Genomic DNA, 54,971 nt, shown 5'->3' on the forward strand with positions numbered 1-54,971 from the left:
TCTGGCGGGCCAGACCAGCGCCCGCGTCGATGCGCATTGGGCCAGCCAAGCGGCGGTGCTGCAAGGCTTTGGCGCCTTTCAGGCCCCCGATCTGGTTCTGCGGGAAGAGGGTCTGGCCGCCGGTCTGGCCTTTCTGGCGGCGGAGGTTGGGCAAAACCCGGCACCCCTGCCGCCGCCTGTGGCGCATGGCTTTACCTCCTTGCAGGCGATCTATTCTGCCGAGCTGGAGGCCGCCGCGCGCGATGCCTATGCGCGCGACTATCTGGCCTTTGGTTTTGCCGATTGGCGGGATCAGCCTGCCAGATAGCGGGCGAGCGTTTTTTCGGTGCCTTCCGTCCAAAGCCTTTGCAAGGCCGTGGCAAAGGCGGCGGCAAAGCGCGGGTCTTGCCCGGTGTCGCCATAAATCGCCCGCTGCGCGATCCAGATCGACGGGTCGGCCTTTGCCGCCAAGGCAAGCCGCTGCAGGTTGGTCCAGTCGGGATCGTTCGGTTCGATCACGGTGCCCTGATCCGTGGTTCCCGCGCAATAGCGGCACCACAGCGCCGAGACCAAGGCCAGCCCTTCGATCTTACCCCCGGCGGCCAGCGCGTCGCGCAGCGACGGGATGATGAACTTCGGCTGTCGGTTCGATCCGTCCAGACAAAGACGCCGCTCGGTATCGGCCACCTCGGGGTTGCTGAAACGGTCGCGGATCAGCGCGTAATAGGCGGCAAGGTCCGTATCGGGCACCGGGGCGACGTAAGGAATGATCTCCTCGCGCTCCACCTTGTCCAGAAAGCCGCTGATGAGCGGGTGGGCCATGGCCTCGTGCACGAATTCCACATCCATCAACCCGCCCGGATAGGCGATGGTGGCATGGCCGCCGTTCAGGATGCGGATCTTCATCGCCTCATAGGCATGCACATCCTTGGTGAAGGTGACGCCCACGCGTTCCAGCGGCGGGCGCCCGGCGGGGAAATGGTCCTCCAGCACCCATTGCCGGAATGGCTCGCATGTCACCGGCACCGGGTCCTCGGACAGACCGAACTCGGCTGCCATCGCGCGCTCACGCGGGCCGGTCGCGGGGGTGATGCGGTCCACCATGCCATTGGGGAAGGCGACATTGGCCTGCACCCACGCGGCAAAACCCGGGTCCGACAGGCGCGCCAGCCCGACCACGGCTGCCTGTGTGACATGCCCATTGCCGGGAAGGTTGTCGCAGCTCATCACTGTAAAGGGCGCAACACCCGCGGCATGACGGGCGCGCAAGGCGGCAAGGATGGCGCCAAAGGCCGTGCGCGGTGCCAAAGGATGCGCCGCATCATAGGCGATTTCCGCATGATCAGGGTCGAATTGGCCCGAGGCCGGGTCGATGAAATAGCCGCCTTCGGTGACTGTCAGGCTGACGATGCGGATGGCCGGGTCTGACATGGCGGCAATCAGCGCCGCATTGTCGGCCTGCACCTCGATAAAGCCGGTCATTGCGCCCACCCGGCGCGCGGTGCGGCCCTTGGGGTCGAGTTCGATGATGGTGGACAGGCAATCCTGCGCCAGCATCGCGTCCCGCATCCGGGCATCGCCGTCGCGCACGCCTGCACCAAGGATAGCCCAATCCTGCGCCAGACCCATGGCCATCAGGTCATCCAGATACACCGCCATATGCGCGCGGTGAAAGTTTCCCAAGCCGATGTGCACAATTCCCGGCGTCAGGGCGGTGCGGTCATAGGCCGGAAGGGCAACGGGTGGGGGTGTATGCGTCATCTTAGGCCATCCAATTTCCACCATCGACGCCAAAGCATTGGGCGACGATGTATTTTGCCTCTGCGGTGGCGAGGAAAATCGCCATCCCGGTCAGATCTGCGGCGGTGCCCATGCGGCCAAAGGGAACGGCGGCACCGACTTCGGCCTTTTTCTGGCCCGGTGCCTTGCCTTCGTATTTGGCAAAGAAGGCATCGACGCCGTCCCAATGCGCGCCCTCCACCACGCCGGGTGCGATGGCATTCACATTGATCCCATGCGCGATCAGGTTCAGGCCCGCGCTTTGCGTGAGAGAGATGACGGCGGCCTTGGTGGCGCAATAGACACTCACAAGGCCTTCGCCGCGCCGTCCGGCTTGGCTGGCCATGTTGATGATCGTGCCGCCTTGGCCACGGTCGATCATGTGCCGCGCGGCGGCTTGCGTGCAAAACAGCGTGCCTGCCACATTCACCGCAAAAAGACGGTCATAATCGGCGCGCGACACTTCGGCGATCGGGGCGGCGGAAAACAGCGCCGCGTTGTTGATCAGGATGTCCAACTGGCCCATTTGGGCAATCGCAGAGCCGAAGGCAGCATCAATGCTGTCTTGCCGGGTCACATCCAGATGCAGGCCAATCGCCTGCGGCCCAAGGCTCTGCGCGGCCTGCGCCACGGCACCGGCGTTGATATCGGCCAAAGCCACCCGCGCGCCTTCGGCAATATAGGCGCGGGCGAACTCCAGCCCGATGCCACGCGCGGCCCCCGTGATCAGCGCGGTTTTTCCTTGCAACCTCATGCCATTGCCTTTCCATCAGCGCCAAAGCGCAGCAATTTACCGGGCTGCGGGGCCATCCGAACCGTGTCGCCGGGGTGCATCATCACCTCGCCCCCGGCGCGCACCGTGAGCGTGCCAAGGGGGCCTGCGTTGACCTTCAGGAAAGTGTCAGAGCCAAGATGCTCGGACAGGCCAACCACACCCTCCCACGGTCCATCGGCGCTGATATCGATGTGTTCGGGTCGAATTCCGATGGTGGTGGCGGCGTGTTTGGCCGCCTCGGGCCCTTCGATCAGGTTCATCTTGGGGCTGCCGATGAAGCCCGCGACAAACAGGTTGGCGGGGCTGCGATAAAGCTCCATCGGGCTGCCGACCTGTTCGATGCGACCTGCGTTCAGCACCACGATCTTGTCGGCCATGGTCATGGCTTCGACCTGATCATGGGTGACATAGATCATCGTGGTCTTCAGGCTTTGGTGCAGTTCGCTGATTTCCTGCCGCATCGAGACGCGCAAGGCGGCATCAAGGTTGGACAGGGGTTCGTCGAACAGGAAGGCCGTCGGTTCGCGCACGATGGCCCGCCCAATCGCCACGCGCTGCCGCTGCCCGCCGGAAAGCTGGCCGGGGCGGCGATCAAGGTAATTGCCAAGGTTCAGGATCTTGGCCGCATGGTTCACGCGCCGCTCTTGTTCGGCCGGGTCCATGCCTGCCATTTTCAGCGGAAAGGCGATGTTCTTGCGCACCGACATATGTGGGTAAAGCGCGTAGGATTGGAACACCATCGCCAGTCTGCGCTTGGCGGGCGGCAGGTCTGTCGCATCCACCCCGTCGATCGAGATGATGCCGCCAGAGGTATCCTCTAGCCCCGCGATCAGCCGCAACAGGGTCGATTTTCCGCAGCCCGAGGGCCCTACGAAGACGACAAATTCGCCGTCCTCGATGGCCAGATCAATGCCGGGGATGACATCCACCTCGCCAAAGGATTTGCGCACTTGTGTCAGGGTAATCATTCCCATGTCGTCCTCACTTCACCGCGCCGAATGTCAGGCCGCGCACGAGTTGCTTTTGACTGAACCAGCCAAGGATCAGGATTGGAGCGATGGCCATGGTGCTGGCCGCCGAAAGTTTCGCGTAGAACAGGCCCTCGGGGGAGGAATAGCTGGCGATGAACTGCGTCAGCGGCGCGGCCTGTGATGTTGTGAGCTGCAGGGTCCAGAACGCCTCGTTCCACGCGAGGATGATGTTCAGGAGCAGGGTGGAGGCGATGCCCGGCACCGCCATCGGCGTCAGCACATAAAGGATTTCCGACCGCAGGCTTGCGCCGTCCATCCGCGCGGCTTCCAGAATCTCGCCGGGGATTTCCTTGAAATAGGTGTAAAGCATCCAGACCACGATCGGCAGGTTGATCAGCGTCAGGACGGCCACAAGCCCGATGCGGCTGTCCAACAGACCGAAATCGCGGAACAGAAGATACATCGGCACCAGAACGCCCACGGCGGGCATCATCTTGGTCGACAGCATCCACATCAGCAGATCCTTTGTCCGCCGGCCCGGCACAAAGGCCATGGACCACGCCGCCGGAATGGCAATCGCCAGCGCGATCAGCGTGGAGCCGACCGAGAGGATGACCGAATTCCAGAAATGCCGCCCATAGTTCGACCGTTCCTGCACGTCGTGATAGCTTTGCAGCGTCCAGTCGCTGAACAGCACCTGCAGCGGGGTCTTGATCGCATCGCCTTCGGATTTGAACCCAAGGATGATGATCCACAGGATCGGGAAGAAGATCAGAAAGCCCATGGTCCAGGCTGCGGCGGTTACAACGGCTTTGCGGGTGTTTGAAACCTTGCGCGCCATCTTAGGCCTCCAGATTCTTGCCGATCATCCGCATCAGGAAGATCGCAACGATATTGGCCAGAATGACCGCGATGATGCCGCCCGCAGAGCCGCCGCCCACGTCGTAGTTCAAGAGTGACTGGGCATAGACAAGGTAGGTGAGGTTGGTGGAGGCCGTGCCGGGGCCGCCATTGGTGGTCACCAGAATCTCGGCAAAGACCGACAGCAGGAAAATCGTCTGGATCAGGATCACCACGGTGATCGACCGGGTCAGATGCGGGACCGTCAGATAGAAGAAGCGCTGAAAGCCATTCGCGCCATCCATCTCGGCTGCCTCTTGCTGCTCGCGGTCAAGGCTTTGCAGCGCCGTCAGCAAGATCAGCGTCGCAAAGGGCAACCATTGCCAAGCCACGATGAGGATGATCGAGGCCAGTGGCGCATGGGACAGGAAATCAAAGGGCGGCAGGCCAAGTGCCTTGGCGATATGGGCGAAGATGCCATTCACCGGGTTCATAAACATGTTCTTCCAGACCAGCGCCGAAACAGTGGGCATCACGAAGAACGGCGCGATCACCAGCACCCGCACGATGCCTTGGCCCCAGAAGGGCTGATCCATCAGCAGCGCCAAGAGAATGCCACCCACCACCGTGATGCACAGCACCCCCAGCACGAGGATCAGCGTGTTCGACAGTGCGGCCCAGAACGCAGGCTGGTTCACGAAGTAGTAGTAATTCTCGAAGCCAACGAATGTCTCCATTCCCGGCATCAACAGGTTGTAGCGCAGCGTGCTGAAATACAGCGTCATTCCCAGTGGCACGATCATCCACAGCAACAGCAGGATGACGGCGGGGGAAAGCATCAGGCGCGCAGCAGTCCGGGAATGGGCGGTTGCCATCGGCTTGGTCCTTGATCGGTATGGGGCAGGGCGGCGCGTGGGGTGCCGGGCGCATGGTCCCGGCACCACAAGACGCGGAGAGGTGGCGCCGGACGGAGGCCCCCGGCGCCACAGGGAGGACAGGTTACTTGATGTAGCCCGACCGCGTCATTTCGGTGGTCACCAGCGTTTGTGCGGCTGCCAGTGCGTCTTCGGCGCTCATGGTGCCGGCAAGGGCGGCGCTGAACTGCTGGCCGACAGCGGTGCCAAGGCCTTGGAATTCGGGGATCGCCACGAATTGCACGCCGAGATAGGGCACCGGGTCCACAGTCGGGTTGTTGGGGTCCGCCGAGTTGATGCTGTCGAGCGTCATCTGCGCGAAGGGCACCTTCTGGTATTCCGGGTTCGCGTAAAGCGACGCACGGGTGCCCGGAGGCACGTTGGCCCAGCCTTCCTTGGCGGCAACCACTTCCAGATACTCTTTCGACGTGGCCCAAGCGACAAAGGCCTTGGCGGCATCAGCCTTCTGCGTGCCTGCCGGAATGCCCAGCGACCATGCCCAGAGCCAGTTGCCGCGCTTGCCCTTGCCGGTATCGGGGGCCAGCGCAAAGCCAACCTTGTCGGCCACGGTGGAATCGGCCGGATTGGTCACGAAGGAGGCGGCGACGGTGGCATCGATCCACATGCCGCACTTGCCTTGCTGGAACAGCGACAGGTTTTCGTTGAACCCGTTGTTGGCCGCACCGGGCGGGCCGTATTCGTTCATCATCGCCAGATAATCGGTCAGCGTGGCTTTCCACGCTTCACCGTCGAACTGCGGCTTCCAGTTTTCGTCGAACCAGCGCGCGCCATAGCTGTTGGACATGGCGGTGAGGAAGGCCATGTTTTCGCCCCAGCCCGCTTTGCCGCGCAGACAGATGCCGTATTGCTCTTTCGACTTGTCGGTCATCGCGGCGGCGGCGGCCTTGATGTCATCCCATGTCGGCGCGTCTGGCATCGTCAGGCCGGCGGCTTCCATCAGATCCTTGCGATACATCACCATCGAGGATTCGCCGTAGAAAGGCGCGGCATAAAGCTCGCCATCCACGGTCAGGCCGCCCCGGATCGCGGGCAGCAGATCGTCGACGTCATATTCGGCGGGCAGATCGTTCAGGCTGACCAGCCAGCCTTGTTTGCCCCAGATCGGCACTTCGTAGGTGCCGATGGTCAGCACGTCAAACTGCCCGCCTTTGGTGGCGATATCGGTTGTCACGCGCTGGCGCAGGACGTTTTCTTCCAGCGTCACCCATTCAACCTTGATGTCGGGGTGTTTGGCATAGAAGTCGTCCATCAGGCCTTGCATGCGGATCATGTCGCCGTTGTTCACGGTGGCCACGGTGATGGTGGTCTCGGCCATGGCGGCACCCGCCAAGGTCAGCGAAACCGTCGCGCCAAGCAGCGCGCGGAGCGTCAGTGTCATGGTATCCTCCCTATCAGCGAATGAGCAAATCATCGCTTGATGGGCAATTACTCACACCAGCCCCCGGTGCGTCAAGCCCCTTCCTTCGCCGCAATTGCAAAGGAACTAAAGCGCCAGAACGGCGCGCGCGGTCAGCTCATCGGTGATCAGGCCATTGATGATGCGGGCTTTCAGCGCCGCCGCGATGGGCGCGGCCTTGGATGCGCCCGCAGCAATGCCCACCGCAGGGCGTGCAAGTTTTGGCTCCACCCGCACGCCTCCGGTGCGGGTATTGGTGCCCACATCCAGATAATGGCCGTTCGAATCAAACACCCAACCGGCCACTTCGCCCACGGCCCCGGCGGCGCGCATCTGGTCAAGCTCGCTGCGCGTCACGAATCCGTCGGCCAGCAGCGGGGCATCGTCGGACATCTGGCCCACACCCACGAACACCACATCGGCGGTGCGCGCCAGATCGGCCACCCGCCGCACCGGGGCCAAAGCGTGAAAGGCGTCCCGCTCGGCCCCGGTGGGCGAAATCACGGGCACCAGCATCGGATAATGCGGCGCCCGCACCTTGTCGGACACCCGCATGATGACATCGAAAAAGCTGGCCGACCCATCCGGGGCGATGTTCCCGATCAAGGACACCAGCCGATGCTGCGGCGCTTCGACCGGGGCCATGGCATCCACCATCCCCCGCATCGCCCGCCCGGTTCCCAGCGCAATCGTCAGCGGATCTGTCTGCCGCAGCACGCGCTCCAGCTCGGCGGCGGCGGCGGGCGCGATGGACAGCACCGGATCGGCTCCGCCCAGCGAAGGCGATACCCGGCAGCGCCCCAGACCATAGCGGTCACGCAGCGCCGATTCCAGATCAAGGCACGCCCCGATCCGATGGTTCAGCCGGACATGGATCAGTCCGTCGGCCATCGCTTTCGCCACGAGGCGCTGGGCCCGCTGTCGGCTCACCCCCAGTTCGGCGGCGATCTGGTCCTGCGTCATGCCAGCCACGTAATACAGCCAGCCGGCGCGGGCGGCATCATCTTGCGGGGTGGGGTCGTTGGTGTCGATCCGGCTCATGCCTGCCTCATGGCGTCGGGGGCCAGCCGAGCAAACTCTGCAAATGACCCAAAGCGCAAGTCCGGGCGGGCTTCTGTCGCCGCTTCGAGCGTCAGTCCGGCCATATGGCTGCCTCCGGTGAATTGCCAGACGGTCATCCCGGCTGCGCGCGCGGCGGCCACCCCGGTGAGGCTGTCTTCGATCACCAGACAGGCTTCGGGTGCAAAGCCCATCTGGCTGGCGGCGAAGAGGAACAGATCGGGCGCAGGCTTGCCGCGCGCGACTTGGCTTGCGGTAAAGACGCGGTCGCCCAGCTTTTCCCACAAGCCCACCAGCCGCAACGACATTTCCGCGCGGCGTGGGCTGGAAGAGGTCGCCACGCAGCATGGCACCGCAAGCGCATCAATCACCTCGCGCACATGCGGCATGATCTTCAACCCCGCGCGAAAGCCTTCCAGCAGGCGGTTGCGGTAATCGTCTTCAAAGCTGGGTGGCAGGTCCAAGCCGAATTCTGCCCGGATCTGCGCCATCACCACCGGGTAGCTGCGGCCCAGAAAGTGCCGGGCGACATAGGGCAGATCAATCTGCACCCCGCGCTCGGCCAGGGCTTCAATCAACATGCGCGCGCTGATGATCTCGCTGTCGATCAGCACGCCATCACAATCAAAGATCACACAGGCGCGGCCCATGCGGCCGTCAGGCCGCTTGCGGCGTGCGGGATTCGGTCAGGATGGCGTGCAGCTTGGCCGGGTCCGTATTGGCCCGCAGCTTGGCCACCACATTCTGGTCGCGCATGGTGCGGCTGACCAGCGCCAGCGCCTTCAGATGGTCCACCCCGGAATCCTTTGGCGCGAACAGGCCAAAGATCAGATCCACCGGCTGGCGGTCCACGCTGTCATAGTCCAGCGGTTTTTCGAGCCGGATGAACACGCCCACGATACGGTCAAGATCTTCCAGACGCGCATGGGGCAGGGCGATGCCATGGCCCACACCTGTGGGGCCAAGGCTTTCGCGTTCTTGCAAGCCGTCCACGGCAATGGCCGCCGTCAGCCCGTAGCATCCGGCCACCATCTCTCCCAATTCCTGAAAGAGACGTTTCTTGCTGGTGATCTGCCCGACGACGCGAACGGCGCCGGGCGTAAGAAGCTTTGCTAAATCCATGGACGGTCGTGTTCCTGAACAGCCAACCGGCTGCCCCTATTTGCTGTTGCGCGGGTCGATCCAGCCTATGTTGCCGTCATCCCGGCGATAGACCACATTCACCCCGCCATGCCCTTCATTGCGGAACACAAGCATCCGGTTGCCATTCAACTCCAGCTGCATCACGGCTTCGCCGACGGTGATAGACGGAATCTTCGTCTCCATCTCGGCGATCACGATGGGCTGGAGGCTGTCTGGCTCCACATCCTCGGCGTCCTCGGTTGGGGCGAGGATATAAGAGGATGCGCCGTCGAATTCAACAGGTGACGTTCGGGCAGAATGGTGGTTGCGGATGCGACGTTTGTAGCGACGCAGCTGCTTGTCCATCTTTTCGCGGCAGGATTCGAAAGCAGCGTAGATTTCAGTGGCGTGGCCTTTGGCCTGCGCGGTCAGTCCGGTGGAAAGATGGATCACGGTTTCGCACACATATTCATGTGCAACCCGGGAAAAGACGATGACGGCCTCGGTCGGGCGCTGGGCGTATTTCTCGACCACTTCGCCAAGTTCGGCCTTCACATGGGTTTGCAGGGCTTCTCCGATGTCGATCTGTTTTCCACTGATCTGATAGCGCATGATGTCTCCTCCGCGCGGCTTCTTGCTCTGGCCCCGGGCAATGCGCCCGGGCCCAAAGGTCTTCTCTCTTTGACATGGGGACCGATGGCGCATCTGCAAGGTGGCGGGGCCGGAAGGCGGCCGCGGGGCAGGTCTTGCACATGGCAGGGTCTTGCTCGCATCCTTGGCATTTGGCGACAGGGATGCCCGGCTTGTCAACCGAATCGTCGCGCGAATGTCATCGGGCTGTGATCCGGCTTTGGCCGTGCAAAGCCGGATTCCCGCCGGGCCGGATCAGGAAATGCGGAAGTTCTGGCCCAGATAGACCCGGCGCACGGTTTCATCGCGCACCACCTCATCGGTTGTGCCGCTCATGAGCACGTGGCCGTCGTGCAGAATATAGGCGCGGTCCACGATATCCAGCGTCTCGCGCACGTTGTGGTCGGTGATGAGCACGCCAATCCCGCGCGACTTGAGATCGTGCACCAAGCCGCGGATTTCCCCCACCGCGATCGGGTCCACGCCCGCAAAGGGCTCGTCCAGCAGCAGATACTTGGGGTTTGCCGCCAGACAGCGCGCAATCTCTACCCGTCGCCGTTCGCCGCCCGAAAGCGCCAGCGCAGGGGCGCGGCGCAAATGGGTGATCGAGAATTCCGACAGCAGTTCTTCCAGCCGTTCACGCTGTTTGTGGCGGTCCAGATCGGTGATCTCGAGCACGGCCAGAATGTTGTCTTCGACGGAGAGGCCGCGAAAGATGCTGACCTCTTGCGGCAGGTAGCCAATGCCTAGCCGCGCGCGGCGATACATCGGCAGGGCCGTGACATCCTTGCCATCAATGATGACCTGCCCGCCTTCTGGCGTGACCAGCCCCGCGATGGAATAGAAGCAGGTCGTCTTCCCCGACCCGTTCGGGCCCAAAAGCGCCACGACCTCTCCGCGGCTCAGCTCCATCGACACGTCGCGGATCACCGGGCGCTTCTTATAGCTTTTGCGCAAGGACCGGATCACAAGGCCCGCGCTGCCTTGGGTGACGGATAGGGACGGCGCCGGGGTCAAGGTGCCGATCCGGGGGTAAACACGGTCTTGACGCCGCCCGTCATGGTTCCGGTGCCATCGGTCAGATTCACCGTCAGCGACTGGCCGGAAATCGCCGCCTGGCCTTGGGTCAACAGCACATCGCCTGTCATCACCACTGTGCCGCTGGCAATCGTGTAAACAGCCTCGGCGGCTTCGGCTGCGTCGGTCGGGCTGACCAGAGTCACGCCCTCACTGGCAATCAGCCGAGCGATCCCGTCGCCCCCTTCGGCATATTCCACCCGGATCTCTCCGGCTGAAAGGCGCATCTCGCCTTGCTTGGCCACCACATTGCCTGTGAACAAGGCCGCCCCTGTGGCCTGATCCACCGAGAGCGACTCGGATGTGACTTCGACGGGCAGCGAGGTGTCCTGTTGCAGCCCGCCAAAGCGGATGTCCGCCTGCTGCGCAAGAGCAGGCGCGGCGCAGAGCACCGCCAGAGTAAGGGCACGCAAGAACTGTGACATGATCTGCCTGTCTAAAAAAACAACATGGGCTCAATTTTCCGGTGCGTATACCAGCTTCACGGCCCCATTGAAAACCAGAAGATAGCTGCCATCGCCTTCGGGGGCTTCGGTCAGACGCATGGTGTTGGCGGTCACAACCCCTGCGGGTCCGGTGGCTGTCACGGCGGAGGGCAGCGAAATGTCGGTCGAATCCATGGCTGCCGTCATCTTGTCGCCCCGAACCTCCCAACCGGAAGAGGAGGTGACCGTGACACCGCCGGAAAACAGGATCTGCCGCGCAGACGGGTCGATCTGCGCGGCCCCGGCCTGCAGTTCGGTGCGCGCGCCGTCCGGCGTTTCCAAAAGCCCGTTCAGCACCGCCGCGCTTGGCCCGGCCCCGGTCTCTGTCTGTGGACGCGCCTCATCCGCGCTGATGGTCAGGGCCGCGCCATCATCCGTCAGCCCGGCAAAGGTGGGTGCGGTCATCCGCGGTTCGCGCAGGCGGTCTTCGACATCCACCTCGGCAAAGGGAATCGCGCTTTCGGGGTCAATGGTGCGTGCCACCAGAAACAGCGTCGAGAGAATCGCAAGCGCAAGCAGCGGCAGGACAATCTTGAGCCAGCCGATCAATCTGCTGTGGAAATCCGATTGTGCCATGTGAATGCTGCTCTCTTGCGCCAAAGGCTACAGGCTGCCCGTTCAGACTCCAACTGGTGTTGGCCAGCCTTCGGCGGCGGGCCGCCTAGTGATGGAAGATGTCGGTCGGCTCATTCCAGCCCAGAAGGTCCAGCTCGGCCCGGGTGGGCAGGAAATCGAACAGGCGCTGTGCCAGATCACTGCGCCCTTCGCGCGCCAGCCGCTTTTCCAACTCGGCCTTGAGCGCGTGAAGATGCAGCACATCCGATGCCGCATAGTCCTTTTGCGCCTCGGTCAGGGTGTCAGCGCCCCAGTCGCTGGTTTGCTGCTGTTTGGACACATCCACGCCCACCATTTCCTGCAAAAGATATTTCAGACCGTGCCGGTCGGTGAAGGTGCGGATCAAGCGTGAGGCGATCTTGGTGCACCACACCGGCTGCGTGGTGACGCCAAACGCCTGTTTCAGCGCGGCAATGTCAAAGCGGCCATAGTGGAACAGTTTCACCGTGTCCGGATCGGTCAGCAGCCGTTCAAGGTTCGGCGCGCGGTTTTGGCCCAAGGCGATCTGAACCAGATGCGCATCGCCCTTGCCATCCGAAAGCTGCACAACGCAAAGCCGGTCACGGCGCGGGTCCAGACCCATGGTTTCCGTATCGATCGCCACGACAGGGCCCAGCGTCAGGCCATCGGGAAGATCAGACTTGTGCAGGTAAATCGTCACGGGGCGGACCCTTCTTGCAAAACGCCTGCGCCTTAGCAGGCTGCGACGCAAATGAAAACGGCCGTCCTGAAGGACGGCCGTTTTGAATTTGGTGCCCAGAAGAGGACTCGAACCTCCACGCCTTGCAGCGCTGGTACCTGAAACCAGTGCGTCTACCAATTCCGCCATCTGGGCGATGGTGTGGGTGCTGTCTATGCGGGCAGATCGGGGGTGTCAACGGGCAGAAAACAACTTTCTCACAAAAAACTCAAACTGCCTGCGGCGGCCTTTCATCTTGCCCGCAAGGGGCGTGAAAGCTATGGAAGTCACAGCTTTCGTCAGGCCAAAAGGGTTCATCCGCATGAGCAAGCTTGTCACCATCTACGGCGGTTCGGGTTTCGTCGGTCGTTACATCGCGCGCCGTATGGCCAAGGATGGCTGGCGTGTGCGCGTTGCGGTGCGCCGCCCGAACGAGGCTTTGTTTGTCCGGCCTTACGGTGTGCCCGGTCAGGTGGAGCCGGTGCTGTGCAACATCCGCGATGATGCCTCGGTGCGCGCGGTGATGCAGGGCGCGGATGCCGTGGTCAATTGCGTGGGCATCCTGAACCGGTCGGGCAAGAACACCTTTGAGGCCGTGCAATCCGAAGGCGCCGCCCGCGTGGCCCGCATCGCCACCGAGCTGGCCGTGCCGCATCTGGTGCAGCTTTCGGCCATCGGTGCCAGCAAGACCAGCGACAGCGACTATGCCCGCAGCAAGGCCGAAGGCGAAGAGGCGGTTCTGGCCGCCTATCCGACAGCCGTGATCCTGCGGCCTTCGGTGATCTTCGGCACCGAGGACCAGTTCTTCAACCGCTTCGCCGGCATGGCGAAGATGGCCCCCATCCTTCCGGTTGTCGGTGCCAATACCCGGTTCCAGCCGGTTTATGTGGATGATGTGGCCAAGGCCGCCGTTCTGGCCGCCACGGGGCAGGCCGCGCCCGGCATCTATGAACTGGGCGGCCCCGATGTCACCCGTTTCGGCGATCTGATGACCAAGATGCTGGCCGTGATCCACCGCCGCCGCCTTGTTCTTAACGTGCCGTTTTTTGCGGCCCGCCTGATGGGAGGCGCCTTCGATCTGATGCAGGCGCTTACGCTGGGCCTGTTCGAGAACAAGATTCTGACCCGCGATCAGGTTCGCAATCTTGCGCGCGACAATGTTGTGGCCCAAGGGGCAAAGGGCTTTGCCGATCTGGGCATCGCGCCCACCTCGATCGATTCTGTCTTGCCGGAATACCTGTGGCCCTATCGCCCTTCGGGCCAATATGCCGCCATCAAGGATTCTGCGAAGAACCTGAAAAAGGCCTGACTTTATGGATAATATCGTGCTTGCAGCCCTTCTTGGTCTCCTCGAAGGGCTGACGGAATTTATTCCGGTGTCTTCCACCGGGCATCTTCTTCTTGCCGGGCATTTTCTCGGCTTTGACAGCCCCGGCAATACCTTTGAAGTGGTGATCCAGCTGGGGGCCGTTCTGGCGCTGATCTCGCTTTATGCTGTCAAGCTGACCGGGATTGCGTTTCGCGCGCGCAGCGATGTGGCGGCCCGTCGCACGTTGATCTCGCTGCTCTTGGCCTTTTTGCCGGCTGTGGTGATCGGCCTTTTCGCGCATGGCTTTATCAAGGCAGTGCTGTTCCAAACCCCGATCCTGATCGCTGTCATGCTCATCATCGGCGGTGTGATCCTGTTGGTGATCGACAGGTTGGCCCCGCCGCCCGTGCATTTCGATGCGACCGAGCTGCCGCTGCGCAAGGCCTTCTGGATCGGCGTCTGCCAATGTGTGGCGATGATCCCCGGCGTCTCGCGGTCGGGGGCCACCATCGTGGGGGCCTTGATGATGGGGGTGGAAAAGCGCGCGGCGGCCGAGTTTTCCTTTCTGCTCAGCTTGCCCACCATGGGCGCCGCCGTAGCCTATGATCTGTTCAAGTCGCGCGATCTGCTGGATTTCTCGGCAATGGCCGACATTGCCGTTGGCTTTGCGGTGGCCTTCCTGACGGCTGTTCTTGTCGTGCGTTGGGCTTTGGCCTTCATTGGAAAGCACGGGTATGCGGTGTTCGGCTGGTGGCGAATCATCGTCGGAACGCTCGCGCTGATGGGGCTTTGGGCGGGTGCCTGAGCATATAGGTATCGCCTGCTGACCTAATTTCGAGATAAAAAGTCAACACGGCTGACCAAAGCATCAAAAAACTGGAATAAAGGTCAGCATTGCTGACTTTTATTCCATGCGGCCCTTAGGTAAGAAAGCGCAACCCGAAATCCGCATGGGAGACGCAGCCTTGGCCACGCAGAAAATGCTCAAATTCGTGACCGTCGCCAAAGAGACGCCTGAAAAGCGTCCGCCCACATTGCGCAATCAGGATTTCCACGAAATCTATCGCGAATTCGCCGCCGAAAAGGCTGCCGAACAGGCCGGCCGGTGCAGCCAGTGCGGCGTGCCCTATTGCCAGTCGCATTGCCCGCTGCACAACAACATTCCCGACTGGCTCCGGCTGACCGCAGAAGGCCGCCTGCAAGAGGCCTATGAGATCAGCCAAGCCACTAACACCTTCCCGGAAATCTGCGGTCGCATTTGCCCGCAAGACCGTCTGTGTGAAGGCAATTGCGTGATCGAACAGTCGGGCCATGGCACTGTGACCATCGGTTCGGTCGAAAAATATCTGACCGACACAGCTTGGGAAAATGGCTGGGTCAAGCCGATCAAGCCTGCCGTCGACCGCCCGGAAAGCGTGGCCATCATCGGGGCCGGGCCGGGGGGGCTTGCCGCCGCCGATGTGCTGCGCCGCAAGGGCTATCAAGTGACGGTTTATGATCGCTATGATCGCGCGGGTGGCCTGCTCACCTATGGCATTCCCGGCTTCAAGCTGGAAAAGCCGGTGGTCATGCAGCGGATCGAACAGCTGGAACAGGGCGGCGTGCAATTCGTGCTGAACTGCACCGTCGGTGCCGACATCAGCTTTGATGCAATCCGGGGCCAGCATGACGCTGTGCTGATTGCCACCGGTGTTTACAAATCCCGCGACATCGAGGCTCCGGGCGTTGGCGCGCGCGGTGTGGTCAAGGCGCTGGATTACCTTACCGTCAGCAACCGCCAAAGCTTTGGCGATGACGTGCCGGAATTCGACTCCGGTGCCCTGAACGCTGCCGGAAAGCGCGTTGTGGTGATCGGTGGCGGCGACACCGCGATGGATTGCGTGCGCACCGCCATTCGCCAAGGTGCCACGTCGGTGAAATGCCTTTACCGCCGCGACCGCGCAAACATGCCCGGCTCGCAACGCGAGGTGCAGAATGCCGAGGAAGAGGGCGTTGAATTCGTCTGGCTCTCCGCCCCCAAAGGCTTCACCGGCGGTGAGGCCGTGGATGGCGTGATGGTGCAGAAGATGCGTCTGGGGGCCCCGGATGCCTCTGGCCGTCAGTCGCCCGAGGTGATCGAGGGCGCGGATTACATCGAACCCGCCGATCTGGTGGTGCAGGCGCTTGGCTTTGAACCCGAGGACATCCCCACGCTTTGGGGTGTGCCGGAACTGGCCGTCACCCGTTGGGGTACCATCAAGGCCGATTTCCGCACCCATGCGACCAATCTGCCCGGCGTCTATGCCGCAGGAGATATCGTGCGCGGTGCGTCTTTGGTGGTCTGGGCCATCCGCGACGGGCGCGAGGCTGCCGATGCCATTATGGCCTATCTGAAGCAGGCCGAAGTCGTCGCGGCAGAGTGACAGCCGCGCCGCGCTTTCTGTGCAAAGTTTGGGCTGGCGCGCGGGGGGCTCCGGGCGTCGGCAAGGGTCAGCACCGCTGACCAAAGACTGGAAAGGGATGGCAATGCGACATCTGATTCTCATGGCTGCGGTGGCGCTGCCGGCTCCGGCGCTGGCAGGCTCTTTCACGCCGCCCGAAGGCTGCACCACCTTTATGACGGTGCAGGCCCGGCAATGTCGGGTGTCCAACCATTACAAATGCAGCGCCGATACGCCCGGCGATCAGTGGCGCGCCGATTTTGATCAGGAAGGCCCCTATTTCGTCAGCCGCATCAATGCCGAGGCCGAATGGGTGGAAAGCTATGATCTGGGCGAAGCGGCGGTGCGTCAGACGCTGGACCCGAACCCGGCCGACCCGGCCTCTTTCTCTGAACTGCTCTCCTCGGGCACTGATACCTTTGCCTTCAACCTGAGCCGCGACAATGGTGAGCAAACCCGGGTCACGGGCTTTGACACGTTGACGGGGCGCAGCGTCACCATTGATGGTGTCACCTTGGCGGAAACCGAGTTTGAATTCACCGAAACCGACCCCAACGGGGTGGTGCTGCGCCAATCGCGCGGCCGCGAATACATCCACCCCGAGATGCGGCTTTTCTTCTCGGGCCCCTCTGAGTGGCGCGGCCCGGATGGCGACTTCCTGCCCACCGACGGCAGCCCCGTCACATTCCTTTTTCCGGGGGAACCCGGCTTTGCCGCCACCGAACCCCTGTTCGATTGCGACCCCCTCATGACACGCGCCACCCCAAGCCAGAAGGATTCCAGCCATGACCATCTATGACGACGCCTGGGTAAAAGCCGAAGAAACCAAGCGCGCCTGGCTGGACGCGCACGGTCTGTATAAGGCCGATGACGAACATTCGTCCTGTGGGGTGGGTCTGGTCGTGGCCATTTCCGGCAAACCCAGCCGCAAGGTGGTGCAATCTGGCATCGACGCGCTCAAGGCGATCTGGCACCGCGGCGCGGTGGATGCCGATGGCAAAACCGGCGATGGCGCGGGCATTCATGTGCAGATCCCGGTCAAGTTCTTCTATGACGTGATCCGCCGCACCGGGCATGAGCCTGATGTGAACAAATTGGTGGCCGTCGGTCAGGTCTTCCTGCCCCGCACCGATTTCGGCGCGCAGGAGCGCTGCCGCACGATCGTCGAGGCCGAAGTGCTGCGCATGGGCCATTACATCTATGGCTGGCGGCATGTTCCGGTGGATACCAGCGTGCTGGGCGAAAAGGCCAATGCCACCCGCCCCGAGATCGAACAGATCCTGATCCGCTGCGAAAAGGACATCGATCAGGAACAGTTCGAGCGGGAGCTTTACATCATCCGCCGCCGCATCGAGAAAGCGGCGATGGCGGCCCAGATTCAAGGCCTGTACCTGTGCAGCCTGTCCTGCCGCAGCATCATCTACAAAGGCATGATGCTGGCCGAACAGGTTGCTGTCTTCTACCCCGATCTGATGGACGACCGTTTTGAATCGGCCTTCGCCATCTACCATCAGCGCTATTCCACCAACACCTTCCCGCAGTGGTGGCTGGCGCAGCCTTTCCGCATGCTGGCCCATAACGGCGAGATCAACACGCTGAAGGGCAACGTCAACTGGATGAAATCCCACGAAATCCGGATGGCGTCGAACAACTTTGGCGACGCCGCCGAAGACATCAAGCCGATCATCCCGTCGGGCACTTCTGACTCCGGCGCGCTGGATGCCGTGTTCGAGGTGATGGTGCGCTCGGGGCGTTCCGCCCCGATGGCCAAGACGATGCTGGTGCCAGAGGCGTGGTCGAAAACCACGACCGACATGCCCAAGGCTTGGGCCGATATGTATGCCTATTGCAACGCCGTGATGGAGCCGTGGGACGGCCCCGCCGCGCTTGCGATGACCGATGGCCGTTGGGTTTGCGGCGGGCTTGACCGCAACGGGTTGCGCCCGATGCGCTATGTCGTCACCGGAGACGGCCTGCTGATCGCGGGGTCGGAGGCCGGGATGGTTCCGGTTGACGAATCCACCGTCCGCGAAAAAGGCGCGCTGGGGCCGGGCCAGATGATCGCGGTCGATATGAAGGACGGCAAGCTCTACCACGACGCCGAAATGAAGGACAAACTGGCCGCCGCCAACCCTTATGGCGACTGGATCGAAAAGGTTGTCGATCTGAACAGCCTGCTGCGCGACGTGCCGGAACGGGCACAGTTCGAAGGCGCCGAGTTGCGCAAGCGCCAGATCGCTGCCGGTTTCACGGTCGAGGAGCTGGAGCAGGTTCTGGCTCCGATGGCCGAAGACGGCAAGGAAATGATTGCCTCGATGGGCGATGATACCCCCGCCGCCGTGCTGTCCTCGGTCTATCGCCCGTTGTCGCACTTCTTCCGCCAGAACTTCAGTCAGGTGACCAACCCGCCCATCGACTCTTTGCGGGAAAGCCGGGTCATGAGCCTGAAGACCCGTTTCGGCAACCTCAAGAACGTGCTGGATGAAAACTCCAGCCAGACCGAGATTCTGGTGCTGGAAAGCCCGTTCATCGCCAACGCCGAATTCGAGGTCATGTGCAAGCATTTCGGCGAAAGCGTCGCCTATATCGACTGCACCTTCCCGGTGACCGCAGGGCTGGATGACCTGCGCCAAGGGCTGGAACGGATTCGGGCAGAGGCGGAAGATGCCGTGCGGTCTGGCGCGAGCCATCTTGTGCTGACGGATGAGCATCAGGGGCCCGAAAAGGTGCCGATGCCGATGATCCTCGCCACGTCTGCCGTGCACAGCTGGCTGACGCGCAAGGGGCTGCGCACCTTCTGTTCGGTCAACGTGCGTTCGGCAGAATGCATTGATCCGCATTATTTCGCGGTGCTGATCGGCTGTGGTGCTACCACCGTCAACGCCTATCTGGCACAAGACTCCATCGCCGACCGCATCGCACGCGGCCTCATTGATGGGTCGCTGACCGATGCCATGCGCCGCTACCGCGACGCGATCGACGGTGGCCTGCTCAAGATCATGTCCAAGATGGGCATCTCGGTGATCTCCAGCTATCGCGGCGGTCTCAATTTCGAGGCTGTCGGCCTGTCGCGTGCTATGTGTGCCGAATACTTCCCTGGCATGCACAGCCGCATCTCGGGCATCGGCCTGACGGGGATCGAGCAGAAGCTGGAAGAGGTTCACGCCAAGGGCTGGCTGGGCGGCGCCGATGTGCTGCCGATCGGCGGGTTCTACAAGGCGCGCCGCTCGGGCGAAAAGCACGCTTGGGAAGCGCAGACCATGCACATGCTGCAAGCGGCCTGTGACCGCGCCAGCTTTGACATCTGGAAGCAATACACCGCCGCCATGCGGGCCAATCCGCCGATCCACATCCGCGATCTGCTGGACATCAAGCCCTTGGGCAAGCCCGTCCCGATTGAAGAGGTCGAATCGATCACCTCGATCCGCAAGCGGTTTGTGACTCCGGGCATGTCGCTTGGCGCCTTGGGGCCAGAGGCGCATAAAACGCTCAACGTCGCCATGAACCGCATCGGCGCCAAGTCCGACTCGGGCGAGGGCGGCGAAGATCCGGCGCATTTTCTGCCCGAAGCCAATGGCGACAACCCTTCGGCCAAGATCAAGCAGGTGGCTTCCGGGCGCTTTGGCGTGACGGCGGAATACCTCAACGCCTGTGAAGAGCTGGAGATCAAGGTCGCCCAAGGTGCCAAGCCCGGCGAAGGCGGCCAGCTGCCCGGCATGAAGGTGACCGAACTGATCGCCCGCCTGCGGCATTCGACCAAGGGCGTCACGCTGATCAGCCCGCCGCCGCACCATGACATCTATTCCATCGAAGACCTTGCGCAGCTGATCTATGACCTCAAGCAGATCAACCCGCGCGCCAAGGTGACGGTGAAGCTGGTGTCCTCGTCCGGCGTCGGCACCATTGCCGCCGGGGTTGCCAAGGCCAAGGCCGATATCATCCTGATCTCGGGCCACAACGGCGGCACCGGGGCCAGCCCCGGCACCTCGATCAAATATGCAGGCCTGCCATGGGAAATGGGCCTGACCGAGGCGCATCAGGTTCTGTCGATGAACAACCTGCGTGACCGCGTCACGCTGCGCACCGATGGCGGCTTGCGCACGGGCCGCGATGTGGTGATGGCCGCGATGATGGGGGCCGAGGAATATGGCATCGGCACCGCCGCGCTGATTGCCATGGGCTGCATCATGGTGCGTCAGTGCCAGTCGAACACCTGCCCGGTGGGCGTCTGCACCCAGAACGAAGAGCTGCGCAAGAAGTTCACCGGCACCGCCGACAAGGTGGTGAACCTGATCACCTTCTATGCGCAGGAAGTCCGCGAACTGCTCGCCTCGATCGGGGCGCGGTCCTTGGATGAAATCATCGGTCGCGCCGATCTGCTGACGCAGGTGTCGCGCGGGGCCGCGCATCTGGACGATCTGGACCTGAACCCGCTGCTGATCACGGTCGATGGCGCGAACCGTATCACCTATGATCGGTCCAAGCCGCGCAATGCCGTGCCAGACACGCTGGATGCCGAAATCATCCGCGATGGCGCCCGCTTCTTTGAAGAGGGTGAAAAAATGCAGCTGTCCTATGCCGTGCGCAACACGCACCGCACCATCGGCACGCGGGCATCCAGCCATATCGTGCGCAAGTTCGGCATGCGCAACAGCCTGCAACCCGACCATCTGACGGTGAAGCTCACCGGCAATGCGGGCCAATCGCTGGGTGCATTTGCCACGCGCGGGTTGAAGATCGAGGTGATGGGCGACGCCAACGACTATGTCGGCAAGGGCCTGTCGGGGGGCACCATCGTGGTGCGTCCGCTGATGTCTTCGCCGCTGGATGCATCGGAAAACACCATCATCGGCAATACCGTGCTTTACGGGGCGACCGACGGGTTCCTCTTTGCCTCGGGACGCGCGGGCGAGCGTTTTGCCGTGCGCAACTCGGGTGCGAAAGTGGTGGTCGAAGGCTGCGGATCGAACGGGTGTGAATACATGACCGGTGGGGTTGCGGTGATCCTTGGCCGCATCGGCGCCAACTTTGGCGCCGGGATGACCGGGGGCATGGCCTATCTGTATGATCCAAACGGCGTGGCCGAAGATTTCATGAACCTGGAATCGTTGGTGACCTGTGCGGTCAGCCACCCGCATTGGGAAGCGCAACTGCGTGGCCTGATCGAAGCCCATGTGCGTGAAACCGGCAGCCGCAAGGCCGCGTCGATCCTTGCCAATTGGGAAGCCGAGCGGGCCAATTTCCTGCAGGTCTGCCCCAAGGAAATGCTGGTCCACCTGCCGCATCCGCTGAGTGACGAAGCGGTCAAGGTTCCGGCAGAGTAAGCCACGCGGCACCGGACCAAAGGGCCCCCTCGCGGGGCCCTTTTCCATTCGGGCAGATGGCTTGACCCCGGTCGCATCATCGGGCCTAACAGGGCATGGCCACGACACCCAAGAAACCCCGCAAAGCCAAGGACACGGCCCCGCTGCTGATCGCCCCCGTGCGTTCGCTGCGCCGCAAGGTGCTGCGCTGGACGCTGCGGGGAATCGCGGGCGTGGCGGCCTTCTTTGCCGTGCTGGTGCTGCTGTTCTCTTTCCTCAATCCCCCGACAAACATCTACCAATTGCAGGAATCCGCACGTTTGGGTGCGCTGCAACGGGAATGGGTGGCGATCGAAGACATGGCGCCCGTCATGGGTCGCTCTGCCGTTGCGGCCGAGGATGCCAATTTCTGCCTGCACTTCGGTTTTGACATGAACGCCATCCGCGCCGCTGTCGCCCAAGGCGGCACGCGGGGGGCCTCCACCATCAGCCAGCAAGTGGTGAAGAATGTCTTCCTCTGGCACGGGCGGTCGTGGCTGCGCAAGGCGATGGAAAGCGTGCTGACCCCGGCCATCGAACTGGTCTGGTCCAAGCAGCGCATTCTTGAGGTCTATCTCAATATCGCGGAATTCGACGAAGGCGTGTTCGGCGTGCAGGCCGCCGCGCGGCATTACTTCAATGTCGATGCCCGCAACCTGAGCGCGCTGCAGGCCGCCCGGCTGGCGGCGGTGTTGCCCGATCCAAAAGGCCGCTCGGCCTCTAACCCGTCGAACTTCGTGCGCAACCGCACCCGATCCATCATTTCGGGGGCCGAGACGATTGCCGCCGACGGGCGCGACAGCTGTTTCCGGCCCTGACCTGCCTTGGGTCTGATGGTTTTGAAGCCCGTCTTTTTTGCACCCGGCCATTGACGACAGCAGGCAATCCGCGATTGAAGAGGCAGCACAGATGCCAAAGGGGACCGCAGCATGACCTTCAACCGCAGCATCAAGATCGCGCCGTCGATCCTGTCCGCCGATTTCGCCAATTTCGGGATGGAATGTCAGGCGATCGAAGCGCAGGGCTGCGATTGGGTGCATGTCGATGTGATGGACGGGCATTTCGTGCCCAACCTGACGTTCGGCCCCGCCACCTGCGCCGCGATCCGCCCCCATATCAAGGGTGTGATGGACGTGCATCTGATGATCTCACCGGTCGATGCCTATATCGACGCCTATGCCAAGGCCGGGGCCGATGTGATCACCGCGCATCTGGAGGCCGGGCCACATATTCACCGCAGCTTGCAGGCCATTCGCGGGGCAGGGGCCAAGGCTGGCCTTGCGCTGAACCCGGGCACCGGGATCGAAGCGGTGCAGCACCTGCTCGACATGGTTGATCTGGTTTGTGTGATGACGGTGAACCCCGGTTTTGGCGGTCAGAAGTTCATCCATTCCCAAGTTGAAAAAGTGCGGGCTCTGCGCGCGATGATCGGCGACCGTCCGATCCATATCGAGATTGATGGCGGCGTGACCGTGGACACGGCGCCGCTGGTCGCCGCCGCCGGGGCCGATGTGCTGGTCGCCGGATCGGCGGTGTTCAAGGGCGGTTCCGTCCAGAACCCCGCGCCTTATGGCGATAACATCCGTGCGATCCGCGCCGCAGCCGAGGCGGCGGTATGACGCCGGCGCAGCTGGTTTTCGACCTTGACGGCACGCTGATCGATTCCGCCCCCGATATCCATGCCGCTGTCGCGCGGATGCTGGCGGGCGAAGGCCTGCCGCCGCTGGATTTGGCCACGGTGACCAGCTTCATCGGGAATGGCCTGCCCAAGCTGGTGGAGCGTGTCATCCTCCACAGTGGTCTGGATATGCGGACGCATCCCCGGCTGACGCGCGCCACGCTGGAGCAATACAACGCGGCCCCGGCGGCGCTGACCCGGCCCTATCCCGGCGTGGTCGCGGTGCTGACCGCCCTGCAAGAGGCGGGGCATCCGATGGCGCTGTGCACCAACAAACCCGAAGCCCCGGCCCGCGCTGTGCTGCGCGATCTGGGGCTGGCGCCGTTTTTTCCGGTGGTGATCGGCGGTGACAGCCTGCCCGTCACCAAGCCAGACCCGGCCCCGCTGCACGCCTGCATCGCGGCTTTGGGCGGTGGCCCCACCATCTATATCGGCGACAGCGAGGTGGACGCCGCCACCGCGCAGGCGGCGCGGGTGCCCTTTGCCTTGTTCACCGAAGGCTATCGCAAGACGCCGGTGGCCGATCTGCCCCATGCCGTCCGCTTTACCGAGTTTCACGCGCTGCCCGCCGCCTTGGCACAGATCAGCCTTTCCTGAGGTCGCGGCAGGGGCCAGATGCCGTTGCGCATTGAACCCCTGTGGCTTGGCCTGTATCACTCTGACAACAATTTCACGGGTGTTGCATGATCCGCCTTTACCATTTCCCCCTGTCTCCCTTTTGCCGCAAGGTGCGCCTGACGCTGGCGGAAAAGAAGCTGGAGGTGGAGCTGGTTGAAGAGCGCTATTGGGAGCCCAGCCCGGATTTCCTGCGCCGCAACCCGGCCGGCAAGGTGCCGATCCTGAAGCTTGAGCAAAAGACGCTGAGCGAAAGTCAGGCGATCTGCGAATATCTGGACGAGACGTTCCCCACCCCCGCCCTGATGCCGCGCGACCCCGAATTGCGCTATGAGGTGCGCCGCATCTGCGCTTGGTTCGATGACAAGTTCCACGATGAGGTGACGTCGAAACTGCTGTATGAGCGGGTGAACAAGAAGGTGATGAAGCAGGGGTATCCGGATTCCAAGAATGTGAAGTTCGGGGCGGGTCGCATCAAGTTTCATCTGGATTACATGGCCTGGATTCTGGATCAGCGCCGCTGGCTGGCTGGCGATATCATGACGCTGGCGGATTTCACCGCTGCCGCGCATCTGTCTTGTCTGGATTACATCAGCGATGTGGACTGGAACCGCTCGGCCACCGTGAAGGACTGGTATGCCAAGATCAAATCGCGTCCCAGTTTCCGCACGCTTTTGGCCGATCAGGTCCCGGGTTTCCCGCCGCCCGCACATTACGCCGATCTTGATTTCTGAGCGGACGATTTTTCTGCGAAAAATCAAGCCATGAGTCTGACACCGCAGCGTGAGCGGCGGCGGGGTCAGATGAGTATTTGAGAAAGGTGCAAATCAGGCGCGTTTGGGGAGTGACGCGATGCCCAAGGTTTGCAGCACCTTGGCCTCGATCTGCGCCGCATCCATCCCAGCCGCGCGATACATCGCCTCTGGCGAGGCGTGGTCGATGAAGGTGTCGGGCAGGACCATGGAGCGGTATTTCAGGCCCTTGTCGAAAATGCCTTCATCCGCAAGCAGATGCGCCACATGGCTGCCAAAGCCGCCGATGGCGCCTTCTTCGATCGTGATCAGCGCCTCATGGTTGCGGGCGAGATTCAGGATCATGTCATGGTCCAGCGGCTTGGCAAAGCGGGCATCGACGACGGTCGGGGCAAGGCCCTTTTGTGCCAGAGTTTCGGCGGCTTTCAGCGTTTCCGCCAGTCGCGTGCCGAAAGACAGGAGCGCCACGCGGTTGCCGTTCTGGATCAGCCGGGCCTTGCCGATGTCCAAGGGGGTGCCGCGCGTCGGCAGTTCGACCCCCACGCCTTCGCCGCGCGGGAAGCGGAAAGCGATGGGGCCATCGTCATGCGCCACTGCCGTTGCGACCATATGCACGAGTTCGGCCTCATCCGCGGCGGCCATCACCACGATCCCGGGCAGGTTGGCCAGAAAGGCCACGTCAAAGCTGCCGGCATGGGTGGCGCCATCGGCCCCCACCAGCCCGGCGCGGTCGATGGCAAAGCGCACCGGCAGGCGCTGGATGGCAACATCATGCACCACCTGATCATAACCGCGTTGCAGGAAGGTGGAATACAGCGCGCAGAAGGGCTTCATCCCGCCAGCCGCGAGCCCGGCCGAGAAGGTGACGGCATGTTGCTCGGCGATGCCGACGTCAAAGCAGCGGCGCGGGAAACGGTCGGCAAACAGATTCAACCCGGTGCCATCGGGCATCGCGGCGGTGATGGCCACGATCTTGTCATCCCGCTCTGCCTCGGCAATGAGCGCTTGCGCGAAGACCTTGGTATAGCTTGGGGCATTGCTGACGGCCTTGGCCTGCACGCCTGTCAGCACGTCGAACTTGCCCGTCGCATGGCCCTTGTCGCGCGCGGCTTCGGCCGGGGCGTAGCCTTTGCCTTTCTTGGTGAGCACATGCAGCAGGATCGGTCCTTTGGCCCGCGCATGGGCGGTGCGCAAGACCGGCAGCAACTGGTCCAGATCATGGCCATCGATCGGCCCGATGTAGGAAAACCCCAGCTCTTCGAACAGGGTGCCCCCCACCGCCATGCCTTTCAGCATTTCCTTGGCCCGGCGCGCGCCTTCCTGCAAGGGCGGCGGCAGCAGCCCGAGCGCGCCTTTGGCGGCGGCCTTCAGGTCTTGCAGCGGGGCCTCGGCATAGAGGCGGCTGAGGTAGCTCGACAGCGCGCCCACGGGCGGCGCGATCGACATTTCATTGTCGTTCAGCACCACAAACAGCCGCTTTTTCAGATGGCCCGCGTTGTTCATCGCCTCGAAGGCCATGCCCGCGCTCATGCTGCCATCGCCGATCACCGCGACCGCATCACCCGGATCGCCGCCCAGATCGGCGGCCATGGCAAAGCCCAGCGCGGCGCTGATCGAGGTGCTGGAATGCGCGGCACCAAACGGATCAAACGGGCTTTCCGAGCGTTTGGTGAACCCTGACAATCCGCCTTCCATCCGCAAGGTGCGGATGCGGTCGCGCCGCCCGGTCAGGATCTTGTGCGGATAGCACTGATGGCCGACATCCCAGATGATCTTGTCACGCGGTGTGTCGAACACCGCATGCAGTGCCACGGTCAGTTCCACCACACCCAGACCCGCGCCCAGATGCCCGCCGGTCACCGACACCGCCGAAATCGTTTCGGCCCGCAGCTCATCGGCCAGTTGGCGCAGCTCGCGGTCGGTCAGCGCCTTCATGTCCGAAGGGAAGGTCACACGGTCCAGCAGCGGGGTTTTGGGTCGGTCGGTCATATCCTGCCTTTGGCCTCAGCTGTCGCGTGCGATTACAAAACGGGCGGCGTCTATCAGGATTTGGGCCCTGTCACCATAGGGTGCAAGATGACCCTCGGCCTCTGCGACCAAGGCCCGCGCCTGCGCCCGCGCCTCCTCCAGCCCCAGCAGCGAGACGAACGTGGCCTTGCCGGCCTCGGCATCCTTGTGCAGACGCTTGCCTGTCTGCGCCTCGTCCCCGGTTTCATCCAGAATGTCATCGGCGATCTGGAACGCCAAGCCAAGGGCCGTGGCATAGGCCCGCAAGGGGGCGGGATCTGCTCCGGCGATCACCGCCCCTGCTTCGGCGGACCAGCGGATCAGAGCCCCGGTCTTGCCCGCCTGCAGCCGGGTGATCTGGTCGAGCGTCAGCGGCATGACAGCGGTTTCGGCGGCAATGTCCAGCGCCTGGCCCAGCACCATGCCTTCGGCGCCCGAGGCCACCGCCAGCCCGCGCAGCAGCGCGATGCGCGTTTCGGCCTCCCCCAGCACCGGGTCACACAACAGCTCAAAGGCCAGCGTCTGAAGTGCATCCCCCGCCAGCACCGCTGTCGCCTCATCCCATTTCACATGCACCGTGGGCTGGCCCCGGCGCAGATCATCATCATCCATGCAAGGCAGGTCGTCATGCACAAGGCTATAGGCGTGCAAGCATTCCACGGCCGCCGCCGCGCTGATGGCACGCGCGGGCGGAAGGCCGAACAGCGCCGCGGTTTCCAGCACCAGAAAGCCGCGCAGCCGCTTGCCGCCCGCCACTGCATAGCGCATGGCATGGACCACTGGCACATCGGCGCGATCCGCCAGCGCAAGGTCCAGCCGTGCCTGAATCAACCCGCCCGCTTGGGCCAGAGCGGCGGGAAAGCTCACATCCCCTCCACCGGGGTGGTGCCGATGGCACGGCCTTCGGCGGCGCGGATCATCTCCACCTTCTCTTCCGCCTCTTTCAGCTTGGCCTCGCAATGCGCCTTGAGTTTGGCCCCGCGCTCATACAGCGCGATGGAGGCGTCCAGCGCCACATCGCCGCGTTCCAGTTGGCTGACCACCTGTTCCAAGGCGGCCATCGCCGCTTCAAAGCTCATGTCGCTTACAGGTGTTTCGGCGGGTTTGTCGGTCATGCGGCTTGCCTTCCCAGTTCGGTCACATGCGCGGCCACACATTCTGCCAGCGCGTCGAGATCATAGCCGCCCTCCAGCGACGATACCACCCGGCCCGCGCAGCATTCGTCCGCCAGCGCGCAGATCGCGCGGGTCAGCCGGGCGAAATCCGGCGTGCTCCAGTTCAGTCCTGCCAAGGGATCATCGCGATGCGCATCGAACCCGGCGCTGATCAGCACCAGTTCTGGCTGCCAATGCCGCAAGGACTCGAGCACCGGGGCCCAAGCCGCCCACATCTGCGCGCCGCCCGATCCCCCCGACAACGGCAGATTGGTGATCTGCCCGTGCGCGCCGCGCTCCTCCGCGTGCCCCGTGCCGGGATACAGGGGCATCTGGTGCGACGACACAAACCGCACCCGCGCCTCATCCCACATCAGGTCTTGCGTGCCATTGCCGTGATGCACGTCGAAATCCAGCACTGCCACCCGGCTTAGCCCATGCACTTCGATCGCCCGCATCGCCCCGATGGCCACGCTGCCGAACAGGCAGAACCCCATGGCGGTCTCCCGCTCGGCATGATGGCCGGGCGGGCGCGCCGCCACAAAGGCCCGCCCGCCTTGGGTCATCACATGATCCACCGCCGCGCAGACCCCGCCCACCGCGCGCAAGGCTGCGGTGTAAGATCCGGGCGACAGGTAGGTATCGCCATCGACCTGTGCCCAGCCTTGCGCCGGCACCGCCGCCCGCAACCGCTCTATATAGCGTGGCGGATGGCAGCGCAGCACATCCTCCACCGCGCCCAAAGGCGCCGCCCGCCGGGTGACGGCCAACCCCTTTAGCCCACGCTCCACAGCCTGCAAGCGGGCCACCTGTTCGGGGTGGCCCGGCGGCGTCACATGCTGAAGGCAATCGTCATGGGTCAGCACCAGCACCGGATCAGTCATTGATGTCGCGGTCCCACAGCCGGACCTGCCCCTTGCGCACCCCCAGCACGCGGCGCAAGACGACCCAGGCGATCAGAGAGGCCACCGCGAAGACCAACAGCAACAGCGGCAGGCTGCCCCCCAGCAGCCCCAGCCCAAGGCCCGCGCCCACAACCACCGCCCCAATCGCAAAGCCGACAAAAATATAGCCCGGCGCCAGCACCTCCAACACACCCAGCGCAAAGCCCGCCACGATCCAAACCCACCACACCGCCCACATCAGCTGCGCCCCTTCAACATCTTGAAGGCATCGGCAAAGGCATCCAGCGCCTGCGCCGGCACCAGAATCGTCTGCTTGCCCGGCCCTTGCGCCACTTTTGCCAAAGCCTCCACCTGTGCCAGCGCCAGCTGATACTGCGCCGCTTCCAGCCCGGATTCCTTGATCGCCTCGGCAATCGCCGATGTGGCATAGGCTTCGGCATCCGCCGTCACCCGTTTGGCCTTGGCGGCCTGCTCGGCGGCATAAAGATCCGCGTCGGCTGCCAGCTCGACCGATCGTTTCTTGCCCTCGGCCTCCATCACCTGCGCGCGGCGTGCGCGCTCGGCGTTCAGCTGCTGCAACATCGCGGCCCGTGTCGCCTCGTCCAGATTCACATCCAGAATCTCGGCCCGCGTCACCTCGACGCCCCAGTCATCCACCATGGCGCGCACCTGTTCGCGCACCCGCTCGATCAACTGGGCACGATTCGACTGCACCTGATCCAGCTCCAACTTGCCAATCTCGCTGCGCACGATCCCGGCCACCGTGGTGGCAATCGCCGCATCCACATCCCGGATGCGGTAGACAGTCTTTTCAGGCTCGGTGATCCGGTAAAACACGCTCGTCTCCACCTTCACCAGCACGTTGTCGGCGGTGATGGCATCCTGACTGGCGGTCGGCAACTGCCGCTCCAGAATGGAAATGCGGTGTGCCACCCGGTCCAGAAACGGGACCACGAAGTTGATCCCCGGTCCCAGCACGGACCGCAGACGGCCAAAGCGTTCCACCACATGCTTTTCCGACTGCGGCACGATGCGCACCCCCAGAAAGATGCACAGGATGACAAAGACGGCGATGGCCAGAAAGACTGCATTGCCGCCCAGAAACTGCTCAAAATCCATGAAAATCCGCTCCGTCCGCAGAATTGCGCCCTGTCAGGATGGCGGCTTCCCCGGCCATAGGCAAGGCTGGGGAAAATCTTGCGCCACAAGCGGCCTGCGCCGTTCATTCTTCGCCTGATTCTTGATCGAACAAAACTTCCTCCTGCCAATTGGCGCATATTGGCAGAAGTCTTCGCAATTATGCGTCGGCGCGCGCCATCTTTGCCAGAATATCCCCGCATCTTCGATGCATCTTCGGTCAAACACCCTCTGCGTGAAAGGTTTGCCCATGAAAATCGTCGTCCTCGGCTCTGGCGTCATCGGCGTGACCTCGGCGTGGTATCTGGCGCAGGCCGGGCATGAGGTCACGGTGATCGACCGTCAGCCCTCCGCCGCGATGGAGACCAGCTTTGCCAATGCGGGCGAGATTAGCCCCGGCTATTCCGCGCCTTGGGCTGCGCCCGGCGTGCCCCTGAAGGCCATCAAGTGGATGTTCATGGAACATGCCCCTTTGATCGTGAACCCTAAGCCCGATATGGCCAAGATCCGCTGGATGCTGCAAATGCTGGGCAATTGCACCCATGCGGCCTATGCGGTGAACAAGGGCCGGATGGTGCGGCTGGCGGAATATTCGCGCGATTGCCTCACCGATCTGCGCGCGCAAACCGGCATCGCTTTCGATGAACGTCAGCAAGGCACGCTGCAACTCTTCCGCACGCAAAAGCAGGTGGATGCGGCGGGCAAGGATATCGACGTGCTGCGCCAAGGTGGCGTTCCGTTCGAAGTCCTCGATGTGGCAGGCTGCCTTGCGGTCGAGCCGGGTCTGGCCGATGCAGCGGGCAAGATCGCAGGCGGCCTGCGCCTGCCCAAGGACGAAACCGGCGATTGCTTCAAGTTCACCCAAGGCCTCGCCGCGCGCGCGGCCGCCTTGGGTGTCACCTTCCGCCACGGCGTCAGCATCACCCGGCTGAACCGCGCAGGAGAACGCATCACCTCGGTCACCACGTCCGAAGGCGAGGTCACTGCCGATGCCTTCGTGCTGGCGCTCGGCTCCTATTCTCCGAAACTGGCCGCCGACCTTGGCTTCAACCTCCCGGTCTACCCGGTCAAAGGCTACTCCATCACCATTCCGGTGGTCGATGCCGCGCGCGCGCCCGTCTCCACCGTGATGGACGAAACCCACAAGATTGCCATCACCCGCTTGGGAGACCGCATCCGCGTCGGCGGCATGGCAGAGATCGCAGGCTTTGACCTGTCGCTCTCCGACAAACGCAAACGCACCCTGCAACATTCGGTCGAAGACCTGTTCGGTGGCGCCGGGGATCAGTCTCAGGCCACCTTCTGGACGGGCCTGCGCCCGATGACCCCCGATGGCACCCCCATCATCGGCCGCTCGCCGGTCGCGAACCTTTTCCTCAACACCGGCCATGGCACGCTGGGCTGGACGATGTCGGCGGGCTCGGGCCGGTTGCTGGCTGATCTCGTCTCGGGCCGCGCGCCCGAAATCGAAAGCCGCGATCTCGGCTTCGATCGCTACCAGAAACCGGCGACATCCGCCGCGCCAAAGCTGCAGCCCGCCCCGGCGCGCTGACGCCTGTGGCTTGCACCTTTCTGAAATACTCCCGCCGGAGGCTCCCACCGCAGCCTCCGGCGGCGCGTTATCCCGCTGTGCGCCCGCGCGCCAAAAGGCTATGCTGCCCGCATCATGCCTTCCTTGTGCCGCGATTGCCTGACCCAGTTTGAAACGGCCCCGCCGCGCGGCCGCTGCCCGGCCTGTCGCGGCCCGCGTCTCTTGTCGCACCCCGACCTTTTTACGCTGTCCATTGCCCATATGGATTGCGATGCCTTCTATGCCTCGGTGGAAAAGCGCGATGATCCCAGTCTTGCCGACAAACCCCTGATCGTCGGCGGTGGCACGCGCGGTGTGGTCTCCACCTGCTGCTACATCGCCCGCATTCATGGTGTGCGCTCGGCCATGCCGATGTTTCAGGCGCTCAAGCTTTGCCCCGAGGCCGTGGTCGTCAAACCGCGCATGGCCCGCTATGTCGAGGTCAGCCGCGCCATCCGCGCCATGATGGAGGATCTGACCCCGGCGATCGAACCCCTCTCGCTGGACGAGGCCTTTCTCGATCTGACCGGGACCACCCGCCTGCACGGCGCGCCCCCCGCCGTTCTGCTTGCGCGCCTGACCAAGCGGATGGAGGACGAACTCGGCGTCACCGGTTCGATCGGCCTTGCCCATAACAAGTTTCTGGCGAAAATCGCCTCGGATCTCGACAAGCCGCGCGGCTTTTCGGTGATCGGTCCGGCGGAAACCGAATCCTTCCTGCGGCCCAAACCGGTGCGCATCCTTTGGGGCGTGGGCACCGCGCTGCAATCCGCGCTGGAACAGGCGGGCATCCGCACCATTGCCGATCTTCTCCGCTGGGACCGCGCCGATCTGATGGCCCGCTTCGGTCAGATGGGGGACCGGCTCTGGCATCTTGCGCGCGGGCAGGACAGCCGCCGTGTCACCCGCGATGAAAAGCTGAAGTCCATTTCCAAGGAAACGACCTTCCACGAAGACACCGCTGATCCCGATCTTCTGGACGGTCATCTTTGGCGGCTGTCGGAACAGGTGGCCGATCGCGCCAAGGCCAAGGCTCTGGCCGGGCGCACGGTGACGCTGAAGCTCAAGCGCAAGGATTTTCAGATCATCACCCGCCGCCATGCGCTGCCGGATCCCACCCAGATCGCCGACCGCATTTACCGTACCGCGCGCGATCTGTTCGACCATTCCGGCACCAAAGGCCCGTTTCGGCTGATCGGGGTGGGTCTCTCTGACCTTGCCCCAGAGGATCAGGCCGACCGTTCGGGCGATCTGCTCGACCCGGATGCCGCCAAACGCGCGCGCGCCGAACGCGCGGCCGACGCGATTCGCGCCCGTTTTGGCAAAGAGGCGATCATCAAGGGGCGCGCGCTGCGCTAGGCCCATTGGGCCTCCCGCGGTTATTCCGCCGCCAGCGGCACCTGAAGGCGCCCGATCCGGGTGATCTCGGCAACAACGCCAGAGATCAGGGCACGGAAGGCCTCGAAATCCGCCGAAGGCAGAATCTGCGCCTCATCCATATACAGGGCCCGGTCAATCTCCACCTGAACCACATGATACCCCCGTGACGGGCGGCCATAGGTCTGGGCGATATAGGCCCCGGCAAAGGGGGCATTGCGCGACACCCGCAGGCCTGCCCTGCGAAACGCGGCCTCGATCTGGTCGACCACATCGCGCGCGGCCGCAGCCCCGAATCGGTCACCCAGCACCACTTCGGGCCGGGCTTGACCGGGGCGGGAATGCGCCTCGATCGCCTCATGCGGCATGGAATGGCAATCCACCAGAATCGATTGGCCAAACTGGCTGTGGCTGGCTTCCGTCAGCTGGCGCAAGGCCGCGTGATAAGGGGTCCAATGGCGTTTGATCCGTGCCTCGGCCTCTTCAAGCGGGATCTTGCCCCGATAGATCTGCCGCCCCCCCGAGACCACCCGGGGAATCACCCCCAGCCCAGAGGCCACCCGCGGGTTGTGCGGGCTGCGCGGCACGCCTTCTACCACCGAGGCGTCCATCTCATCCGCGGCCCGATTCAGGTCCACATAGGCGCGCGGCGCCGTGGCCGCGATCAGAGGTGCCCCGAAATCGGGAGCGGACATGAACAGCTCATCGACAAAAGCATCTTCGGAAGAGCGGATCATATGGGCATCCAGCACCGACTCGGCCAGAAAGGCTGGCGGATAGGCCCTCCCGCTGTGCGGCGAAGAAAACACCACTGGCGTTTCACGCCGTCTGGGCTGGTAAAGGGTAAAGGCTTCGCTTTGCACTGCTGTCTCCCGCTCGTGCATGTTATAGCGGGCTTTGCCAAAATGCCAAAAGCCAAGATTGCAGGGCGGTGACGCGCCGAAAGCCTCTTGCAGCCCCGGACGCAACTGGCTATAGACCCCCCCACACCGACGCGGTTCCTCCCGCGTCCTTTTCTTTGGGATGTTGGGGGACGGCGGCTGTAGCGTGGGCGGTTAGCTCAGCGGTAGAGCACTACGTTGACATCGTAGTGGCCACTGGTTCGATCCCAGTACCGCCCACCATTCACCGCTCCCATCTTGGGGGTCATTGTTTTCAACTGGCGCGTGATGCGCCGCGACCTAGGAAAGAGACGACCATGAAAGTCGCCAACTCGCTCCGTTCGCTGAAGACGCGTCACCGTGATTGCCAGATCGTGCGCCGCAAGGGCCGCGTCTATGTGATCAACAAGACGCAAAAGCGCTATAAGGCCCGTCAGGGCTGATTTCGCTTGCAGCGACGTATTCAAAAGGCCGCCACGGGAAACCGGGCGGCCTTTTCTCTTTGCCGCCATTGTCAGACGCGGCTTGTCAGCGGCCGGGGTCCGGCTAGGTCTGAATGATGTTCACCGTTTCCCGCACCCGTGTTCTTGCCACGCTGATCGCCGCTGCCACCGTCGGGCTGGCGATGCTGGGGGCCAATGGCATTCCAGTTGACGCGACGGCACTGTTGCGCGCTGTGCTGCCGCTGCCCGTCGGGGCTGCCCTCGCGCAATGGCTGCTGTTTCCGCTCTTCGCCCGGCACGACGGGGGCAAGGGGCTGGCGCTCGATATCCTTTTGTGGGGCGGGCTTATCGGCCTTTCGGGCGTTTTCGCGGGCACTCTGATTCTGCCCGGGGCCGGAACGCTTCTGGGGGCGCTGGTCACGTTGTCGCTGCCGATGCAATCGCCGCTCGCGGCGGCTGTTTACGCCTTTGGCGCCACGCTTGGCCTATGGCTGATGCGGCGCGCCAAGATGTCTGGCCCGCGCCAAGGCGCTTAGGAGGGCGGGTTGGCTTGAGCAAGCCGCGCCTCCGGTTTAGCCTGCGAGTCGCCGCATCCTTGTCCGAGGCTCCATGCATCCCAATCCCGCCTTCCGCACCACCGAGCCTGCGGCGCTGCGCGCCTTTGCGCAGGCGCAAGGCTTTGGCATGCTGGCCGTGAATGGCCCCGACGGGCCGCTTGCCGCCCATGTGCCCTTTGTGCTGTCGGCGGATGGCCAGACGCTTGATCTGCACCTTGCCCGTTCAAACCCCATTGCCCGCGCAGCGCTGCCCTTGCCCGCGCTGCTCGCGGTGCAGGGCCCTGATGCCTATGTCTCGCCCGATTGGTATGGCCCGCAGGATGAGGTGCCCGATCAGGTGCCGACTTGGAATTACATCGCCGTCCATCTGCGGGGCACTCTGCATCCGCTGCCGCTCGAGGCGCTGGAGCCGCATCTTGATGCCATCAGTGCGCTGCAAGAGGCGCGGCTTCTGCCCAAACCGCCATGGACCAGCGCCAAGATGACCCCGGGCGCCATGCCGCGCATGATGCGGATGATCCTGCCTTTTCAGCTTCGGATCACGGATATGCAGGGCACTTGGAAACTGAACCAGAACAAGCCGCCCGAAGTCCGCGCGCGGGCGGCGGCCGCCTTGCGCGCGCGTCAGGGGCAAACCGATGGCGCGCGGCTTGCCGACGAGATGGACCGCATTCTTCCGCCCGACCCGGCCTGAGCGTCATTCGCGGGGATGTCACTGCCGGGATGGACAGCGGGCCGCCCCCCGCCTAGGATTCAAGCTCTTCGACCGGAGGTTGCCATGCCAATGCCCCTTGCGCCTTTGTTGCCGCTTGCCCTGCGATTGGGGGCCATCGCCGCCATCGGCTATCTTGGTCAGCGGCTCATCCGTCAGCATGGCCAGATTGGACGCACTGACCAGCGCGCCGAAGAAGCGCTGGATGATCTGCCCGAAGGTCTGGCCAGCCATCGCCCCCGCGATGTGCAAGGTCAACGGAACACAAGCTTTCGCCTGCGCCGCAGCTTTTGCGTGGGCGAGAAAACCTATGAACTTGACGCGGGCGTTCTGGCCCGCCTGCGCCTGCGGGAAATTGAATGAAACTGTTTCACTCGCCTACCTCGCCCTATGTCCGCAAGGTCATGGTGCTGATCGCGGAAACCGGGCTGACCGGGATCGAGCTTGTTCCTGCCTCCGGCACCCCGGTCGCACCCGATGCCGGCGTGATCGAACGCAACCCGCTGGGCAAAATCCCGGCGTTGTGCCGCGATGATGGTGCAACGCTCTATGACAGCCGGGTGATCTGCCAGTTTCTCAATGACAAGGCCGGAGCCAAGCTTTATCCGCCTGCGCCGCGTCTGTGGGACACGCTCACCGTCGAGGCCACGGCTGATGGCATTCTCGATGCGGCGCTGCTGATGGTCTATGAAACCCGCCTCCGACCCGAAGACTGCCGCCATGCCCCGTGGGTTGAGGGGCAATGGTCCAAGGTCGCGCGGGCGCTGGATGAGCTGGAGCGTCGCTGGATCGACCATCTGAACGCAGGCCCGCTGGATATGGGCCAGATCGCCACCGGCTGCGCACTGGCCTATCTGGATCTGCGCCACGCCACGCGCCACTGGCGGATGGGCCACCCGCTGCTGGCAGCTTGGGAAGCGGGTTTCGCAGCGCGTCCGTCGATGCAGGCGACACAGCCTCCGGCTTGATCCTTGCGCGCGGCAAAAGCCGCTTATGAGGGGGCAAGCCCGCGCCCGGCGGCCGCGCTGCCACCTGCCGGAGCGCAGGGGTTCCTATGCGGAGCGGGTGGCTTGCACGCTACCTCTTGTCGCAGGGGGTTGAATTGCGGCATCCTGCGCGCACCATTTCGCCAATACTTGTCGCGCCCTATCCGCCACAGGCAAGGAAATAACGGTTCAAACTGAGTCACATGCGCCGTAATGTCCGCTGGACGTCGCGCTTGCGCTTGGCTAAGAACCCGAACGGCAGGGTCGTGGGCAACCACAGCCCCGAAATCTTTATGGGTCGCAGCCCCTGCGGCCTTGAAAGGGAGAATTACTCGTGTCCCACGCAGAAGACCACGCAGGCACCCGCAGGGATTTCCTGTATTACGCAACCGCCGGGGCCGGGGCTGTTGCCGCCGGGGCCGCGGTCTGGCCGCTTGTGAACCAGATGAACCCCTCTGCCGATGTGCAGGCGCTGTCGTCGATCTTCGTCGACGTGTCGGGCGTCGCCGTCGGCACGCAGCTGACGGTGAAGTTTCTTGGCAAGCCGGTGTTCATCCGCCGCCGCTCGGAAGCCGAGATTGAGGCCGCCCGCGCCACCACGCTGGACGAGCTGACGATCGACCGCCTTGCCCAGAACCCCAACAAGCCCGGCGCTGACGCGCTGGACCAGAACCGCACGCTGGACGAAGCCGGCGAGTGGCTGGTGATGATCGGCGTCTGCACCCACCTCGGCTGCGTTCCGATCGGCGATGGCGCGGGCGATTTCGGTGGCTGGTTCTGCCCTTGCCACGGCTCGCACTATGACGAGGCTGGCCGCATCCGCCGCGGCCCCGCACCGCGCAACCTCGACATTCCGCTTGCGTCCTTCGTGGACGATTCAACGATCAGGCTCGGATAAGGACACAACACCATGGCCGGAATTCCGCACGACCATTACGAGCCCAAGACGGGTGGAGAGAAGTGGCTGCACAAGCGCCTCCCCATCGTCGGGCTGATGTATGACACCTTGATGCTGCCCACACCCAAGAACCTGAACTGGATGTGGATCTGGGGCATCATCCTGACCTTCTGCCTTGCCCTGCAAATCGTGACCGGCATCGTGCTGGTGATGCATTACACGCCGCATGTCGACCATGCCTTCGCCTCGGTCGAGCATATCATGCGCAACGTGAACGGCGGACACATGCTCCGCTATTTGCACCAGAACGGCGCATCGCTGTTCTTCATCGCCGTTTACCTGCACATCTTCCGCGGCCTGTACTACGGCAGCTACAAGGCCCCGCGCGAAGTGACCTGGATCATCGGCATGATCATCTATCTGCTGATGATGGCCACCGCCTTCATGGGCTATGTGCTGCCTTGGGGTCAGATGTCGTTCTGGGGCGCCACCGTGATCACCGGCCTGTTCGGCGCGATCCCGGGCGTGGGCGAAACCATCCAGACTTGGCTGCTTGGCGGTCCGGCGGTGGACAATGCCACGCTGAACCGCTTCTTCTCGCTGCACTACCTGTTGCCCTTCGTGATCGCGGCGCTGGTGGCCGTGCACATCTGGGCCTTCCACACCACCGGCAACAACAACCCCACCGGGGTTGAGGTTCGCCGCGGGTCGAAGGAAGAGGCCGCGCGCGACACCGTGCCGTTCTGGCCCTATTTCGTGATCAAGGATCTCTTTGCGCTTGCAGTGATCCTGGCCGTGTTCTTCGCCATCGTCGGCTTCATGCCGAACTACCTTGGCCACCCTGACAACTACATCGAGGCAAACGCCCTCGCGACCCCTGCGCATATTGTGCCCGAATGGTATTTCCTGCCGTTCTACGCCATCCTGCGCGCGTTCACCGGCGAAGTCTGGGTCGTGATCGCGGCCGAATGGATCACCTTCGGCATCGTCGACGCCAAGTTCTTCGGGGTGCTGGCCATGTTCGGCGCCATCGCGGTGATGGCTCTGGCCCCGTGGCTGGACACGTCCTCGGTGCGGTCGGGCCGCTATCGCCCGATGTTCAAATGGTGGTTCGCCCTGCTCTGCGTCGACTTCATGGTGCTGATGTGGGTGGGCGCGATGCCGGCAGAAGAACCCTATGCCACCATCTCGCTGATCGCCTCGGCCTATTGGTTCGCTTACTTCCTTGTCATCCTGCCGCTTCTGGGTGTCATCGAAAAGCCGACCCCGCAGCCCGCGACCATCGAAGAAGACTTCAATGCCCACTATGCGCCGCCTGCCGCTTCGGCAGTGACCCAACCGGCCGAGTGACAAAGGAACTGACTGACATGATCAGGAACATCGCACTCACCGCCACCACCGCCCTTGCCCTTTCGGCAGGGGTGGCCATGGCTGCCGGTGGCCATGCCGAAATCACCGATCTGGACTTCGCCCATGAAGGCCCGTTCGGTCGCTTTGACCAGAACCAGCTGCAGCGCGGCCTTCAGGTCTATACCGAGGTCTGCGCGGCCTGCCATGGCATGAAATTCGTGCCGATCCGCAGCCTGTCGGACCCGGGTGGCCCGGAAATGCCGGAAGACCAGATCCGCGCCTATGCGGCACAGTTCACGGTGACCGACCGCGAAACCGGCGAAGACCGGGCTGGGGTGCCGACCGACCATTTCCCGATGTCGGGCATGGAAGGCGCGCCGGACCTGTCGCTGATGACCAAGGCCCGCGCCGGTTTTCACGGGCCCTACGGCACCGGGATCAGCCAGTTCTTCAACGGGATCGGCGGGGCGGAATACACCTATTCCATTCTGACCCATTACGATGAAGAACCCGCCTGCGCCCCAGATGGTGTGGACGGCTTTTACTACAACTCGGCCTTCCCGAACGGCGGCGTGCCGGACAGCTGCAAGGACGAGCATGGTGTTTCCACGGTGCCGGGCAGCTGGATCGCGATGCCGAATCCGCTCAGCGACGATCTGGTGACCTATGCCGACGGCACCCCGGCCACCGTTGCCAACATGGCCGAAGATGTCACCGCCTTCCTCGTCTGGGCGGCAGAGCCGAAGATGATGGCACGCAAACAGGCCGGCTTCACCGCCGTGGTTTTCCTGATCATCCTGTCTTCGCTGCTTTATCTGACCAACAAGAAAATCTGGTCCAATGTCAAAGGCAAGAAGATCGCCTGAGCGCCGTGCCAGAGATGACGCTGGAAAGCCCCGCCACTGGCGGGGCTTTTTCGTTCCAACGGGGTCTGGAGACAGTCCTGCTGCTGCCGCGCGGGGGGAAGCGTCGGACGCCTCCGGCGGGAGTATTTAAGAAAGGTGCAATGACAGCCGCAGGACCTTTGTGGTTTGCACCTTTTCCAAATACTCCCGCGCGGAGCGCTCTTTTTACCCCAGATAGGCTTGCAGCGCCGGAGGTGGGTCGGCGAACAAAGGTTCCGTCGGGGCAGGGGGATGGGCCATGCCCTCTGTCACCAGAACTGTCCACTCGGCAAAGGCCCGTGCATCCGCCGGGTCGTGGGTGACCATAAGCACCAGCGCGCCGGTTTCGGTGGCGACTTCCTCCACCAAGGCCAGCATCTCGGCTTTCAGGGCGGGACCAAGGGCGGCAAAGGGCTCGTCCAAGAGCAGCACGGGCCGCGCCCGCAACAAGGCGCGCGCCAGTGCCGCGCGGCCGATCTGTCCACCCGAAAGCTGCGCGGGTTTGCGTGTGCCCATACCCGCCAGCCCCACCCGGTCGAGCACGGCGGTGACTTGAGCGCATTGTGCGGCAGAGAGGCGCAGGTCGGGACGCAGGCCAAGGCCAAGGTTTTGCGCCACGGTCAGATGCGGGAACAGGTTCTGATCTTGAAACAAAATCGTCACCGGCCGGGCTCCGGGGCTTGCGGGCGCGAGATCCTTTCCTTGCCAGAGCACGCGCCCTGATTGCGGTGCGAAGAATCCGGCTATGGCGGCCAGCAGTGTGGATTTCCCCGCACCCGAAGGCCCGATCACCGCCACCCGCGCGCCTGCGGGCACCTCCCAATCCGCGGTCAGACGAAACGCGTCCTGCGCCAGCACCATCTTGTCAAACCGCAGCATGGCGACGCCCCCAGAAATCAAACGCCCAGAACAGCCCAAAACTGATGCCCACCAGCAGGAGCGCCGCCCCTGCCGCTGTGTCCAGCCGATACGACGCCATCAGCCCTTGCACCACCAAAGGCAGGGTTGCGCTTTGGTCCGAAGCGAACAGCGCGATCACCCCCAGATCGCCCATGGACAAGGCCGCCGCAAGCCCGGCACCAAAGCCCAAGGGCCGCGCCAGCCGGGGCAGGGCGATCAACCGCAGCCACGCCAGCCCTTGCAGGTGCAGCGATTCGGACAACCTCCCGTAATCGGCCCGCAGCACGCGCGCTTCGGGCAGCAGCAGCCGATAGACGAAGGGCAGCGACAGCGCCACGTTCACCGCGACCGTCACCCCCAGCGCCAGCCGGGATGGCAGCACCCAAGGCTGCACCAGCAGGAACAGCCCGGTGCCGAGGACCAGTCCCGACGTTGCCAGCGGCAGCAATGCCACCCCGTCCATCACCGCTGCACCCCGTTGCGCTTCCGCCACCGACAGGGCCAGCGCCAAGGAGGCAACCAGCGTCAGCAGGGTCGAGATCAGCGCCACAGCCACAGACCGCCCTGCCGCAGCCCAGACAGCGGGCGGCAGCTCGCCCAAGCCCGGTGCACCGCGCAAGGCGATGGCGCAGAGCGGGCCCAGCAGGAACAGCGCCGCTGCCGCAATCGCCAGCACGTCGATGGCCAAGGGCAGTGCGCCCTGCACCCGCAGCACCGGCGCGCGGCCAAGGCCTGCGCCAAAGCCCGGTGTGGCCACCACCCGCCAGATCAGCGTCGCCACCAGCGCGCAAAGCAGGAACTGCACCCCGGCCAGCATCGCCGCCCGGCCGAGGTTGAAGTCGAATCGCACCGCCTGATAGATCGCAAGCTCTACCGTTGTCGCGCCCGGCCCTCCCCCCAGCGTCAACGCGATGGCAAAGCTGGTCAGGCAGATCACAAAGATCACCGCGCAAGCTCCCGGCAGCACCGCCCGCAGCATCGGCCTTTCCAGATGCCGCGTCACCTGCGCCGGAGCAAAGCCGAGCGACTCGGCCAGCCGGAAGCGTTCGGCCGGGATCGCCTGCCAGCCTTGCAGGATCATGCGCACGGCCAAGGGCAGGTTCAGAAAGACATGCGCCAGAATCACCCCCTGCGCACCATAGACCGTCAGCGTCGGCAACCCCACGGCCGCCAGCCCCTGATTGACCCATCCGCTGCGCCCGAAAACCGCGATCAGCCCCATGACCGCCACGATGGTGGGCAGCAAGAATGGCGCCCCCATCAGCGTGATCAGCGCGCCCCGCCCAAAAAACTGCCGCCGCGCCAGCGCCCGCGCCACCGGCACCGCGAGCAGGCAGGACAGCCCTGCCGACACGGCCGCCTGCCACAGCGTGAACCACAGCGCCTGCGCATCGCCCGTTGCCAGTGCGGGCCAAACCCCGGCCCGCCACAGCACCGCGACCAGCGGCAGCAGCACCAAGGCTGCCACCGCCGCCGCGACGCCCGCGCCGATCACTGAGACAGCGCTGCGCGCCATTCCTCGACCGCCTCCACCCGAAGCGATTCGGCCTCATCCTCGGTCAGGAACAGCACCTTTTCCGGCAAAGGCAACGCCGCCCAGCCCTCTGGCCAGTCCGCCACTGGCAAGGCCGAGGGCAGCGACCAGTTCGCCGCCGGCACCACCTTTTGAAACTCGGGCGTCAGCACCCAAGCCATGAACCGGTCTGCCAGTTCCGGCTGATCGGTGCCTGCGATTTTCCCCACGGTTTCCGCCATGAAGTAATGCCCCTCGGGGAACAGCGCGGCCTGCTTGGTCTGATCGTCTTCGGCCATCATGTGATAGGCGGGCGAGGTGGTGTAGCTCAGCACCATATCGGCCTCGCCGCTGGTGAACAGACCATAGCTTTCCGACCAGCCCTTGGTCACCGTCAGAACATGCGGCGCCAGATCGGCCCAGAAGGCCCCGGCCTGATCGCCATAAACCGCCTTCACCCAAAGCACCATCGCCAGCCCCGAGATCGAGGTGCGCGGGTCCTGAATCACCACCGTGATCCCGTCTGGCAAGTGGCGCATGGCCTCCAGCGAGGCAGGCGGTGTGGCCATCCGCGTGGTGTCATAGACAAAGGCGGTGTGGCCCCAGTTAAAAGGAAGGAAGGTGTCATCCGGCCAGTCGACCGGCACGGTCAGCGCCGCCAGATCCTGCCCATGCGGCGCAAACAGCCCGGAGTCGCGCGCGCGGGCCAGCACATCGGTCGACAGCCCGATCATCACATCGGCCTGCGTCCGCTCGCCCTCCAGCAGAAGGCGGGGCAGCAGATCTCCGGTCGAGAACTCAAGGTCACAGTCGCAGATCGCCTCGAACCCCGATTCGATCGCCGGACCGGGCCCCCATTCCGAAGTGAAATATTCCCCTGCATAAACAGTCAGAACAGGCGTTTCTGCATGCGCGGCAAGCGCAAGGCAGGAAAGGCCGGTCGCAAGGATTGAAGTCTTCATGTCTTCCTCCAATTGCGACGGAACAGGTCGGGCTTGGAGGTCATCCGTCGCACCTTCCCTCCGCCGGTATGATCCGGTTCAGGTTCAACGGGTCCGCTTTCGCATCTCAGCCCAAATCTTGGGCACCCCGAGGTATCGGCAAGGATAGGCCCGCCGCCCGCAGGCGCAAGGGCCAAAAGCAAGGCGGGTCAGGCCTCGGTCAAAAGCGCGGCCAGACCTTCCCGATAGGTGGGATACAGCAGGCGCACGCCCAGTTCGTCCTTGATCCGGTCATTCCGCACCCGCTTGGATTCGGAATAGAAGCTGCGCGCCATCGGCGTCATCTCGGCCTCTTCAAATCGAATCGCGGGCGGTTCCGGCAGGCCCAGCAGGGCCGCCGCATGCGACAGCACATCTTCTGGCGGGGCGGGTTCGTCATCACAGACGTTATAGGCCGCGCCGGGGTTGGGACGCGCGATGCTGGCGGCCAAGACCTGCGCAATATCCTCGACATGGGTGCGGCTGAAATACTGCCCAGACTTGATGATACGCCGCGCGCTGCCGTCACGCACCTTTTCAAACGGCCCGCGACCGGGGCCGTAAATCCCTGCCAGCCGAAAGATATGCACGGGCAGGCCCGTGGCCCGCCATTGTTCTTCGGCCAGCACGCGCTGCGCGCCGCGCGGACTTGCGGGGGTCAGCGCGGTCGTTTCATCCACCCAAGCCCCCTGATGGTCGCCATAGACACCGGTGGTCGACAGATAGCCCACCCAGTCCAGGTGCGCCTGTGCCATCTGCGGACAGAGTTGCAAAAACGGGTCGCCTGCCGCATCCGGTGCTGCGGAAACCAAAACATGCGTCGCCTGCGCCAAAGCCGGGCCAAGATCTCCGGGCCACAGCAGCGGGGTGATCCCGCGCGCCTGCATGCGCGCGGCTTTGTCTGGGTCGCGGGTGGTGCCAATCACCGACCAGCCTTGCGCAATCAGCCGCCGGGCCAACGCATCCGCGCTATAGCCATGTCCAAGGGAAAGCAGGGTGTTCATGTTGTCCAATATGGCGTGCCGCGCCGCCGCCGCAAGCGGCTTTGCCACCAGAAACCTGTCCGGCTGCCTCGGATGCGGGCTCAATCCGGTTGCAGCATATAGCCTTCACCGCGCACGGTTTGCAGATAGCGCGGTTGTTTGGGGTCGTCCTCGATCTTGCGGCGCAGGCGGGTGATCTGCACATCCACCGCGCGTTCCTGTGCCGCATCATCGCGGCCCAGATCGGCCACCAGCTTTTCACGGCTGATCGCCAGTCCCGGTTGCGCCGAAAACAGCCGCATCAGCGCGGCCTCGGTCGCGGTCAGCCGAACCGGATCGGGCCCGCGCCACAACTCGCCGCGGTCCATGTCATAGCGCACCGGGCCCAGATGCAGCACCTTGGGCACCGTCTCATTGCGCACCACCGGCACCCGGCGCAGAATTGCATTGATGCGCAGCAGCAATTCCTTGGGCTCAAAAGGCTTGCCCAGATAGTCATCCGCCCCGGCCTCAAACCCTTCGATCCGGCTGGCGGTCTCGCCTTTGGCGGTCAGCAGCAAAATGGGCGTCTGCATCTTCTGGCGCAGCTCGCGGGTCAGAGTGATGCCATCTTCCCCGGGCATCATCACGTCCAGCACGATCATGTCGAATTCCAAGCCTGACAACAGCCGCCGTGCTTGTGCTGCGTCGCGGGCGACCGACACCAGAAATCCGTTGCGGATCAGGAATTTCTGCAACAGCCCCCGAATGCGTTCATCATCATCCACCACCAGCAGATGCGCGTCCCCTTGGGTCATGCGCCGCCCTCCTTCAGCCCTTGATACTGCCGCCGCAGTTCTGGGTCCATCATCGCTTCCAGCACTTGCCGAAAACCCGTCACAGCCTGCGGCCCCGCTGCGCGATAGGCCGCGCGCATCCGCGCGCGTTGCGCGTCTGAAAGCTCGCGCTCCAACTCCTGTCCTTTGGCGGTCAGATGCAGATGGCGCTCCCGCTTGTCGCGCCGTCCCACCCGCGCCTCCACCAGCCCATCCTCTACCAAGGTGCGCAGCACCCGGTTCAGCGATTGCTTGGTGACGCCCAGAATGGTCAGCAGGTTCGACACCGTGGTGCCGGGGCTCCGGTGAATGAAATGGATGGCCCGGTGATGCGCGCGCCCGTAATCCATGCCCTCCAGAATGCGATCCGGATCGGCTGTGAAACCGCGATAGGCAAAGAACATGGCCTCGATACCCTTGCGCAACTGTTCATCTGTCAGGAACAGCAGGCTTTCGCCGCTGGGGGTCTGATCTGCCATGGGTCGCCTCCCTGCCTGACGGTGAAGTTACGTCAGCCTTGTTGACTTTCCAAGACCCAACTGCTAGCCCGCTCACGGCTTTGCGCAAGATTGTGTCCGAAACGGACCTTGCTTGTGCAACTTTGTGAAAATTTGGGGGGCATCATGGCTGGCTATGACGATCGTGACGGGTTCATCTGGATGGATGGCAAATTGGTAGACTGGCGCGATGCCAATGTCCACATTTTGACCCACGCCATGCACTATGCCTCTGCGGTCTTTGAGGGCGAGCGCTGCTACAACGGCAAGATCTTCAAATCCCGCGAACATTCCGAACGCTTGCGCAAATCGGGCGAATTGCTCGACATGGAACTCCCGTGGTCGGTCGATGAGATCGAAGCCGCGAAAGAGGCAGTGCTCAAGGCCAACAACCTGACAGATGCCTATGTGCGCGCCCTTGCGTGGCGCGGCGCGGGTGAGGATATGGGCGTGGCCGCCAAGCGCAACCCGATCCGCTTGGCCGTTGCCGTGTGGTCATGGGGCAACTACTACGGCGACGCCAAGTTCAAGGGGGCGAAGCTCGACATCGCCAAGTGGAAACGCCCCGCGCCCGACACCATCCCCCACGCCGCCAAAGCCGCCGGGCTTTACATGATTTGCACCATGTCCAAACACGCAGCCGAAGCCAAAGGCTGCTCGGACGCGATGATGTTCGACTATCGCGGCTACGTCGCCGAAGCCACCGGCGCCAACATCTTCTTCGTCAAGGATGGCGAAGTGCACACGCCCATCCCCGATGCCATTCTGAACGGCATCACTCGGCAAACCGTCATCGGCATGCTGCGGGAAAAGGGCATCAAAGTGACCGAGCGCCGGATTGAGGCTTCGGAACTGGAAGGCTTCCAGCAGTGCTTCCTCACCGGGACGGCCGCCGAAGTCACGCCGGTGGGCCAAATCGGTGACTATAATTTCGAGGTTGGCGATCTGTGCAAACAGATCTCGCTTGATTACGAAAAGCTCGTCCGCAGCTGATACAAAACCTCAGCAGAACCGTCACAAAAAGTTCATAATTCAGTTCCGGAATAACCCGCGTCGTGACGCGCTTTCTTCATGAAGGTTTCGTGAAGGATTCGTGATGTCTGTGTTCGAGACGTGGTTGAACCCCGCAGAGCGGGTGGGTGCGGCAAGTTGGAGATCCTTTCTTGCCCATCCGCCCGGCGGCGCGCTCACCTGGACGCTGTTCTTCAGCCTGCTCGCCATCGATGCGGCGCTGATGTTGGGGCATATCGGCGGGCTGGCCGCGCAAGCTGCGGGCTGGGTTGCCGAGGTTCCGGCTTGGCTTAGCACCTTTGGCGACACCTCCCCCGCCGAACGGGTCAACCATCTGAAATGGGTGGCGGTGATTGGCTGTCTTGTCCTCGTCTGGCGGCGGACGAAGGCCCCGGTGTTTCTGGCCCTCGCCATCGTTTTTGCCATCGTCCTTGCCGATGATGCGCTGCAACTGCATGAGCGTTTCGGGCCCAAGATCCGCGGAAAATTCGGTCTCTCTGGCACAATCGCGGGCATCAAGGCGTCACAATTTGCGGAAATGGCGGTCTGGGCGGCGCTTGCCTGCATCATCCTGCCGCTGCTTGTGCTTGGCTATCGCCGGTCGTCGCACAGATGGCGCGTTGCGGCGATCTTCCCGATCTTAGGCTTTTCTGCCGCCGTCTTTGCAGGGGTCGGGCTTGATACCGTTCAGGAAGGCACCCGCCTGATCGCCGATCAAACGGTGGCCGCCGCCCTGCTGCTCAGCCTTCAGCTCGCGGAATGTTTCGGAGAATCAGCCGCCGCCTCTTTGACGGCAGCGTTCAGCTTCGGTCTCTGGCGCGCCTACGCCAAAGACCCTGTCTGATTCCATCTGCCGTCGCGCAAACCGGCCTCAGGCCATGCGCCCCCGCGCGATGCGCAGGAATTGCGCCAGCCGTGTGCCGCCTGTGGGCGTGTGGCGGCGTGGAAAGGTGTCGCGCTGCACGCGTGCAATCCGCAAGAATTGCGCGGTGCGGCTGCCGGTGCTGGGGCTGCGGGTATCGGCCAGATGGCGGCCCTTCGGGTCACGGTGCATGGTTTCCTCCTCTGGTTGAAGGCCCAGCATACCGCAAAACGGCCCAAAAGCCAAACGCCCCGGCCAAGACCGGGGCGCGCGGCAATGGCAACCGGCTTAGGCCAGCTCGGTTTCCACCTCGATATTCCCTTTGGTCGCGTTGGAATACGGGCAGATGAAATGACCGCGTTCCACGATCTTTTCGGCCACCGAACGCTCCACCCCCGGCAGATCCACCACCAGTTTCACTTTCAGCCCAAAGCCGCCATCGCTGCGCGGCCCGATGCCCACATGGGCCTTGACCGTTGCTTCATCCGGCACTGTGCCCAGCTTTTCGCTGCTGGCCGCAAACCGCATCGCGCCCAGATAGCAGGCGGCATAGCCAAGCGCGAACAACTCTTCCGGGTTGTGCCCAGCGCCCGAACCACCCAGCTCTTTCGGGCTGGTCATCGTCACCGTCAGCTTGCCATCGGCCAGCTTGGCCAGACCATTGCGGCCGCCCCCGGTGGCTTGGGCTTCAGTCCAGTATTTCGGGTCCACAGACATCAGGTATCCTTTCGTTTGCGATTTAATCGTATGCGATTGAATGTAGGTGACTCGCTGCCGCAGGTCAATACGCTTGCGATTCAATCGCGCGCGATTATATTGGGTGCATGACATTGCCCTTGCCCGACATGATCTGCTTCGCGCTTTATTCTGCCACCCATGCCATGCAGCATGTCTACAAACCCTTGCTTGATGATCTGGGCCTGACCTATCCGCAATATCTTGTCCTGACTGCGCTTTGGGCGGGCGAGGCGCAAACCGTGGGCAGTTTGGGCCGTCAGGTGCAGCTTGAATCCAACACGCTCACCCCGCTGCTCAAGCGTCTGGAAGAACGGGGGCTGATCTTGCGCAGCCGCAGCACAGCCGATGAACGGCAGGTCAACATCACCCTGACGGATCAGGGCCGCGCCCTGCAAGCCCGTGCTGCGCATATTCCGGCAGCGGTGCTGGAAAAATCGGGCCTGTCCGTCGCGGATCTGGCCCGCCTGCGCGATCAGATCACGGGCCTGCGCGATCATTTGCGCGGCGCCTAGAGCGCGCCACGGCCCCGCTTTCCCGTCACGCCGGAAGTTGGGCGACGGCCCAGCGGGCGGCATCCGCCACCGTCGCATCGGCGTCATCGCACAACCCTTGCGCCACGCAGCGCAATCCGGCGTCACCGGAATTGCCAATCGCATACAGCACGTTGCGCACAAACCGCCCCCGCCCGATCCGCTTGATCGGGCTTCCGGCAAAGCGCGCGCGGAACCCCGCATCATCCAGTTCCGCGAGTTCGGCCAAGGGCGGTGCGCCGTGCCGCGCAGCATAGCCGATGTCGCTTGCCGCCTTGGCGAACTTGTTCCACGGGCAGATCGCCAAGCAATCATCGCAACCGTAAATCCGGTTGCCCATCCGCCCGCGCAACTCTTCATCCACCGGGCCGGAATGCTCGATCGTCAGATAAGAAATGCAGCGCCGTGCATCCAGTTGATAGGGGGCCGGAAACGCCCCGGTTGGGCAAATCTCCAGACAAGCCCGGCACGATCCGCAATGGCTTACCTCGGGCGCATCGGGGGGCAGGTCCAGCGTGGTAAAGATCGCGCCAAGGAAGAACCAGTTGCCCAAGTCGCGGCTGAGCACATTGGTGTGCTTGCCTTGCCAGCCCAATCCTGCTGCCTGTGCGAGCGGCTTTTCCATGACCGGGGCGGTGTCGACAAACACCTTGATCTCGCAAGGGTTTTGGCCCCGCTGCGCCTCGTCGATCAGCCAGCGCCCCAGCCGCTTCAGCCGCCGCTTGACCAGATCGTGGTAGTCCTTGCCTTGCGCATAAACCGAGATCACCCCCCGGTCCCGCTCTTGCAACAGCGGCAGGGGGTTGGCCTCCGGCGCGTAACTCTCGGCCAGCATGATGACCGACCGCGCCTCGGGCCACAGCGCAGCAGGATTCCCGCGCCAGCCCATGCGTTCGGCCATCCAGCCCATCTGGCCATGCCGCCCCTCGGCCACAAAGGCGGCCAACCGCTCTGCCGCCTCTGGAATCGCATCGGGCTTGGTGATGCGCAGCGCCGAAAACCCTTCGGCAAGGGCGCGCGCGTGCAGGCGGGCTTTCAACTCATCGCTCATGCGCCCAGCATAAACCTGCCCGACGCGAAGGGCCACGCCCCAATCCCTTGAACTTCCTGTCTCCGCCTGAAACACTGCACGTCCCCTGAAGGAGCCTCTGCCTTGCGTAACCGCCCCGTTCTTGTCATCGCCGTTGCCATGGCCCTGCTGGCCGTTGCCCTTTTCGGCTATAGCAAGGGCATGGCGCTTGTCGGCTCGGGCGCCCCGCCCGCCTATGCGGCTCCCGAAGATCAGGCCGACCGCATCATCGTCTCGAAATCCGACCGCAAGATGTATCTCCTGCGCGGCGCTGAGGTGTTGAAAACCTATGATGTGTCGATGGGAATGGCGTGGGATGCGGGCCACAAGCAGCGCGAGGGCGACCAGCGCACACCCGAAGGCGATTACCTGATCGATTGGCGCAACCCAAAATCGGTGGCACATCTCAGCCTGCATATTTCCTACCCCAATGCCGCAGACAAGGCCGCTGCCGCTGCAAACGGCTACAGCCCCGGCGGCGACATCATGATCCACGGCCTGCCCAATGGCTGGGGTGCGCTTGGACGCTGGCACACATGGCTGAACTGGACCGATGGCTGCGTCGCCGTCACCAATGCCGAAATGCGCGAGATCTGGTCGCTCACCCCCACCGGAACCCCCATCTCGCTGTTTCCGCAATGGTCGCCCCCGGTGTAAGCCGAGGGCAAACCTTAACAAATCCTGAACTTCAAAGATCTAAGTAATTGATTTTACTTTGTTGTCCTGGGTGTAACACAGGGGGAAAGCCACCCCCTTCATTCCAGCCCGCTTTTCCCCTAAACCAGCGTCATCAAGGGGAGACCGCCATGAGCCTGAACACCTTCGGCCACCTGTTCCGCGTGACCACCTGGGGCGAAAGCCACGGACCCGCCATCGGCTGCACCGTCGACGGCTGCCCCCCCGGAATCGCCCTGACCGAGGCGGATATCCAACCCTGGCTCGACAAGCGCAAGCCCGGCCAGAACAAGTTCACCACCCAGCGGAAAGAGCCCGACGAGGTTCGCATCCTCTCGGGCGTGTTCGAGGGGCGCACGACGGGCACCTCGATTCAGCTGATGATCGAGAACACCGATCAGCGGTCCAAGGATTATGGCGACATCGCCGCCGCCTTCCGCCCCGGTCACGCCGACATCACCTATCACCAGAAGTATGGCCACCGTGATTACCGCGGCGGCGGCCGCTCTTCTGCCCGTGAAACCGCAGCGCGGGTGGCCGCTGGGGGTGTCGCCCGCGCCGCACTCTCGGCCTTGGTGCCGGGTCTGCAGGTGACGGGGTATATGGTTCAGATGGGGGCGCGCGGGATCGACCGCGCCCGCGTGGACCTTGGCACCCTTGCCGACAATCCATTCTGGTGCCCGGACCCGGTCGCTGCCGAAGATTGGGCCACCTACCTTGATGAACTCCGGCTGTCCCACAACTCGGTCGGTGCCGTGATCGAGGTGATCGCAATCGGAGTACCTGCCGGCCTCGGCGCGCCACTTTATGGCAAGCTCGACAGCGATCTTGCGAGCGCAATGATGAGTATCAATGCGGTCAAGGGCGTCGAGATTGGTGACGGGATGGCGGCGGCCGCCTTGACCGGCGTCGACAATGCCGACGAAATTCGCATGGGTCCGGATGGCCCTGAATTTTTGTCAAACCACGCCGGGGGCATTTTGGGCGGCATTTCGACCGGTCAGCCAGTGGTTTGCCGCTTTGCCGTCAAACCGACCTCAAGCATTCTGACACCCCGCCGAACGATCAACCAGCAGGGGGAAGACATCGACCTGATCACGAAAGGCCGCCACGACCCCTGTGTGGGCATTCGAGCCGTTCCGGTGGGTGAGGCCATGATGGTGTGCGTGTTGCTGGACCATCTGCTGATGGACCGCGCCCAGACTGGCGGCCAACGCGGGTTGATCGGCTAGGAGGCCGTGCCGGTCAGCTTCGGCAGGGTCGGCGGCTTCGGAAGGGAGACCGGAGCGATGAGGCGTTTCAAATCTGAGAGTCGCATGAGAATCCTCCATCGGATGACGATGAGAGGATGCCGCGAGAGACGATCACATGCCATGAAAGGCTGTGTGAGAATTGTTTCAAATTGCCGATCGGCAGCGCCCCTTTTCTGATCTGCCTAAGGCCATTCGGGGGCGCGCATCGAGGCGGTCGGTGATCGTCCTCAGCGCGGCGGACGCGCTGATCCAAGGCGTGTGGCGTGGATGGCGCCTTGAGGGCAAGGCACGACAAACCAACGAAAAAGGGGCGCCGCTTTGGCACCCCTTTGCAGTAGATCCGTCACCGATCCGACCGGATCAGGCGTTCACGCTGTCTTTCAGCGCTTTTGCGATCGCGAATTTCACCTGCTTGTCAGCGGGCTTGGTCATGGTTTCGCCGGTCGCCGGGTTGCGGACCTGACGCTCGGGGCGTGCCTTGCAGGCAACCTTGCCAAGACCGGGCAGCGTGACCGAACCGCCAGCGGCGACTTCACGGGTCACCACTTCGATGATGGCATCCAGAGCCGAACCCGCGGTTTTCTTGTCGGAGCCCATGGACTCGGCGATTGCGGCCACAAGCTGGGTCTTGGTCATCGGTTTCGTCGTCATTTCTTCTTCCTTATTGCAGGCCGCCGCCAATGGACGGGCCAGAGATGTGGATTGGCCGTTGCCGGCGACGGGTTTCGCTACACAGGTTTTTTCCGCACAGATCAAGCCCAAACCGTGCGTCTAACCTGAAAATGAGCGGTTATAGGAAGGCCGTTTCCTCAAAGCTGCGCAACTTCCGGCTGTGGATGCGCTCGATGGGCATCAACCGCAGGCGCTCCATCGCGCGGATGCCGATTTGCAGGTGACGGCTGACTTGGGTCTTGTAGAAATCGCTGGCCATGCCCGGAAGCTTGAGTTCGCCGTGCAAAGGCTTGTCTGAGACGCAGAGCAAGGTCCCGTAAGGCACCCGAAAACGGAAACCGTTGGCGGCGATGGTGGCGCTTTCCATGTCCAGCGCGATGGCGCGGGATTGCGACAGGCGTTTGACCGGGCCGGATTGATCTCGCAACTCCCAGTTGCGGTTGTCGATGGTGGCCACGGTGCCGGTGCGCATAATCCGTTTCAGTTCATAGCCTTCCAGCTGCGTGACCTCGGCCACCGCTTCTTGCAGGGCGATCTGGATTTCAGCCAAGGCCGGAATGGGAACCCAGACCGGCAGGTCGTCGTCCAGCACGTGGTCTTCGCGCAAATACGCGTGGGCAAGGCAGAAATCGCCCAGAGATTGCGAATTGCGCAGGCCCGCGCAGTGGCCGACCATCAGCCACGCATGAGGGCGCAGCACCGCGATGTGGTCGGTGGCGGTTTTCGCATTGGACGGGCCCACGCCGATGTTCACCAAGGTGATGCCTTGCCCGTCGGCACGCTTCAGGTGGTAGGTGGGCATTTGCGGGAGCTTGGCGACCGGGTGCAGCACCCCGTCTGCGGCGGTGATGATCTGGTTCCCGGTCGCCACGAAGGCGGTGTAGCCCTGTGCCGGATCGGCCAGCATCTTGCGGGCATAAGCCTCGAATTCGTCGACATAAAACTGGTAGTTGGTGAAAAGCACGTGGTTCTGGAAGTGCTGCGGATCGGTGGCGGTGTAATGGGCCAGCCGGGCCAGCGAGTAATCGACGCGCTGCGCGGTGAAGGGCGCGAGTGGCATGGAGCCATCCGGATTTTCGGTGCGCTGCCCGTTCACGATGTCATCATTGGTGGTGGCCAGATCGGGCACGTCAAACACGTCGCGCAAACTGAATTCGAGCACGCCTTCTTGCGGAACCGACACCGCCGGGTTGCCCGCAACGGCAAAGTGCACCGGAATCGGGGTTTCCGATGGCCCGATCTGCACGGGGACGCCATGGTTTTCCATCAGCAGAGTCAGCTGTTGAATCAAGTAGTTACGAAACAGATCGGGGCGGGTGACGGTGGTGGCATAGGTGCCGGGACCCGCGACATGGCCGAAAGCGAGCCGGGAATCGGCCTTGGTGTGGCTGGCCACACGCAGGCGGATTTCGGGGTAAAAGGCGCGGATCCGGGTGTCGGGCTTGCCCTTGGTGACCGTGGCGCTGAAATGATCCGCCAGATAGGCCGTGGCTTTGAAGTAAAGCTCTTCGAGCCGGTCGACGGCGGCGGCGGCATCGGTAAACTCTTGCGCGGCGGGCAGATCTGGCGTTTTGGGGGCGGAACCGTCTTGCATAACATCTCTCGTCAAATGATCCGGCATATAAGCCGAAACCGGGGGTGTCGTGCAAGTGAAGCCTTGGTGACAGGCGGCAAACCGGGAAAAACCCCGCGCGGGCAGGGTCTGCGGCGCGTCGGGTTTGCGTCTGGTTTGCGTATGGCAAACGTCATGCTGTTGCGGCGTGCCGCGCGCACGGGAAAGCCGAAGGGCCGGCCCGCCCGATTGCCCGCCCCGTTGCCCGACCGATTGCCCGTCGGGCTGTGAGTGTCGGTGTCAGCGCGGGGGCAGTTCGGCCAGCACGCGGCGTGCGGCTTCGGCTGGGTCGGCGGCTTGCCAGACCGGGCGGCCGACGACGATGTGATCGGCTCCGTCGGCAATGGCCTGTGCAGGGGTGGCGATGCGTTTCTGATCGCCCGCGGCACTGCCCGTGGGGCGCACGCCGGGGGTGACGATCAGCTTGCCCATGGCTTCGGGCAGGGCGCGGATGGCCGCGGCCTCTTGCGGGCTGGCGATGACTCCATCGGCGCCCGCGGCCAAGGCCCGCGCGGCGCGTTCGAGCGTGAGGGCGTGGATGTCCCCCGGCTTGATGCAGTTGTCGTCCAGATCGTTGCGGTCGAGCGAGGTGAGGATCGTCACCGCCAAGATCTTCAGATCGGTGCCGCCTTTGCCTTCTTGTGCGGCGCGCACCACCTGCGGGTCGCCATGCACGGTCAGAAAGTCGAGGTTATATTGCGCAATGCCGCGCACCGCAGCCTCGACCGTGGCGCCGATGTCGAACAGCTTCATGTCCAGAAAGATGCGTTTGCCCTGTTCCTGTTTCAGTTCATTCGCCAAGGCAAAGCCGCCGCCCGTCAGCATGCCAAGGCCGATCTTGTAGAAGCTGGCGGCATCCCCGATGCGGGCCGCAAGGTCCAAGCCTTGCACAACATTCGGCACATCAAGCGCCACGATCAGGCGATCATCGGACATGGGCGGCTCCTTTGCTGAGTGCCAAGCGTCTTGCGGTGAGGGGCAAGTGGTGTCAAGCCATAGGCCGAAGGAATTGGAGGAACGCGATGATCCTGTGCTTTGACATCGGGGGTTCGCGGATCAAGGCAGCGCTTGCAGAGGGCGATGGCCTGACCCCTTTGGGCGATTGTCCGACACCGGTCGCGGATTTCGCGGCGTTTCTGGCCGCGCTTGCGGGCTTTGCCGAGAACCGCGCGGTGCGCGGGGTTGCCATCTCGATCGCCGGGGTGATTGCGCCGGAAACCGGGCGGATCAAGGTGGCCAATATTCCCTGCGCGGATGGGCGGGTGCTGTCAGACGCGATTTCCGACGCGCTGAAGGTGCCGGTTCTGTTGTTGAACGATGCGGATTGTTTTGCCTTGGCCGAGCAGCGGCAGGGCGCCGGTCGGGGGCATCGCAATGTGTTCGGGGTTATCCTTGGCACCGGGGTTGGCGGTGGGCTGGTGATGGACGGGCGGCTGGTGCAAGGCGCCGGAGGCTATGCGGGGGAATGGGGGCATGGGCCGGTGCTGGCCGCGCCGTGGGATTTGCCCTGCGGCTGCGGGCAGAAGGGCTGTGTGGATGCGG

At 63.4% G+C, this 54,971-nt stretch carries 59 protein-coding genes, 2 tRNA genes and 1 riboswitch (2 of these 62 cut by a window edge); of the genes, 27 read left to right on the top strand and 34 right to left on the bottom strand.

Annotated features, from left to right (window positions below):
- Nucleotides 1–307, top strand: the 3' portion of a protein-coding gene (locus CUR21_RS09285; protein ID WP_100196698.1) for a nodulation protein NodH. It extends 1,103 nt beyond the left edge of the window; the window shows 307 of its 1,410 coding nt (coding positions 1,104–1,410); its start codon lies off the left edge, out of view; the stop codon is at nt 305–307.
- Here the strand turns inward: CUR21_RS09285 and CUR21_RS09290 are convergent.
- The 15 genes from CUR21_RS09290 to CUR21_RS09360 form a co-directional block, all read right to left on the bottom strand.
- Nucleotides 292–1,740 carry a mannitol dehydrogenase family protein gene (locus CUR21_RS09290; protein ID WP_100196699.1) on the bottom strand — a complete coding sequence of 483 codons (1,449 nt, stop codon included), beginning with the start codon at nt 1,738–1,740 and terminating at the stop codon, nt 292–294. The two genes, CUR21_RS09285 and CUR21_RS09290, sit on opposite strands and share 16 nt — an antisense overlap.
- Before the next feature lies 1 nt (nt 1,741).
- Nucleotides 1,742–2,512, bottom strand: a complete 771-nt coding sequence (locus CUR21_RS09295; protein ID WP_100196700.1) for an L-iditol 2-dehydrogenase — start codon at nt 2,510–2,512, stop codon at nt 1,742–1,744.
- Nucleotides 2,509–3,507 (bottom strand): ABC transporter ATP-binding protein, encoded by a 999-nt coding sequence (locus CUR21_RS09300; RefSeq protein WP_100196701.1) that lies wholly within the window; start codon nt 3,505–3,507, stop codon nt 2,509–2,511. The genes CUR21_RS09295 and CUR21_RS09300 overlap by 4 nt, the downstream gene beginning before the upstream one ends.
- A gap of 7 nt (nt 3,508–3,514) precedes the next feature.
- Entirely contained in the window at nt 3,515–4,345 is an 831-nt protein-coding gene (locus CUR21_RS09305; RefSeq protein ID WP_100196702.1) for a carbohydrate ABC transporter permease, read from the bottom strand.
- Between the two features lies 1 nt (nt 4,346).
- A complete protein-coding gene (locus CUR21_RS09310) occupies nt 4,347–5,219 on the bottom strand; it encodes a carbohydrate ABC transporter permease (protein ID WP_100196703.1) in 873 nt (290 codons plus the stop codon).
- Between the two features lie 124 nt (nt 5,220–5,343).
- The gene (locus CUR21_RS09315; protein WP_100196704.1) at nt 5,344–6,657 is read right to left on the bottom strand and encodes a sugar ABC transporter substrate-binding protein; all 1,314 of its coding nucleotides are present in this window, start codon (nt 6,655–6,657) and stop codon (nt 5,344–5,346) included.
- 105 nt (nt 6,658–6,762) lie between these two features.
- On the bottom strand, nt 6,763–7,716 hold the full coding sequence (locus CUR21_RS09320; protein WP_100196705.1) for a sugar-binding transcriptional regulator: 954 nt from the start codon (nt 7,714–7,716) through the stop codon (nt 6,763–6,765).
- Nucleotides 7,713–8,384, bottom strand: coding sequence for an HAD family phosphatase (locus CUR21_RS09325; protein ID WP_100196706.1), 672 nt, complete (start codon nt 8,382–8,384; stop codon nt 7,713–7,715). The genes CUR21_RS09320 and CUR21_RS09325 overlap by 4 nt, the downstream gene beginning before the upstream one ends.
- Nucleotides 8,385–8,391: 7 nt before the next feature.
- Entirely contained in the window at nt 8,392–8,856 is a 465-nt protein-coding gene (locus CUR21_RS09330; RefSeq protein ID WP_100196707.1) for a PTS sugar transporter subunit IIA, read from the bottom strand.
- Between the two features lie 36 nt (nt 8,857–8,892).
- Complete coding sequence (gene hpf / locus CUR21_RS09335; RefSeq protein ID WP_100196708.1) at nt 8,893–9,468, bottom strand: ribosome hibernation-promoting factor, HPF/YfiA family; 576 nt, start codon at nt 9,466–9,468, stop codon at nt 8,893–8,895.
- 273 nt (nt 9,469–9,741) lie between these two features.
- Nucleotides 9,742–10,503 (bottom strand): LPS export ABC transporter ATP-binding protein, encoded by a 762-nt coding sequence (gene lptB, locus CUR21_RS09340; protein WP_100196709.1) that lies wholly within the window; start codon nt 10,501–10,503, stop codon nt 9,742–9,744.
- The gene (locus tag CUR21_RS09345) at nt 10,500–10,988 is read right to left on the bottom strand and encodes an LptA/OstA family protein (RefSeq protein WP_100196710.1); all 489 of its coding nucleotides are present in this window, start codon (nt 10,986–10,988) and stop codon (nt 10,500–10,502) included. Before CUR21_RS09345 ends, lptB begins: the two co-directional genes overlap by 4 nt.
- Nucleotides 10,989–11,018: 30 nt before the next feature.
- A complete protein-coding gene (locus CUR21_RS09350) occupies nt 11,019–11,624 on the bottom strand; it encodes a hypothetical protein (RefSeq protein ID WP_100196711.1) in 606 nt (201 codons plus the stop codon).
- 85 nt (nt 11,625–11,709) lie between these two features.
- Nucleotides 11,710–12,324: a ribonuclease D gene (locus CUR21_RS09355; protein WP_100196712.1), complete on the bottom strand. Its 615-nt coding sequence runs from the start codon at nt 12,322–12,324 to the stop codon at nt 11,710–11,712.
- 89 nt (nt 12,325–12,413) lie between these two features.
- A tRNA-Leu gene (locus CUR21_RS09360) sits at nt 12,414–12,498 on the bottom strand.
- A 166-nt stretch (nt 12,499–12,664) separates the two neighbouring features.
- Here CUR21_RS09360 and CUR21_RS09365 point away from each other — a divergent pair.
- From CUR21_RS09365 to CUR21_RS09405, 9 genes are all read left to right on the top strand, one after another.
- Nucleotides 12,665–13,651 carry a complex I NDUFA9 subunit family protein gene (locus CUR21_RS09365; RefSeq protein WP_100196713.1) on the top strand — a complete coding sequence of 329 codons (987 nt, stop codon included), beginning with the start codon at nt 12,665–12,667 and terminating at the stop codon, nt 13,649–13,651.
- 4 nt (nt 13,652–13,655) lie between these two features.
- Nucleotides 13,656–14,456: an undecaprenyl-diphosphate phosphatase gene (locus tag CUR21_RS09370; protein ID WP_100196714.1), complete on the top strand. Its 801-nt coding sequence runs from the start codon at nt 13,656–13,658 to the stop codon at nt 14,454–14,456.
- Between the two features lie 160 nt (nt 14,457–14,616).
- A complete protein-coding gene (locus CUR21_RS09375) occupies nt 14,617–16,053 on the top strand; it encodes an NAD(P)-dependent oxidoreductase (RefSeq protein WP_100196834.1) in 1,437 nt (478 codons plus the stop codon).
- Nucleotides 16,054–16,156: 103 nt separating this feature from the next.
- Entirely contained in the window at nt 16,157–16,870 is a 714-nt protein-coding gene (locus CUR21_RS09380; protein ID WP_100196715.1) for a hypothetical protein, read from the top strand.
- Nucleotides 16,857–21,395: a glutamate synthase large subunit gene (gene gltB, locus CUR21_RS09385; protein WP_100196716.1), complete on the top strand. Its 4,539-nt coding sequence runs from the start codon at nt 16,857–16,859 to the stop codon at nt 21,393–21,395. The genes CUR21_RS09380 and gltB overlap by 14 nt, the downstream gene beginning before the upstream one ends.
- A gap of 95 nt (nt 21,396–21,490) precedes the next feature.
- Nucleotides 21,491–22,231 carry a monofunctional biosynthetic peptidoglycan transglycosylase gene (gene mtgA, locus CUR21_RS09390; protein WP_100196717.1) on the top strand — a complete coding sequence of 247 codons (741 nt, stop codon included), beginning with the start codon at nt 21,491–21,493 and terminating at the stop codon, nt 22,229–22,231.
- 111 nt (nt 22,232–22,342) lie between these two features.
- Nucleotides 22,343–23,032 carry a ribulose-phosphate 3-epimerase gene (rpe, locus tag CUR21_RS09395; protein ID WP_100196718.1) on the top strand — a complete coding sequence of 230 codons (690 nt, stop codon included), beginning with the start codon at nt 22,343–22,345 and terminating at the stop codon, nt 23,030–23,032.
- Nucleotides 23,029–23,688 carry a phosphoglycolate phosphatase gene (gene gph / locus CUR21_RS09400; protein ID WP_100196719.1) on the top strand — a complete coding sequence of 220 codons (660 nt, stop codon included), beginning with the start codon at nt 23,029–23,031 and terminating at the stop codon, nt 23,686–23,688. The genes rpe and gph overlap by 4 nt, the downstream gene beginning before the upstream one ends.
- Nucleotides 23,689–23,774: 86 nt before the next feature.
- A complete protein-coding gene (locus tag CUR21_RS09405) occupies nt 23,775–24,440 on the top strand; it encodes a glutathione S-transferase family protein (RefSeq protein ID WP_100196720.1) in 666 nt (221 codons plus the stop codon).
- Nucleotides 24,441–24,533: 93 nt separating this feature from the next.
- On the opposite strand, the gene dxs is transcribed toward CUR21_RS09405, so the two are convergent.
- From dxs to CUR21_RS09435, 6 genes are read right to left on the bottom strand one after another with little or no spacing between them, the layout of a single operon-like run.
- Nucleotides 24,534–26,447 (bottom strand): 1-deoxy-D-xylulose-5-phosphate synthase, encoded by a 1,914-nt coding sequence (gene dxs, locus CUR21_RS09410; RefSeq protein ID WP_100196721.1) that lies wholly within the window; start codon nt 26,445–26,447, stop codon nt 24,534–24,536.
- A gap of 15 nt (nt 26,448–26,462) precedes the next feature.
- Entirely contained in the window at nt 26,463–27,332 is an 870-nt protein-coding gene (locus tag CUR21_RS09415) for a polyprenyl synthetase family protein (protein WP_232622737.1), read from the bottom strand.
- On the bottom strand, nt 27,329–27,580 hold the full coding sequence (locus tag CUR21_RS09420; RefSeq protein WP_100196722.1) for an exodeoxyribonuclease VII small subunit: 252 nt from the start codon (nt 27,578–27,580) through the stop codon (nt 27,329–27,331). The genes CUR21_RS09415 and CUR21_RS09420 overlap by 4 nt, the downstream gene beginning before the upstream one ends.
- Complete coding sequence (locus CUR21_RS09425) at nt 27,577–28,503, bottom strand: histone deacetylase family protein (protein WP_100196723.1); 927 nt, start codon at nt 28,501–28,503, stop codon at nt 27,577–27,579. Before CUR21_RS09425 ends, CUR21_RS09420 begins: the two co-directional genes overlap by 4 nt.
- A complete protein-coding gene (locus CUR21_RS09430) occupies nt 28,496–28,765 on the bottom strand; it encodes a hypothetical protein (RefSeq protein ID WP_198431665.1) in 270 nt (89 codons plus the stop codon). Before CUR21_RS09430 ends, CUR21_RS09425 begins: the two co-directional genes overlap by 8 nt.
- Nucleotides 28,762–29,643 (bottom strand): SPFH domain-containing protein, encoded by an 882-nt coding sequence (locus CUR21_RS09435; protein WP_100196725.1) that lies wholly within the window; start codon nt 29,641–29,643, stop codon nt 28,762–28,764. The genes CUR21_RS09430 and CUR21_RS09435 overlap by 4 nt, the downstream gene beginning before the upstream one ends.
- A gap of 226 nt (nt 29,644–29,869) precedes the next feature.
- Here CUR21_RS09435 and CUR21_RS09440 point away from each other — a divergent pair, with 226 nt between their 5' ends.
- Entirely contained in the window at nt 29,870–31,213 is a 1,344-nt protein-coding gene (locus tag CUR21_RS09440) for a D-amino acid dehydrogenase (protein WP_198431652.1), read from the top strand.
- A 114-nt stretch (nt 31,214–31,327) separates the two neighbouring features.
- A complete protein-coding gene (locus tag CUR21_RS09445; RefSeq protein ID WP_100196727.1) occupies nt 31,328–32,590 on the top strand; it encodes a DNA polymerase IV in 1,263 nt (420 codons plus the stop codon).
- A 20-nt stretch (nt 32,591–32,610) separates the two neighbouring features.
- On the opposite strand, the gene CUR21_RS09450 is transcribed toward CUR21_RS09445, so the two are convergent.
- Nucleotides 32,611–33,471 carry an N-formylglutamate amidohydrolase gene (locus CUR21_RS09450; protein ID WP_100196836.1) on the bottom strand — a complete coding sequence of 287 codons (861 nt, stop codon included), beginning with the start codon at nt 33,469–33,471 and terminating at the stop codon, nt 32,611–32,613.
- Between the two features lie 186 nt (nt 33,472–33,657).
- Here CUR21_RS09450 and CUR21_RS09455 point away from each other — a divergent pair.
- From CUR21_RS09455 to CUR21_RS09495, 9 genes are all read left to right on the top strand, one after another.
- Nucleotides 33,658–33,732 (top strand) — tRNA-Val (locus tag CUR21_RS09455).
- Nucleotides 33,733–33,806: 74 nt separating this feature from the next.
- On the top strand, nt 33,807–33,932 hold the full coding sequence (ykgO, locus tag CUR21_RS09460) for a type B 50S ribosomal protein L36 (protein ID WP_100196728.1): 126 nt from the start codon (nt 33,807–33,809) through the stop codon (nt 33,930–33,932).
- A gap of 116 nt (nt 33,933–34,048) precedes the next feature.
- Nucleotides 34,049–34,468, top strand: a complete 420-nt coding sequence (locus CUR21_RS09465; RefSeq protein ID WP_198431653.1) for a hypothetical protein — start codon at nt 34,049–34,051, stop codon at nt 34,466–34,468.
- A gap of 73 nt (nt 34,469–34,541) precedes the next feature.
- On the top strand, nt 34,542–35,183 hold the full coding sequence (locus CUR21_RS09470) for an FMN-binding negative transcriptional regulator (RefSeq protein WP_100196730.1): 642 nt from the start codon (nt 34,542–34,544) through the stop codon (nt 35,181–35,183).
- 84 nt (nt 35,184–35,267) lie between these two features.
- The gene (locus tag CUR21_RS09475; protein ID WP_100196731.1) at nt 35,268–35,564 is read left to right on the top strand and encodes a hypothetical protein; all 297 of its coding nucleotides are present in this window, start codon (nt 35,268–35,270) and stop codon (nt 35,562–35,564) included.
- The gene (locus tag CUR21_RS09480; RefSeq protein ID WP_100196732.1) at nt 35,561–36,169 is read left to right on the top strand and encodes a glutathione S-transferase; all 609 of its coding nucleotides are present in this window, start codon (nt 35,561–35,563) and stop codon (nt 36,167–36,169) included. The genes CUR21_RS09475 and CUR21_RS09480 overlap by 4 nt, the downstream gene beginning before the upstream one ends.
- Before the next feature lie 352 nt (nt 36,170–36,521).
- A complete protein-coding gene (gene petA, locus CUR21_RS09485) occupies nt 36,522–37,085 on the top strand; it encodes a ubiquinol-cytochrome c reductase iron-sulfur subunit (protein ID WP_100196733.1) in 564 nt (187 codons plus the stop codon).
- Nucleotides 37,086–37,097: 12 nt separating this feature from the next.
- Nucleotides 37,098–38,435, top strand: coding sequence for a cytochrome b (petB, locus tag CUR21_RS09490; protein WP_100196734.1), 1,338 nt, complete (start codon nt 37,098–37,100; stop codon nt 38,433–38,435).
- Nucleotides 38,436–38,452: 17 nt separating this feature from the next.
- The gene (locus CUR21_RS09495) at nt 38,453–39,301 is read left to right on the top strand and encodes a cytochrome c1 (protein WP_100196735.1); all 849 of its coding nucleotides are present in this window, start codon (nt 38,453–38,455) and stop codon (nt 39,299–39,301) included.
- Between the two features lie 204 nt (nt 39,302–39,505).
- Here the strand turns inward: CUR21_RS09495 and CUR21_RS09500 are convergent, their stop codons facing one another.
- The 6 genes from CUR21_RS09500 to CUR21_RS09525 all read right to left on the bottom strand — a co-directional run bounded on the left by CUR21_RS09500 (nt 39,506) and on the right by CUR21_RS09525 (nt 44,989).
- Entirely contained in the window at nt 39,506–40,198 is a 693-nt protein-coding gene (locus tag CUR21_RS09500) for an ATP-binding cassette domain-containing protein (RefSeq protein WP_100196736.1), read from the bottom strand.
- Nucleotides 40,185–41,735, bottom strand: coding sequence for a thiamine/thiamine pyrophosphate ABC transporter permease ThiP (locus CUR21_RS09505; protein ID WP_100196737.1), 1,551 nt, complete (start codon nt 41,733–41,735; stop codon nt 40,185–40,187). Before CUR21_RS09505 ends, CUR21_RS09500 begins: the two co-directional genes overlap by 14 nt.
- Nucleotides 41,711–42,694, bottom strand: a complete 984-nt coding sequence (locus CUR21_RS09510) for a thiamine ABC transporter substrate binding subunit (protein ID WP_100196738.1) — start codon at nt 42,692–42,694, stop codon at nt 41,711–41,713. The genes CUR21_RS09505 and CUR21_RS09510 overlap by 25 nt, the downstream gene beginning before the upstream one ends.
- A 38-nt stretch (nt 42,695–42,732) precedes the next feature.
- A riboswitch (TPP riboswitch) is annotated at nt 42,733–42,834 on the bottom strand.
- Nucleotides 42,835–42,882: 48 nt separating this feature from the next.
- The gene (locus tag CUR21_RS09515) at nt 42,883–43,716 is read right to left on the bottom strand and encodes an SDR family oxidoreductase (RefSeq protein WP_100196837.1); all 834 of its coding nucleotides are present in this window, start codon (nt 43,714–43,716) and stop codon (nt 42,883–42,885) included.
- 80 nt (nt 43,717–43,796) lie between these two features.
- Entirely contained in the window at nt 43,797–44,492 is a 696-nt protein-coding gene (locus tag CUR21_RS09520; protein ID WP_100196739.1) for a response regulator, read from the bottom strand.
- Complete coding sequence (locus CUR21_RS09525; protein WP_100196740.1) at nt 44,489–44,989, bottom strand: MarR family winged helix-turn-helix transcriptional regulator; 501 nt, start codon at nt 44,987–44,989, stop codon at nt 44,489–44,491. Before CUR21_RS09525 ends, CUR21_RS09520 begins: the two co-directional genes overlap by 4 nt.
- Nucleotides 44,990–45,133: 144 nt before the next feature.
- Between CUR21_RS09525 and CUR21_RS09530 the strand changes: the two genes are divergently transcribed.
- Both CUR21_RS09530 and CUR21_RS09535 read left to right on the top strand, forming a co-directional pair.
- A complete protein-coding gene (locus CUR21_RS09530) occupies nt 45,134–46,000 on the top strand; it encodes a branched-chain amino acid aminotransferase (RefSeq protein ID WP_100196838.1) in 867 nt (288 codons plus the stop codon).
- Between the two features lie 103 nt (nt 46,001–46,103).
- Nucleotides 46,104–46,862: a hypothetical protein gene (locus CUR21_RS09535; protein WP_100196741.1), complete on the top strand. Its 759-nt coding sequence runs from the start codon at nt 46,104–46,106 to the stop codon at nt 46,860–46,862.
- 27 nt (nt 46,863–46,889) lie between these two features.
- Here the strand turns inward: CUR21_RS09535 and CUR21_RS09540 are convergent, their stop codons facing one another.
- Entirely contained in the window at nt 46,890–47,072 is a 183-nt protein-coding gene (locus tag CUR21_RS09540) for a hypothetical protein (protein ID WP_100196839.1), read from the bottom strand.
- Nucleotides 47,073–47,168: 96 nt separating this feature from the next.
- A complete protein-coding gene (locus CUR21_RS09545; protein WP_100196742.1) occupies nt 47,169–47,597 on the bottom strand; it encodes an organic hydroperoxide resistance protein in 429 nt (142 codons plus the stop codon).
- Between the two features lie 107 nt (nt 47,598–47,704).
- Between CUR21_RS09545 and CUR21_RS09550 the strand changes: the two genes are divergently transcribed.
- The gene (locus CUR21_RS09550; protein WP_100196743.1) at nt 47,705–48,130 is read left to right on the top strand and encodes a MarR family winged helix-turn-helix transcriptional regulator; all 426 of its coding nucleotides are present in this window, start codon (nt 47,705–47,707) and stop codon (nt 48,128–48,130) included.
- A gap of 25 nt (nt 48,131–48,155) precedes the next feature.
- Here the strand turns inward: CUR21_RS09550 and queG are convergent, their stop codons facing one another.
- The gene (queG, locus tag CUR21_RS09555) at nt 48,156–49,199 is read right to left on the bottom strand and encodes a tRNA epoxyqueuosine(34) reductase QueG (RefSeq protein ID WP_100196840.1); all 1,044 of its coding nucleotides are present in this window, start codon (nt 49,197–49,199) and stop codon (nt 48,156–48,158) included.
- A gap of 102 nt (nt 49,200–49,301) precedes the next feature.
- On the opposite strand from queG, the gene CUR21_RS09560 reads away from it, so the two are divergent.
- Nucleotides 49,302–49,874 (top strand): murein L,D-transpeptidase family protein, encoded by a 573-nt coding sequence (locus tag CUR21_RS09560; protein ID WP_100196744.1) that lies wholly within the window; start codon nt 49,302–49,304, stop codon nt 49,872–49,874.
- 149 nt (nt 49,875–50,023) lie between these two features.
- Nucleotides 50,024–51,124, top strand: coding sequence for a chorismate synthase (gene aroC, locus CUR21_RS09565; RefSeq protein ID WP_100196745.1), 1,101 nt, complete (start codon nt 50,024–50,026; stop codon nt 51,122–51,124).
- A 381-nt stretch (nt 51,125–51,505) separates the two neighbouring features.
- On the opposite strand, the gene CUR21_RS09570 is transcribed toward aroC, so the two are convergent.
- The 3 genes from CUR21_RS09570 to pyrF all read right to left on the bottom strand — a co-directional run bounded on the left by CUR21_RS09570 (nt 51,506) and on the right by pyrF (nt 54,365).
- Nucleotides 51,506–51,796 carry an HU family DNA-binding protein gene (locus CUR21_RS09570; protein WP_198431654.1) on the bottom strand — a complete coding sequence of 97 codons (291 nt, stop codon included), beginning with the start codon at nt 51,794–51,796 and terminating at the stop codon, nt 51,506–51,508.
- A 139-nt stretch (nt 51,797–51,935) separates the two neighbouring features.
- Nucleotides 51,936–53,411, bottom strand: coding sequence for an AMP nucleosidase (locus tag CUR21_RS09575; RefSeq protein WP_100196746.1), 1,476 nt, complete (start codon nt 53,409–53,411; stop codon nt 51,936–51,938).
- 258 nt (nt 53,412–53,669) lie between these two features.
- Nucleotides 53,670–54,365 (bottom strand): orotidine-5'-phosphate decarboxylase, encoded by a 696-nt coding sequence (gene pyrF / locus CUR21_RS09580; RefSeq protein ID WP_100196747.1) that lies wholly within the window; start codon nt 54,363–54,365, stop codon nt 53,670–53,672.
- Between the two features lie 86 nt (nt 54,366–54,451).
- On the opposite strand from pyrF, the gene CUR21_RS09585 reads away from it, so the two are divergent.
- Nucleotides 54,452–54,971, top strand: partial view of an ROK family protein gene (locus tag CUR21_RS09585; RefSeq protein ID WP_100196748.1) — the 5' portion only. Its footprint extends 359 nt past the window's final position; only the first 520 of its 879 coding nucleotides appear in the window; its start codon is at nt 54,452–54,454; the stop codon falls past the right edge of the window.

It is taken from the genome of Pseudorhodobacter sp. MZDSW-24AT (assembly GCF_002794355.1).
In the GTDB taxonomy this organism is placed as follows: Bacteria; Pseudomonadota; Alphaproteobacteria; order Rhodobacterales; family Rhodobacteraceae; genus Pseudotabrizicola.

Coding starts and splice junctions, on each gene's coding strand:
- gltB (WP_100196716.1), top strand. CDS start 16,857: ATGACCATCTATGACGACGCCTGGGTAAAAGCCGAAGAAACCAAGCGC.
- CUR21_RS09305 (WP_100196702.1), bottom strand. CDS start 4,345: ATGGCGCGCAAGGTTTCAAACACCCGCAAAGCCGTTGTAACCGCCGCA.
- CUR21_RS09320 (WP_100196705.1), bottom strand. CDS start 7,716: ATGAGCCGGATCGACACCAACGACCCCACCCCGCAAGATGATGCCGCC.
- CUR21_RS09550 (WP_100196743.1), top strand. CDS start 47,705: ATGACATTGCCCTTGCCCGACATGATCTGCTTCGCGCTTTATTCTGCC.
- CUR21_RS09315 (WP_100196704.1), bottom strand. CDS start 6,657: ATGACACTGACGCTCCGCGCGCTGCTTGGCGCGACGGTTTCGCTGACC.
- CUR21_RS09545 (WP_100196742.1), bottom strand. CDS start 47,597: ATGTCTGTGGACCCGAAATACTGGACTGAAGCCCAAGCCACCGGGGGC.
- hpf (WP_100196708.1), bottom strand. CDS start 9,468: ATGCGCTATCAGATCAGTGGAAAACAGATCGACATCGGAGAAGCCCTG.
- CUR21_RS09420 (WP_100196722.1), bottom strand. CDS start 27,580: ATGACCGACAAACCCGCCGAAACACCTGTAAGCGACATGAGCTTTGAA.
- pyrF (WP_100196747.1), bottom strand. CDS start 54,365: ATGTCCGATGATCGCCTGATCGTGGCGCTTGATGTGCCGAATGTTGTG.
- CUR21_RS09515 (WP_100196837.1), bottom strand. CDS start 43,716: ATGAACACCCTGCTTTCCCTTGGACATGGCTATAGCGCGGATGCGTTG.
- CUR21_RS09530 (WP_100196838.1), top strand. CDS start 45,134: ATGGCTGGCTATGACGATCGTGACGGGTTCATCTGGATGGATGGCAAA.
- gph (WP_100196719.1), top strand. CDS start 23,029: ATGACGCCGGCGCAGCTGGTTTTCGACCTTGACGGCACGCTGATCGAT.
- CUR21_RS09445 (WP_100196727.1), top strand. CDS start 31,328: ATGCCTTCCTTGTGCCGCGATTGCCTGACCCAGTTTGAAACGGCCCCG.
- CUR21_RS09500 (WP_100196736.1), bottom strand. CDS start 40,198: ATGCTGCGGTTTGACAAGATGGTGCTGGCGCAGGACGCGTTTCGTCTG.
- queG (WP_100196840.1), bottom strand. CDS start 49,199: ATGAGCGATGAGTTGAAAGCCCGCCTGCACGCGCGCGCCCTTGCCGAA.
- CUR21_RS09440 (WP_198431652.1), top strand. CDS start 29,870: ATGCATCTTCGGTCAAACACCCTCTGCGTGAAAGGTTTGCCCATGAAA.
- CUR21_RS09520 (WP_100196739.1), bottom strand. CDS start 44,492: ATGACCCAAGGGGACGCGCATCTGCTGGTGGTGGATGATGATGAACGC.
- CUR21_RS09540 (WP_100196839.1), bottom strand. CDS start 47,072: ATGCACCGTGACCCGAAGGGCCGCCATCTGGCCGATACCCGCAGCCCC.
- CUR21_RS09405 (WP_100196720.1), top strand. CDS start 23,775: ATGATCCGCCTTTACCATTTCCCCCTGTCTCCCTTTTGCCGCAAGGTG.
- CUR21_RS09480 (WP_100196732.1), top strand. CDS start 35,561: ATGAAACTGTTTCACTCGCCTACCTCGCCCTATGTCCGCAAGGTCATG.
- CUR21_RS09465 (WP_198431653.1), top strand. CDS start 34,049: ATGTTCACCGTTTCCCGCACCCGTGTTCTTGCCACGCTGATCGCCGCT.
- CUR21_RS09575 (WP_100196746.1), bottom strand. CDS start 53,411: ATGCAAGACGGTTCCGCCCCCAAAACGCCAGATCTGCCCGCCGCGCAA.
- mtgA (WP_100196717.1), top strand. CDS start 21,491: ATGGCCACGACACCCAAGAAACCCCGCAAAGCCAAGGACACGGCCCCG.
- CUR21_RS09310 (WP_100196703.1), bottom strand. CDS start 5,219: ATGGCAACCGCCCATTCCCGGACTGCTGCGCGCCTGATGCTTTCCCCC.
- CUR21_RS09570 (WP_198431654.1), bottom strand. CDS start 51,796: ATGACGACGAAACCGATGACCAAGACCCAGCTTGTGGCCGCAATCGCC.
- CUR21_RS09425 (WP_100196723.1), bottom strand. CDS start 28,503: ATGACTGATCCGGTGCTGGTGCTGACCCATGACGATTGCCTTCAGCAT.
- CUR21_RS09325 (WP_100196706.1), bottom strand. CDS start 8,384: ATGGGCCGCGCCTGTGTGATCTTTGATTGTGATGGCGTGCTGATCGAC.
- CUR21_RS09370 (WP_100196714.1), top strand. CDS start 13,656: ATGGATAATATCGTGCTTGCAGCCCTTCTTGGTCTCCTCGAAGGGCTG.
- CUR21_RS09475 (WP_100196731.1), top strand. CDS start 35,268: ATGCCAATGCCCCTTGCGCCTTTGTTGCCGCTTGCCCTGCGATTGGGG.
- ykgO (WP_100196728.1), top strand. CDS start 33,807: ATGAAAGTCGCCAACTCGCTCCGTTCGCTGAAGACGCGTCACCGTGAT.
- petB (WP_100196734.1), top strand. CDS start 37,098: ATGGCCGGAATTCCGCACGACCATTACGAGCCCAAGACGGGTGGAGAG.
- CUR21_RS09380 (WP_100196715.1), top strand. CDS start 16,157: ATGCGACATCTGATTCTCATGGCTGCGGTGGCGCTGCCGGCTCCGGCG.
- dxs (WP_100196721.1), bottom strand. CDS start 26,447: ATGACCGACCGACCCAAAACCCCGCTGCTGGACCGTGTGACCTTCCCT.
- CUR21_RS09435 (WP_100196725.1), bottom strand. CDS start 29,643: ATGGATTTTGAGCAGTTTCTGGGCGGCAATGCAGTCTTTCTGGCCATC.
- CUR21_RS09345 (WP_100196710.1), bottom strand. CDS start 10,988: ATGTCACAGTTCTTGCGTGCCCTTACTCTGGCGGTGCTCTGCGCCGCG.
- CUR21_RS09535 (WP_100196741.1), top strand. CDS start 46,104: ATGTCTGTGTTCGAGACGTGGTTGAACCCCGCAGAGCGGGTGGGTGCG.
- CUR21_RS09470 (WP_100196730.1), top strand. CDS start 34,542: ATGCATCCCAATCCCGCCTTCCGCACCACCGAGCCTGCGGCGCTGCGC.
- CUR21_RS09350 (WP_100196711.1), bottom strand. CDS start 11,624: ATGGCACAATCGGATTTCCACAGCAGATTGATCGGCTGGCTCAAGATT.
- CUR21_RS09505 (WP_100196737.1), bottom strand. CDS start 41,735: ATGGCGCGCAGCGCTGTCTCAGTGATCGGCGCGGGCGTCGCGGCGGCG.
- CUR21_RS09330 (WP_100196707.1), bottom strand. CDS start 8,856: ATGGATTTAGCAAAGCTTCTTACGCCCGGCGCCGTTCGCGTCGTCGGG.
- CUR21_RS09300 (WP_100196701.1), bottom strand. CDS start 3,507: ATGGGAATGATTACCCTGACACAAGTGCGCAAATCCTTTGGCGAGGTG.
- CUR21_RS09495 (WP_100196735.1), top strand. CDS start 38,453: ATGATCAGGAACATCGCACTCACCGCCACCACCGCCCTTGCCCTTTCG.
- CUR21_RS09525 (WP_100196740.1), bottom strand. CDS start 44,989: ATGGCAGATCAGACCCCCAGCGGCGAAAGCCTGCTGTTCCTGACAGAT.
- aroC (WP_100196745.1), top strand. CDS start 50,024: ATGAGCCTGAACACCTTCGGCCACCTGTTCCGCGTGACCACCTGGGGC.
- rpe (WP_100196718.1), top strand. CDS start 22,343: ATGACCTTCAACCGCAGCATCAAGATCGCGCCGTCGATCCTGTCCGCC.
- CUR21_RS09510 (WP_100196738.1), bottom strand. CDS start 42,694: ATGAAGACTTCAATCCTTGCGACCGGCCTTTCCTGCCTTGCGCTTGCC.
- CUR21_RS09290 (WP_100196699.1), bottom strand. CDS start 1,740: ATGACGCATACACCCCCACCCGTTGCCCTTCCGGCCTATGACCGCACC.
- CUR21_RS09295 (WP_100196700.1), bottom strand. CDS start 2,512: ATGAGGTTGCAAGGAAAAACCGCGCTGATCACGGGGGCCGCGCGTGGC.
- CUR21_RS09365 (WP_100196713.1), top strand. CDS start 12,665: ATGAGCAAGCTTGTCACCATCTACGGCGGTTCGGGTTTCGTCGGTCGT.